69 protein-coding genes and 1 tRNA gene (2 of these 70 only partly in view) are annotated in these 52,654 nt (G+C 51.8%); 53 read left to right on the top strand and 17 right to left on the bottom strand.

Features of this window, described 5'->3' with window-relative positions; all coding sequences use genetic code 11:
- From ACWKXT_RS08295 to ACWKXT_RS08130, 34 genes are all read left to right on the top strand, one after another.
- Window positions 1-355, top strand: partial view of a hypothetical protein gene (locus tag ACWKXT_RS08295; protein WP_454532165.1) — the 3' portion only. It extends 257 nt beyond the left edge of the window; 355 of the gene's 612 nt are visible here — the last part of the coding sequence; its start codon lies beyond the left edge, outside the window; it ends in the stop codon at window positions 353-355.
- A gap of 551 nt (window positions 356-906) precedes the next feature.
- Entirely contained in the window at window positions 907-1,185 is a 279-nt protein-coding gene (locus ACWKXT_RS08290) for a DUF2829 domain-containing protein (protein ID WP_454532164.1), read from the top strand.
- Between the two features lie 245 nt (window positions 1,186-1,430).
- Window positions 1,431-1,748 (top strand): phage holin family protein, encoded by a 318-nt coding sequence (locus ACWKXT_RS08285; RefSeq protein ID WP_063451792.1) that lies wholly within the window; start codon window positions 1,431-1,433, stop codon window positions 1,746-1,748.
- Window positions 1,732-2,190, top strand: coding sequence for a glycoside hydrolase family 24 protein (locus ACWKXT_RS08280; RefSeq protein ID WP_454532163.1), 459 nt, complete (start codon window positions 1,732-1,734; stop codon window positions 2,188-2,190). Before ACWKXT_RS08285 ends, ACWKXT_RS08280 begins: the two co-directional genes overlap by 17 nt.
- A complete protein-coding gene (locus ACWKXT_RS08275; RefSeq protein WP_454532162.1) occupies window positions 2,187-2,600 on the top strand; it encodes a DUF2570 domain-containing protein in 414 nt (137 codons plus the stop codon). Before ACWKXT_RS08280 ends, ACWKXT_RS08275 begins: the two co-directional genes overlap by 4 nt.
- Window positions 2,518-2,733: an Rz1-like lysis system protein LysC gene (gene lysC / locus ACWKXT_RS08270; RefSeq protein WP_454532161.1), complete on the top strand. Its 216-nt coding sequence runs from the start codon at window positions 2,518-2,520 to the stop codon at window positions 2,731-2,733. The genes ACWKXT_RS08275 and lysC overlap by 83 nt, the downstream gene beginning before the upstream one ends.
- Window positions 2,734-2,962: 229 nt before the next feature.
- Complete coding sequence (locus ACWKXT_RS08265; protein ID WP_454532160.1) at window positions 2,963-3,508, top strand: KilA-N domain-containing protein; 546 nt, start codon at window positions 2,963-2,965, stop codon at window positions 3,506-3,508.
- Window positions 3,509-4,075: 567 nt separating this feature from the next.
- On the top strand, window positions 4,076-4,666 hold the full coding sequence (locus tag ACWKXT_RS08260) for a terminase small subunit (protein ID WP_454532159.1): 591 nt from the start codon (window positions 4,076-4,078) through the stop codon (window positions 4,664-4,666).
- Window positions 4,620-6,140 (top strand): phage terminase large subunit, encoded by a 1,521-nt coding sequence (terL, locus tag ACWKXT_RS08255; RefSeq protein WP_454532158.1) that lies wholly within the window; start codon window positions 4,620-4,622, stop codon window positions 6,138-6,140. The genes ACWKXT_RS08260 and terL overlap by 47 nt, the downstream gene beginning before the upstream one ends.
- A gap of 59 nt (window positions 6,141-6,199) precedes the next feature.
- Complete coding sequence (locus ACWKXT_RS08250) at window positions 6,200-7,672, top strand: DUF1073 domain-containing protein (RefSeq protein WP_454532216.1); 1,473 nt, start codon at window positions 6,200-6,202, stop codon at window positions 7,670-7,672.
- Window positions 7,673-7,724: 52 nt separating this feature from the next.
- Window positions 7,725-8,411: a phage head morphogenesis protein gene (locus tag ACWKXT_RS08245; protein WP_454532157.1), complete on the top strand. Its 687-nt coding sequence runs from the start codon at window positions 7,725-7,727 to the stop codon at window positions 8,409-8,411.
- A 182-nt stretch (window positions 8,412-8,593) separates the two neighbouring features.
- The gene (locus tag ACWKXT_RS08240; RefSeq protein WP_454532156.1) at window positions 8,594-8,749 is read left to right on the top strand and encodes a DUF7336 domain-containing protein; all 156 of its coding nucleotides are present in this window, start codon (window positions 8,594-8,596) and stop codon (window positions 8,747-8,749) included.
- Window positions 8,750-8,814: 65 nt separating this feature from the next.
- Window positions 8,815-10,083, top strand: coding sequence for a DUF2213 domain-containing protein (locus ACWKXT_RS08235; protein ID WP_454532155.1), 1,269 nt, complete (start codon window positions 8,815-8,817; stop codon window positions 10,081-10,083).
- A 3-nt stretch (window positions 10,084-10,086) separates the two neighbouring features.
- Entirely contained in the window at window positions 10,087-10,566 is a 480-nt protein-coding gene (locus ACWKXT_RS08230; protein ID WP_159124719.1) for a structural cement protein Gp24, read from the top strand.
- A gap of 3 nt (window positions 10,567-10,569) precedes the next feature.
- On the top strand, window positions 10,570-11,610 hold the full coding sequence (locus ACWKXT_RS08225; RefSeq protein ID WP_454532154.1) for a DUF2184 domain-containing protein: 1,041 nt from the start codon (window positions 10,570-10,572) through the stop codon (window positions 11,608-11,610).
- Between the two features lie 3 nt (window positions 11,611-11,613).
- Entirely contained in the window at window positions 11,614-11,961 is a 348-nt protein-coding gene (locus ACWKXT_RS08220; RefSeq protein ID WP_454532153.1) for a hypothetical protein, read from the top strand.
- Between the two features lie 12 nt (window positions 11,962-11,973).
- Complete coding sequence (locus ACWKXT_RS08215) at window positions 11,974-12,405, top strand: DUF4054 domain-containing protein (RefSeq protein ID WP_331396098.1); 432 nt, start codon at window positions 11,974-11,976, stop codon at window positions 12,403-12,405.
- On the top strand, window positions 12,405-12,938 hold the full coding sequence (locus ACWKXT_RS08210) for a hypothetical protein (protein WP_454532152.1): 534 nt from the start codon (window positions 12,405-12,407) through the stop codon (window positions 12,936-12,938). Before ACWKXT_RS08215 ends, ACWKXT_RS08210 begins: the two co-directional genes overlap by 1 nt.
- Entirely contained in the window at window positions 12,913-13,284 is a 372-nt protein-coding gene (locus tag ACWKXT_RS08205; RefSeq protein ID WP_454532151.1) for a hypothetical protein, read from the top strand. Before ACWKXT_RS08210 ends, ACWKXT_RS08205 begins: the two co-directional genes overlap by 26 nt.
- Window positions 13,281-13,796, top strand: coding sequence for a phage neck terminator protein (locus ACWKXT_RS08200; protein ID WP_454532150.1), 516 nt, complete (start codon window positions 13,281-13,283; stop codon window positions 13,794-13,796). Before ACWKXT_RS08205 ends, ACWKXT_RS08200 begins: the two co-directional genes overlap by 4 nt.
- Window positions 13,793-15,283, top strand: a complete 1,491-nt coding sequence (locus tag ACWKXT_RS08195; protein WP_454532149.1) for a DUF3383 domain-containing protein — start codon at window positions 13,793-13,795, stop codon at window positions 15,281-15,283. The genes ACWKXT_RS08200 and ACWKXT_RS08195 overlap by 4 nt, the downstream gene beginning before the upstream one ends.
- A 10-nt stretch (window positions 15,284-15,293) precedes the next feature.
- Window positions 15,294-15,728 carry a phage tail fiber protein gene (locus ACWKXT_RS08190; protein WP_265189522.1) on the top strand — a complete coding sequence of 145 codons (435 nt, stop codon included), beginning with the start codon at window positions 15,294-15,296 and terminating at the stop codon, window positions 15,726-15,728.
- Entirely contained in the window at window positions 15,728-16,138 is a 411-nt protein-coding gene (locus tag ACWKXT_RS08185; RefSeq protein WP_454532148.1) for a hypothetical protein, read from the top strand. Before ACWKXT_RS08190 ends, ACWKXT_RS08185 begins: the two co-directional genes overlap by 1 nt.
- A gap of 11 nt (window positions 16,139-16,149) precedes the next feature.
- Window positions 16,150-16,353 carry a hypothetical protein gene (locus ACWKXT_RS08180; protein ID WP_454532147.1) on the top strand — a complete coding sequence of 68 codons (204 nt, stop codon included), beginning with the start codon at window positions 16,150-16,152 and terminating at the stop codon, window positions 16,351-16,353.
- On the top strand, window positions 16,350-18,182 hold the full coding sequence (locus tag ACWKXT_RS08175; RefSeq protein ID WP_454532146.1) for a lytic transglycosylase domain-containing protein: 1,833 nt from the start codon (window positions 16,350-16,352) through the stop codon (window positions 18,180-18,182). Before ACWKXT_RS08180 ends, ACWKXT_RS08175 begins: the two co-directional genes overlap by 4 nt.
- Window positions 18,183-18,467: 285 nt before the next feature.
- Window positions 18,468-19,283, top strand: coding sequence for a hypothetical protein (locus ACWKXT_RS08170; protein ID WP_454532145.1), 816 nt, complete (start codon window positions 18,468-18,470; stop codon window positions 19,281-19,283).
- Window positions 19,280-19,585, top strand: coding sequence for a phage baseplate plug family protein (locus tag ACWKXT_RS08165; RefSeq protein WP_454532144.1), 306 nt, complete (start codon window positions 19,280-19,282; stop codon window positions 19,583-19,585). The genes ACWKXT_RS08170 and ACWKXT_RS08165 overlap by 4 nt, the downstream gene beginning before the upstream one ends.
- Window positions 19,569-20,438, top strand: coding sequence for a hypothetical protein (locus ACWKXT_RS08160; protein ID WP_454532143.1), 870 nt, complete (start codon window positions 19,569-19,571; stop codon window positions 20,436-20,438). Before ACWKXT_RS08165 ends, ACWKXT_RS08160 begins: the two co-directional genes overlap by 17 nt.
- Window positions 20,431-21,141, top strand: coding sequence for a phage baseplate protein (locus ACWKXT_RS08155; RefSeq protein WP_454532142.1), 711 nt, complete (start codon window positions 20,431-20,433; stop codon window positions 21,139-21,141). Before ACWKXT_RS08160 ends, ACWKXT_RS08155 begins: the two co-directional genes overlap by 8 nt.
- A complete protein-coding gene (locus ACWKXT_RS08150) occupies window positions 21,138-21,497 on the top strand; it encodes a hypothetical protein (protein ID WP_454532141.1) in 360 nt (119 codons plus the stop codon). The genes ACWKXT_RS08155 and ACWKXT_RS08150 overlap by 4 nt, the downstream gene beginning before the upstream one ends.
- Window positions 21,494-22,723: a baseplate J/gp47 family protein gene (locus ACWKXT_RS08145; protein WP_454532140.1), complete on the top strand. Its 1,230-nt coding sequence runs from the start codon at window positions 21,494-21,496 to the stop codon at window positions 22,721-22,723. The genes ACWKXT_RS08150 and ACWKXT_RS08145 overlap by 4 nt, the downstream gene beginning before the upstream one ends.
- Before the next feature lie 15 nt (window positions 22,724-22,738).
- Window positions 22,739-23,377, top strand: coding sequence for a DUF2612 domain-containing protein (locus ACWKXT_RS08140; RefSeq protein ID WP_454532139.1), 639 nt, complete (start codon window positions 22,739-22,741; stop codon window positions 23,375-23,377).
- A gap of 2 nt (window positions 23,378-23,379) precedes the next feature.
- Window positions 23,380-24,414, top strand: a complete 1,035-nt coding sequence (locus tag ACWKXT_RS08135) for a glycine-rich domain-containing protein (protein WP_454532138.1) — start codon at window positions 23,380-23,382, stop codon at window positions 24,412-24,414.
- Window positions 24,414-24,815, top strand: a complete 402-nt coding sequence (locus tag ACWKXT_RS08130) for a tail fiber assembly protein (RefSeq protein WP_454532137.1) — start codon at window positions 24,414-24,416, stop codon at window positions 24,813-24,815. Before ACWKXT_RS08135 ends, ACWKXT_RS08130 begins: the two co-directional genes overlap by 1 nt.
- Before the next feature lie 38 nt (window positions 24,816-24,853).
- Here the strand turns inward: ACWKXT_RS08130 and ACWKXT_RS08125 are convergent, their stop codons facing one another.
- Together ACWKXT_RS08125 and ACWKXT_RS08120 are read right to left on the bottom strand one after the other, a co-directional pair.
- Window positions 24,854-25,954 (bottom strand): acyltransferase family protein, encoded by a 1,101-nt coding sequence (locus ACWKXT_RS08125; protein WP_454532136.1) that lies wholly within the window; start codon window positions 25,952-25,954, stop codon window positions 24,854-24,856.
- A 254-nt stretch (window positions 25,955-26,208) separates the two neighbouring features.
- Window positions 26,209-26,487: an Arc family DNA-binding protein gene (locus ACWKXT_RS08120; RefSeq protein WP_454532135.1), complete on the bottom strand. Its 279-nt coding sequence runs from the start codon at window positions 26,485-26,487 to the stop codon at window positions 26,209-26,211.
- 117 nt (window positions 26,488-26,604) lie between these two features.
- Between ACWKXT_RS08120 and ACWKXT_RS08115 the strand changes: the two genes are divergently transcribed.
- From ACWKXT_RS08115 to ACWKXT_RS08100, 4 genes are all read left to right on the top strand, one after another.
- A complete protein-coding gene (locus ACWKXT_RS08115) occupies window positions 26,605-26,766 on the top strand; it encodes an Arc family DNA-binding protein (protein WP_093955103.1) in 162 nt (53 codons plus the stop codon).
- A 70-nt stretch (window positions 26,767-26,836) separates the two neighbouring features.
- Window positions 26,837-27,724, top strand: coding sequence for a KilA-N domain-containing protein (locus ACWKXT_RS08110; RefSeq protein WP_454532215.1), 888 nt, complete (start codon window positions 26,837-26,839; stop codon window positions 27,722-27,724).
- A 119-nt stretch (window positions 27,725-27,843) separates the two neighbouring features.
- Window positions 27,844-28,230 carry a HumD family translesion DNA polymerase gene (locus ACWKXT_RS08105; RefSeq protein ID WP_454532134.1) on the top strand — a complete coding sequence of 129 codons (387 nt, stop codon included), beginning with the start codon at window positions 27,844-27,846 and terminating at the stop codon, window positions 28,228-28,230.
- 321 nt (window positions 28,231-28,551) lie between these two features.
- Window positions 28,552-29,724: a tyrosine-type recombinase/integrase gene (locus tag ACWKXT_RS08100; RefSeq protein ID WP_454532133.1), complete on the top strand. Its 1,173-nt coding sequence runs from the start codon at window positions 28,552-28,554 to the stop codon at window positions 29,722-29,724.
- Here ACWKXT_RS08100 and ACWKXT_RS08095 read toward each other — a convergent pair.
- The 15 genes from ACWKXT_RS08095 to ACWKXT_RS08025 all read right to left on the bottom strand — a co-directional run bounded on the left by ACWKXT_RS08095 (window position 29,721) and on the right by ACWKXT_RS08025 (window position 40,442).
- Window positions 29,721-29,909, bottom strand: coding sequence for a helix-turn-helix transcriptional regulator (locus tag ACWKXT_RS08095; RefSeq protein ID WP_000189281.1), 189 nt, complete (start codon window positions 29,907-29,909; stop codon window positions 29,721-29,723). The two genes, ACWKXT_RS08100 and ACWKXT_RS08095, sit on opposite strands and share 4 nt — an antisense overlap.
- On the bottom strand, window positions 29,906-31,306 hold the full coding sequence (locus ACWKXT_RS08090; RefSeq protein WP_454532132.1) for an SNF2-related protein: 1,401 nt from the start codon (window positions 31,304-31,306) through the stop codon (window positions 29,906-29,908). Before ACWKXT_RS08090 ends, ACWKXT_RS08095 begins: the two co-directional genes overlap by 4 nt.
- Complete coding sequence (locus tag ACWKXT_RS08085) at window positions 31,293-31,775, bottom strand: class I SAM-dependent methyltransferase (RefSeq protein WP_454532214.1); 483 nt, start codon at window positions 31,773-31,775, stop codon at window positions 31,293-31,295. Before ACWKXT_RS08085 ends, ACWKXT_RS08090 begins: the two co-directional genes overlap by 14 nt.
- 20 nt (window positions 31,776-31,795) lie before the next feature.
- Window positions 31,796-32,065 carry a PDDEXK family nuclease gene (locus ACWKXT_RS08080; RefSeq protein ID WP_281766951.1) on the bottom strand — a complete coding sequence of 90 codons (270 nt, stop codon included), beginning with the start codon at window positions 32,063-32,065 and terminating at the stop codon, window positions 31,796-31,798.
- 9 nt (window positions 32,066-32,074) lie between these two features.
- A complete protein-coding gene (locus ACWKXT_RS08075) occupies window positions 32,075-32,809 on the bottom strand; it encodes a DNA cytosine methyltransferase (RefSeq protein ID WP_454532131.1) in 735 nt (244 codons plus the stop codon).
- Complete coding sequence (locus ACWKXT_RS08070) at window positions 32,806-33,018, bottom strand: ANR family transcriptional regulator (protein ID WP_454532130.1); 213 nt, start codon at window positions 33,016-33,018, stop codon at window positions 32,806-32,808. The genes ACWKXT_RS08075 and ACWKXT_RS08070 overlap by 4 nt, the downstream gene beginning before the upstream one ends.
- Before the next feature lie 219 nt (window positions 33,019-33,237).
- Window positions 33,238-33,450 carry a hypothetical protein gene (locus ACWKXT_RS08065; protein ID WP_130056321.1) on the bottom strand — a complete coding sequence of 71 codons (213 nt, stop codon included), beginning with the start codon at window positions 33,448-33,450 and terminating at the stop codon, window positions 33,238-33,240.
- Window positions 33,451-33,455: 5 nt separating this feature from the next.
- The gene (locus ACWKXT_RS08060) at window positions 33,456-35,522 is read right to left on the bottom strand and encodes a DNA polymerase (protein WP_454532129.1); all 2,067 of its coding nucleotides are present in this window, start codon (window positions 35,520-35,522) and stop codon (window positions 33,456-33,458) included.
- 77 nt (window positions 35,523-35,599) lie between these two features.
- Window positions 35,600-36,148, bottom strand: coding sequence for a DUF2815 family protein (locus tag ACWKXT_RS08055; protein WP_032621494.1), 549 nt, complete (start codon window positions 36,146-36,148; stop codon window positions 35,600-35,602).
- Window positions 36,149-36,162: 14 nt separating this feature from the next.
- Window positions 36,163-37,464, bottom strand: a complete 1,302-nt coding sequence (locus ACWKXT_RS08050; RefSeq protein ID WP_454532128.1) for a DUF2800 domain-containing protein — start codon at window positions 37,462-37,464, stop codon at window positions 36,163-36,165.
- Window positions 37,457-37,975: an NUMOD4 domain-containing protein gene (locus tag ACWKXT_RS08045; protein WP_454532127.1), complete on the bottom strand. Its 519-nt coding sequence runs from the start codon at window positions 37,973-37,975 to the stop codon at window positions 37,457-37,459. The genes ACWKXT_RS08050 and ACWKXT_RS08045 overlap by 8 nt, the downstream gene beginning before the upstream one ends.
- 2 nt (window positions 37,976-37,977) lie before the next feature.
- Window positions 37,978-38,898 (bottom strand): hypothetical protein, encoded by a 921-nt coding sequence (locus ACWKXT_RS08040; protein WP_454532126.1) that lies wholly within the window; start codon window positions 38,896-38,898, stop codon window positions 37,978-37,980.
- Entirely contained in the window at window positions 38,895-39,044 is a 150-nt protein-coding gene (locus ACWKXT_RS08035; protein ID WP_169811558.1) for a hypothetical protein, read from the bottom strand. Before ACWKXT_RS08035 ends, ACWKXT_RS08040 begins: the two co-directional genes overlap by 4 nt.
- A gap of 326 nt (window positions 39,045-39,370) precedes the next feature.
- A tRNA-OTHER gene (locus tag ACWKXT_RS08030) sits at window positions 39,371-39,472 on the bottom strand.
- A gap of 340 nt (window positions 39,473-39,812) precedes the next feature.
- Complete coding sequence (locus ACWKXT_RS08025; RefSeq protein ID WP_200004253.1) at window positions 39,813-40,442, bottom strand: LexA family protein; 630 nt, start codon at window positions 40,440-40,442, stop codon at window positions 39,813-39,815.
- A gap of 109 nt (window positions 40,443-40,551) precedes the next feature.
- On the opposite strand from ACWKXT_RS08025, the gene ACWKXT_RS08020 reads away from it, so the two are divergent.
- From ACWKXT_RS08020 to ACWKXT_RS07950, 15 genes are all read left to right on the top strand, one after another.
- Entirely contained in the window at window positions 40,552-40,776 is a 225-nt protein-coding gene (locus ACWKXT_RS08020; RefSeq protein ID WP_262129812.1) for a helix-turn-helix transcriptional regulator, read from the top strand.
- Between the two features lie 3 nt (window positions 40,777-40,779).
- Window positions 40,780-42,966, top strand: a complete 2,187-nt coding sequence (locus ACWKXT_RS08015; RefSeq protein WP_454532125.1) for a VapE domain-containing protein — start codon at window positions 40,780-40,782, stop codon at window positions 42,964-42,966.
- A 292-nt stretch (window positions 42,967-43,258) separates the two neighbouring features.
- Window positions 43,259-43,534: a hypothetical protein gene (locus ACWKXT_RS08010; protein ID WP_015571352.1), complete on the top strand. Its 276-nt coding sequence runs from the start codon at window positions 43,259-43,261 to the stop codon at window positions 43,532-43,534.
- Between the two features lie 277 nt (window positions 43,535-43,811).
- Entirely contained in the window at window positions 43,812-44,252 is a 441-nt protein-coding gene (locus ACWKXT_RS08005) for a hypothetical protein (protein WP_454532124.1), read from the top strand.
- Between the two features lie 14 nt (window positions 44,253-44,266).
- Window positions 44,267-44,497: a hypothetical protein gene (locus ACWKXT_RS08000; RefSeq protein WP_454532123.1), complete on the top strand. Its 231-nt coding sequence runs from the start codon at window positions 44,267-44,269 to the stop codon at window positions 44,495-44,497.
- A 3-nt stretch (window positions 44,498-44,500) separates the two neighbouring features.
- Entirely contained in the window at window positions 44,501-46,126 is a 1,626-nt protein-coding gene (locus ACWKXT_RS07995) for a portal protein (RefSeq protein WP_454532122.1), read from the top strand.
- Window positions 46,123-46,356: a Bbp19 family protein gene (locus ACWKXT_RS07990; protein WP_054830269.1), complete on the top strand. Its 234-nt coding sequence runs from the start codon at window positions 46,123-46,125 to the stop codon at window positions 46,354-46,356. The genes ACWKXT_RS07995 and ACWKXT_RS07990 overlap by 4 nt, the downstream gene beginning before the upstream one ends.
- Complete coding sequence (locus tag ACWKXT_RS07985; protein WP_454532121.1) at window positions 46,343-47,179, top strand: hypothetical protein; 837 nt, start codon at window positions 46,343-46,345, stop codon at window positions 47,177-47,179. The genes ACWKXT_RS07990 and ACWKXT_RS07985 overlap by 14 nt, the downstream gene beginning before the upstream one ends.
- A gap of 33 nt (window positions 47,180-47,212) precedes the next feature.
- A complete protein-coding gene (locus tag ACWKXT_RS07980; RefSeq protein WP_454532120.1) occupies window positions 47,213-47,713 on the top strand; it encodes a DUF2829 domain-containing protein in 501 nt (166 codons plus the stop codon).
- A gap of 224 nt (window positions 47,714-47,937) precedes the next feature.
- Complete coding sequence (locus ACWKXT_RS07975) at window positions 47,938-48,843, top strand: phage capsid protein (protein WP_454532119.1); 906 nt, start codon at window positions 47,938-47,940, stop codon at window positions 48,841-48,843.
- Window positions 48,844-48,901: 58 nt separating this feature from the next.
- Entirely contained in the window at window positions 48,902-49,465 is a 564-nt protein-coding gene (locus ACWKXT_RS07970; protein ID WP_454532118.1) for a hypothetical protein, read from the top strand.
- Between the two features lies 1 nt (window position 49,466).
- Complete coding sequence (locus tag ACWKXT_RS07965) at window positions 49,467-51,458, top strand: hypothetical protein (protein WP_454532117.1); 1,992 nt, start codon at window positions 49,467-49,469, stop codon at window positions 51,456-51,458.
- 1 nt (window position 51,459) lies between these two features.
- On the top strand, window positions 51,460-51,909 hold the full coding sequence (locus ACWKXT_RS07960) for an N-acetyltransferase family protein (RefSeq protein WP_454532116.1): 450 nt from the start codon (window positions 51,460-51,462) through the stop codon (window positions 51,907-51,909).
- 2 nt (window positions 51,910-51,911) lie between these two features.
- Window positions 51,912-52,379 (top strand): hypothetical protein, encoded by a 468-nt coding sequence (locus tag ACWKXT_RS07955; protein WP_023305517.1) that lies wholly within the window; start codon window positions 51,912-51,914, stop codon window positions 52,377-52,379.
- A 2-nt stretch (window positions 52,380-52,381) separates the two neighbouring features.
- Window positions 52,382-52,654, top strand: partial view of a transglycosylase SLT domain-containing protein gene (locus tag ACWKXT_RS07950; protein WP_454532115.1) — the start only. Its footprint extends 2,436 nt past the window's final position; 273 of the gene's 2,709 nt are visible here — the first part of the coding sequence; the start codon lies at window positions 52,382-52,384; its stop codon lies beyond the right edge, outside the window.

The following is a 52,654-nucleotide window of genomic DNA, read 5'->3' as shown; positions in this document are numbered from 1 at the left end:
CGAAGAGGATGGACTGCGTGGAGATGCGCTCTATCAGAAAGCTCGCGAACTGGTCATCCCTCAATCATCGTTAAGCAACATCATCGCTCTCGCCAAAGAATCCGATGATGCTGCTTTCGTTGAACGTGTGATGGTCAAGATATTTCACCGTGAAAGCCCCGTCCGCGATGTAGCTATTAAGCGATATTGCAATCGAAATTGCACGCAAGATATCGCCAGGCTGATGAATGCAGTCACCGGAATGGATATCCAGTCATGCAGACGTCGGGTTGTCTGGTGCGAGAATGTGCTCGATTCAGAAATCTTTTATGCAATGAAGCGCGAAATTGAGAAGGAATTTCCAAAGGCTGCATAATAATTAGGTAAATTGTCCTAAATAACTTGCGGAAGCGAAATGGAAGTAGTACATTTTGTGTATGCTCGGAGCAAAAGCGAACAGAGCAGCCAAACAAATAAGCCCTGAGGTTCACGCCTTGGGGCTTTTTGCGTTTTAAGCACAACGGAAAGCCTTCTTTCATGCCCTGCTTAGGCTCGACATTAAGTATTCGGGAGAGTTGGCTTCCCGTTGTGGTGAATGCGCAGGCTGATGCGCAGTGATTGCACTCCCGTTGCCATGTTCTGCCACTGACGGGCGTAGGCAGAAAAGCCGGAGATCAGCGCCGGCCACCACAACCTAACCTGCTACATCAGGCAATCGGTCGAAAGACGCCGGATAAACGTAACCGGCATGTTTTATTGCGGATGTACCGCGCGTACATGCTGCGTACGATTGCGTCATAAGACGCATTCAGCACGACCTTTCTGAAAGCGCATCCCACCAAATACCAGACAGACAATACCCTCACCTTATCCGCTGTGGCTACGGTGCTATGCGCTTTCACCCTATAAATCAACGATGGTACGAATATGAACTTTAGCGATGCGTTAGAGGCGGTGAAGTCTGGAGCAAAGATTTACCGTGAAGGATGGAATGGTAAAGGCCAGAGTGTATTCGTCGTTAAGCCTCCTCACTCTGCCACACCCAATGAACCGAAGTATGAAATCACTCTCGATGACAACTATGAATTGCCTGGTGGAAAATTAAAACCGTTCCTGGTGCTGCGTAATTCGCTGAACGAAATTACCTCATGGGTGCCATCGCAAGGTGATTTATTTGCTGATGACTGGAATACGTATCCAGCGTAGCAGTCATTACAAAGCGTCTATATCTGGGCGCTTGATAATGACCAAAAGAAAACCCAGCGCTTGGCTGGCTTCGTGAAGATGGGTGGCAGGAAACTGTTGACGCAGCCTCCTGCCAGATTTGCTCACGCCGTTAATCGCGAACAAACCACGTTACAGATAACCGTATCCTGGATTTGTTCATGCAACAACCACGTCAATTCCTAATTTGAACAGATCCCCGAAATCTGGGGGTGGAAATGCACAAGATGCCATATAAAAGCGATCCGAACCTCTGGTCGATCCTAATCGCTTTCGGCATGACTCTAGTCGGCGCAATAGCCAGTTACTCCTTCAAAGTCCTCAACGGTGAAGCGTTTAGTTGGAGGACAATGTGCCTACAGCTCATCGTGTCGATATTCGCGGGACTTCTCATGATCATGATCGCAATCCACTACGGCTGGCCTCAAGAGGTCACCGGTGGCGTGTGCGGCATGGCTGGGTGGTCAGGTTCTTCCCTAATCAAAGCCCTTGAAGGTAGATTCCTGAACAAGGCGTCTGGAGTAGTCGATGAAGATAAGCAGTAATCTGCAAGCGTTTCTCGACATGCTTGCCTGGTCTGAAGGGACCAGCCGTATCAAGGGTAGCGATAACGGCTATAACGTTGTCGTTGGTGGCTCACTCTTTACCAGTTATGCAGATCACCCTCGCAAACTGATAAGCCTGCCGAAGCTTGGCATTAAATCCACAGCTGCCGGAAGATACCAGCTTCTGTCGCGATATTATGATGCATACAAAAAGCAGTTAGGGCTGAAAGACTTTTCACCTGCCAGCCAGGACGCTATTGCCATCCAGCAGATAAAAGAGCGCCGCGCTTTACCTGACATTGAATCTGGAGACATCAAAGCAGCCATTACTAAATGCTCAAACATCTGGGCATCTCTGCCAGGTGCAGGGTATGGGCAACACGAGCATAAAATTGATGACCTGGTGAATAAGTACATCTCCTATGGAGGTGCTCTCAAATGAACCTTACATTCATCAAGAACCTCATCCCGTTCTTCTTTGCTGCAATCATCATTGGCTTCATCGTTAAATTGGGCACGGATAACCGTCAGCTTAAAATCAGCAATGCTGCATTGATTACAGAGGCTAAGCAGTTGCACAGCAAAAACGACGATCTGGCTAATACCTTGCAGAACCTCGCTGACCGCGTTGGCGATATGAATAAGCTTGTAGACAAAGAAGCGCGTCGCAGGTCAGCAGCAGAGATGAAATCACAACGCCTACAGGAAGAAGTGAAAGATGCGCTCAAAAACAATAAGTGCTCTATCGAGCTTATTCCTGATTCTGTCGTTGACCAGTTGCGCCGACAAGCAGATTCAGTACGAAACGGTAAAAGCACCAACGATACCAATTCCGGCAAATCTTCTGATTGAATGCCCTGTGCCAGAAGTTCCTGAGCAGATGACGTTCGGTGACAGCATCCAGATGAACATCAACCTTCTTAATTCTCTGGACATTTGCAATGGACAGATACGGACCATAAAAGAGATAGAAGCTCATCCATGAGCTTCTGACACAGTCTCTCCTCTGGACTTTAACCGTAGAAAATTCTCACAGCCTCGCATTCGCGGGGCTTTTTTGTATCTGAATTTCACCGCGCACCGCATGCGCATATAAACCACCGAACCAAACCCTTTGGAATGAGCCGTTGAGGATGTCAGTTAGTGCTGGCGAGCCTCGGTGGGCTGACTTCCTATGCGGCAACGGTTCATTTCAAAGATAAGGTAATGACGCTATGACATACCCTACTGTAATCGTGAATGGTGTCTCCGTCCGTGTGGACGAGAAGGGGCGATATAGCCTGAATGACCTTCATGCCGCCGCTGTCCTGAAAGGCGAGGCTACTGAGTCACAAAAGCCGGGCAAGTTCATTCGTAGTGCATCAGTAAAGCGTTTCGTTCAGGCGCTGGCAGGCAAAGGACAAAAATGTCCTATGGAAAATAACCAGGCACTTAGAGTAATTCGCGGTGGTGACGAGCCCGGCGTATGGGCTGCTGAGCTACTCGCTATTCGATATGCCGCCTGGATTAAGCCGGAGTTTGAAATCCGCGTTTATGAAACCTTCCGCGAGGCTGTGCTCAACGGTCTTAGCAATATGAACCGACTCAACCGACTTGACCTGCTGATCGCCAATGAGACCAAAGAGGTCAGCGCATGTGCCCGGGCAATGAATAAGTGGGGCGTCGGTGGTCGCAAGAAGCTTCTCAATTGCGCTCGAGAGCGAATCGTAAGCCAGATGGACCCTGACATGGTCACGCTGATGGAAGCGAAAGCAGGGTAGTCAACGCAGAATTGCGTCGGCAAATAGCGGCATTACAGGAGCCCTTCACTGAGGGGCTTCGATAATGATCTGTGTAACCCCGCAAGGATGGTGATCACATCTTGCTGACGGGTAAGCCGTAAGTAACCAATCACTACTGAGAAGCAGAGAAACCGTTGCGCTAATGCAAACACTTCCAAAGATTAGGAGCTAACAATGACTCAGAGAGTAATTTCGACAGGCGGCGTGCCAACAACCGTGCCAAGCCCTTCAGATGTACCGGTAGCGGCAACATCAAGCACCGCTGGCATCGTTAAGCAAATGACATTCACTCCGCAACTGACTGCAGCGCCAACACAGGCTGACTTCAATGCGCTGCTGACCAAGTTGATCGCATCCGGTCAGATGGCATCAAGCTGATGGCTACTCTAAACCTAACTGTGGTTGCCCAAAGGCGATGGTGGGTAATGCCAGTAATCTCCGTTATTAAGGGGCTTGTTTATGCTCGCCTTGTGAAGGAAAAGCATTTCAAGAAACTTGCGGATTTCATTGCCCAACACGGCTTCACTTTCAAAACAGAGAAATAACATGGCAAAGCTCACAGACAAACAAGAGCTGTTTGCCCGTGAGTACCTGAAAGATTTAAACGCCACACAGGCAGCTATCAGGGCGGGTTACAGCGAGGATTCTGCCGCCTCACAGGGATGCGAGAACCTTATAAAACCTAATATCGCAAAACGCATCGCTGAGCTTAAAGCTGAGCGAAACGAAGAGGTAGGTATAGACGCTGCCTACGTATTGCGACGGCTGACTGAAATAGACCAGATGGACGTGCTCGACATCCTGCTTGCCAATGGAGAACTGAAGTCGATTAAAGACTGGCCTAAGGTGTGGCGTACAACGCTATCAGGCATGGATGTCGTCGAGATGGCTTCAGCGGACAGCGCTGCTCTCCTGAAGAAAATCAAATGGCCTGATAAGGTGAAAAACCTTGAGCTACTCGGCAAGCACGTAAATGTGCAGGCATTCAGAGAACAAACCGCAACAGAGATTACCGGCGCTAATGGTGGTCCGGTTCGTTATGCGGACATGTCAGAAGAATTACTTGAAGAGAAACTGAAGGAGCTGGGAAATGGCAGACGCTCCAATCAGCTTGAATCGAAACGCTCAGATTTATGAGCTCCACAAAGAGCTGGCGATTCGCTCAGCACGTAAAAACCTTCTCGACTTCACTCTGTACACCAATCCGCAATATGAAACAGGCTGGTTTAACGAGCTGCTCTGCGCTGAGTTAGATCATTTCCTCGATGAAGTAAAAGCCGGAAACATGCCTCGGCTGATGGTGTTTGCTCCACCGCGTTCTGGAAAGAGCGAGTTGTGTTCGCGTCGCTTCCCTGCATACGTGTTAGGCCAGCATCCATCATGGAATATCATCTCGTGTTCATATTCTTCAGACCTGTCAGACAGAATGAGCCGGGACGTTAAGCGCATTATCACCTCCGATAAGTACGCTGATGTTTTCCCTGACGTGAAAATACCTTCAGGACGTAGCCTGGCAGGGGGTATCAACAAAACCGAGCTGTGGGAGCCAGTAGACGCTAAAGGCGAGTTACACGGAGGCTCATATCGCTCTGCTGGCGTTAATGGTGGTATCACCGGCCAGGGTATGAATATCGGGGTAATAGATGACCCCGCGAAAGATTACAAGACCGCATCGTCTCCAACCTATCAGGAAGCGGTGATGGACTGGTATGACACGACGTTCTTCACTCGTGTTGATCCAAAGATAAATGGCATCGTCATCATCCTTACGCGCTGGCATCAAAGTGACCTGGCAGGGCAGTTACTCAAACTGGCTGAAGAGGGCGGTGAAAGATGGCGTGTGGTCAGCTTCCCAATGGAGGCTGAGAAGGAAGAAGTGCACGAGCTCAACGGCAACATGTATCACCTGCGAAACCCTGGTGAAATTCTATTCCCTGAGCGCATGCCGCAAGAGTTCGTCGAGAAATGCAAGCAACGCGGATCCCTAGTCTGGAACGCACTGTACCAACAGCGACCAACCGCTAAAGGCGGAGGTCTGATTAAGTCTGAATGGTTCGGTGAATATTCCGTATTGCCTCAGATGCAATGGCGAGCCGTCTATGGCGATACCGCGCAGAAAACAAAAGAGGTCAATGACTTCTCTGTATTCGAGCACTGGGGGCTAGGCACTGACGGATATATCTACCTGATAGACATGATTCGCGGTAAATGGGAAGCAGAAGAGCTTCAGCGTCGCGCCGTCGCGTTCTGGGATAAATGCAAAATCCTTAAGAACGGACCTCTACGCCACATGGCGATAGAAGATAAGTCATCAGGAACAGGGCTCATCCAGAACATTCGCAAAAAGGCCATATGTCCAATCAAAGCCATCCAGCGCGACAAAGACAAATACACTCGCCTGATGGACGTGCAGGGATACATCGAGTCCGGGTATATCAAGCTTCCAAGCAACGCACCATTCATTAACGACTTCCTCGTCGAGATGGAAGCCATCAACCCTGATTTCAATACGCACGACGACCAGTTAGATCCGATGATGGATGCCATCGACGAGATGAAGAATGGCAATGGTCCGTTACGCATATCTGAAGAACTTTTGAGGCTCGCATAGTGTTTGAACGCTGGAAAAAGAAAAAAGCTGAGCCTCCAAAGGAAGAGGCAAAACAGCCCATGTCGCTGGCTAATGCGCTGGCGATGCTGAATGAACAGGAAAGGATTAAGTCAGAGGGTGAAGTACTTCGTCAGATTGAGCGCTATACGCCACCTCCTGGAGTGATTCCTGAGAGCGTAGGTGAAGCGGCCCTGGCGATGGACTCCACACCTTACAGCTACCTCAACTCAGCAAATATCACCGCATATGGTTATGGGGGATTCCCTGGCTATCCATACCTGTCACAGCTAGCTCAGCTGCCGGAGTATCGCAAGATTACCGGCACGATAGCTGAAGAGATGACACGAAAGTGGATTGAGCTGAAGCACATCGGAAAAGATGAGGGCGATGATAAGGCCGACAAGATTCGCCAACTTGATGACGCATTAAAGCGTTTCAAAGTGCGCGAGAAGTTTCGAGAAGCTGCTGAACATGACGGCTACTTCGGGCGCGGTCAGATTTACATCGATGTGAAAACGCCTAGCGGTAACTCTGCCTGGACGGTTCCTGATGAGCTGGATAAGAAGCTCTACATCAGCCCCAGAAAGATAACCAAAGGCAGCCTGAACGGTTTCCGTGTTATTGAAGCAATGTGGACATACCCTGGCGTGTATAACGCAGACAACCCACTCAGCCCTGACTTCTTCAACCCAGCTGAATGGTACGTCATGGGTCGAACAGTTCATGCCAGCCGCATGCTGACGATGATTTCCCGCCAGGTGCCGGATATCCTCAAGGCAGCTTACAACTTCGGCGGCCTGTCGCTTAGCCAGATGGCTGAGCCATACGTGCAGAACTGGCTGAGGACTCGTGACAGCGTGAGCGACCTGGTTCACTCGTTTGTGGTGTATGGTCTCGAAACAAACATGCAAACAACGCTATCAGGCGCTGCTGACCCAAGCTTATTTATGCGAGCAGAGCTGTTCAATAAAATCCGCGACAATCGAGGAATGTTCCTTACAGATAAGGATACGGAGAAATTCTTCCAGTATGCGACAAGTCTGGCAGGTGTTGACGCTCTCCAGGCTCAAGCACAGGAGCAGATGGCTTCCGTTTCAAGCATCCCGCTGGTTAAGTTGCTTGGCATCACTCCTAACGGCCTCAACGCTTCGTCTGATGGTGAAATTCGCGTCTTCTACGACTCTATCCATGCCATGCAGGAGAATCTATTCAGAAGCCCGCTGAAAACCGTGCTGGATGTCATCCAGTTGAACGAATTCGGCGAGATTGACCCTGACATAGATTTTGAGTTCCTGCCGCTGTACGAGCTCACAGAGGCCGAAAAAGCCGAAGTCATGAAGCATCAGTCCGAGGCTGACAAGAACTACGCTGAAGCTGGTGTGTTCGATATAGACGCCATCAAGTCTATGCGCCAGTCAGATAAGAGCAGTCCATACCACATGATGGAATCTGAAGATGACGAAGATTACGAAAACGAGTCCATCGAAGAAGGATTCGAAGAGCCAGAAAACCCTTCGTCCAATCAGGGCTAACGCCGGAGTTCATGAGTGGTATCGTTCGGAGCTGCTAAAGCAGGTACGGGAGATGAACAAGTCATACCGGTACTGGCTTGAGACAGGCTACAAAGACAGCATGGCATTGGATGCCAGTCCTGCGAATGAGTTGAAGCGCAGGCTGGCTAAAATCGGCAAGCAGTGGGAAAGCAAGTTCAACGAGCTTGCGAAAAAACTGGCAGATCGCTTTGTCGATAAGACACTCCGCAATACCGATGTATCACTTAATTCCGCGCTGAAGAATGGCGGTTTCACCGTTAAGTTCACGATGAATGATGAACTTAAAGACACAATGCAGGCCGTCATAAACGAGAACGTCAACCTTATTAAGTCGATACCTGAACAGTACCACACGCAGGTGGAGACGATGGTGATGCAGTCAGTAAGTCGTGGTCGTGACCTCGGACATTTAACTGATGAACTTGAGGCACGCTACGGAATAACTCGCAGGCGTGCTGAAACGATCGCTCGTGACCAGAACAACAAGGCCACGGCGGTCATCCAGTCTGAGCGGCAAAAGAGCCTGGGTATCACCAAGGGCATCTGGCGTCACTCTCATGCAGGCAAAGAGCCCCGTCAATCACACGTCAAGGCGGACGGCAAAGAGTTTGAACTCGATAAGGGGCTGTATCTCGATGGTGAATGGGTGTTACCTGGCGAAGCCATCAACTGCCGCTGCACATGGTCTCCGATAATCCCTGGACTGGAGAGAAAATGATTGAAGTGTTCAAGGCTCTAGGCCTGACATTGATATTTGGCGGCATGGTTATTGCTGTAGAGGTCATCACTGCGCTGGCTAAAAAGTGATAAAATAACTATCTGGCTAGGGTAGCTCCCGAAAAGCGGCATCGTCACCGCCTGCCAGAAACCATCAATGACGAGCAACGAGACGAGGTTGTGATGAAAGTTTGGGTGGTTATTTCTGGCACTCCCTATGAATCAAATGAAGTAATTGAAGGTGTGTATTCATCAGAGGAAAAAGCCAATATAAAGCTAGACTCCATTGAAGATGGGCCACTTGCCTACAAATACGTAGAAGAACACGAAGTTGAATAATATGAATTAAAGCAAACAGGCTGCCTAAGGGCGGCCTTTTTTATTGCCTGAAGAAAGGTAAATCCATGCCAGTACATCAGAAAGATGGCAAATGGTATTGGGGAAAAGAAGGGCCATTCGATACAAAAGCAAAGGCAGAAGAGGTTGAGCGAGCTGCGTATGCCAATGGATATGCTGGTGACTCAGCTCTGGCATTCGACAGGGCAACAGTGCGCTCCTTTGACAAGGATGGTCGTCTGCACATCGAACTAACGCCAATCAGCAAAGCTAACATCTGCCCCTACTATGGCCGTGAAATCCCTAATTCCAAAGCGTTAGGCCTGCAGCCTGACAAAGTTTACTACCTGCTGCGCGACCCCAAAGAACTCGCAAAAGCGGCTAACACGTTCAACAACATCCCGCTCCTTAATGAACACATTCCGGTTACTGCCGCAGACCCTCAGAAGATGGCTGTGGTTGGCTCTACTGGTACTGATGCCGAATTTGACGGGACTTACCTTAAGAACTCGCTTGTCGTCTGGGATGCAGACTCCATTGCTGGAATCGAAACGGATGAGAAGAAAGAGCTTTCGTCGGCCTACAGATATGTAGCTGACATGACCCCCGGCGTACATGAAGGCCAGCCATACGATGGCGTCATGCGCGATATCGTCGGGAACCACGTTGCACTCGTAATAGAGGGCAGAGCCGGATCCGACGTCGTTGTCGGGGATTCATTATCACTGGAGCTAAAAGAGATGGCAAAAGCCAAACAACTCGCGGCTGCTCTGAAGCCATTCCTGGCACAAGACGCAGATCTCGAAGAAGTCGAAAAAGCGGTCAAGAAAAATCTCGAACTCGAAGAGGAAGAGAAAGAAGAGCGCGACGACAAGAAAGACAAAGCGATGGACGAGGATAAAGACGAGTCCAAAAAAGAAGACAAAAAGGCTGAAGATGAAGAGTCCGATAAAAAGGACAAGAAAGCCGAAGATGAAGACGATGAAGACAAAGAGGACAAGGCTGCTATGGATGCCGCATTAATCCGTAAAGCTGAAGAGAATGTCATGGGTCGCATTCGTCAGGCAAACGAAGCTCGCGAGTGCGTACGCGCTCTCGTTGGCGATGTGAGCCTGGTAGCGATGGACTCAGCTGAAGACATCTACCGTTTCGCTCTCGACTCTGTAGGCGCTAACCACAAAGGCGTTCACCCTTCAGCACTGAAATCAATGGTTGAGTTCACAATCAGCCAGAAATCAGAAGCTCGCAAACCTGCTGCCACTATCGGTATGGACTCTGCGGCAACCACTTCTTTCGCTAAGGCATTCCCTGGCGCAACCAAAATGAAACGGAGCTAAGCAATGGGCGGCTTTCAAAGTGTAATCAATCAGCAGCAGGCACCAGGCGTTGAAGGTGACTTCGCTTCTGCAAACCCTAAAGCAAGCTTGCTCGCGGGTGAGGGTGCTCTGGTAGCTGGCACCAATGGCGTGGTGGTCGGTCGCTTCGGCTGGGTGACTAACGGCGTGGTAGACAATACCGGCACCGGCGTTCCGGCTGGCTTCGTTCATCGCGAAGGTCAGGCGTCAATCACTACCTGGCTGGCTGAAGCGTCAATGACAATCCAGCCCGGCTTCCAGATGACCCTGATGACGGCTGGCGACTTCTGGGTGCGCACTGCAGGTGCAGCAACAGTTGGACAAAAAATCTTCGCAAAACTGTCTGATGGTTCAGTAACCACTGGCGCGGCCGGTGCGACCATTTCCGGCTATGTAGAAACTAAATTTGTTGTCGGTAGCGCAGCTGCTGCTGGCGAACTGGTACAGATGGGCACCTGGAGCTAATCGATGAACAACGCAGAATTTTTACAACACAAGGCAATGGCTGAACGGGATTACGGCGTAGTCCTTCCTGAAGCCAAAGCTTACTTGACTGATGCGGTAGCAAATAGCTACTCATACGCGATGGATGCCCAGCCAACTCTGGTTACCTCCAGCAACGCAGGCATTCCGTGGTACTTCACCAACTATGTAGACCCAGAGCTGATTCGCATTCTGGTTACACCGATGAAAGCGGTGGAAATCATGGGCGAAACCAAAAAAGGCGACTGGACTACCATGACCGCGCAGTTCCCGGTCGTAGAATCCACTGGTCAGGTTTCCAGCTATGGCGACTACAATAATAACGGCCAGGTAAGCGCGAACGTAAACTGGGTAGCGCGTGAATCCTACCTGTACCAGACCATCACTCAGTGGGGTGAGCTGGAACTGGACCGTTACGGTGAAGGTCGTATCGCATGGGCTCAGCAACTGAACACAGCTTCAGCTCTGACCCTTAACAAGTTCCAGAACAAGTCTTACTTCTTCGGTGTGGCTGGCCTGAAGAACTACGGCATCCTGAACGACCCTAACCTTCCGGCATCAATCACCCCGGGGGCAACTGGTACTGGCGGCGGCACTACCTGGGCAACCAAAGATGGTCAGGCTGTCTATGACGACATTCAGGCGCTGTACAAGCAGCTGATCACCCAAACCAAAGGCTATGTCGAGCGCGACAGTAAATTGACGCTGGCGATGTCTCCAGAGTCTGAAGCAAACCTGACCAAAACGAACATGTATAACGTGAACGTGTCAGACCAGCTGAAGAAAAACTTCCCTAACCTGCGCGTTGTTACTGCTGTTGAGTACAACACCGCATCCGGTCAACTGGTTCAGCTTATTGCTGACGATCTGGATGGTCAGGACACCGGCTACTGTGCATTCACTGAGAAGATGCGCGCACACCCTGTAGTGGTAGACCTGTCTGCGTACAAGCAGAAGAAAACTGGCGGTACATGGGGCGCGATTATTCGCCAGCCTCTGGCCTTTGCATCAATGCTGGGAGTTTAATTCATGGCTGAAATGGTAAGCGTAGGCTGCAAACTGCCTAACGGTCTCCAGGTTACTCTGGACGGTAAGACGGTAATTCTGAATGGGGCGGCCACCACCGCCCTGCGTGGTCTCGATGGAGCCATTCCTGAAGGTGCCTTTGGTGTCACCCAGGTAGAGAAAGACTTCATGGATAAGTTCATCGCGACCTATCAGGATGCAGCCTATATCCAGAACAACGCAGTATTCATCCAGAAGGATGAGCGCAGCGTTAAGGCTCAGGGTAAAGAGCTGGAAAGCGCCAAAACTGGTCTTGAAGGCTTGGACCAAGACAATCCAGCCCCAGGCGTTAAGAAAGCCGACCAAAAATAAAAGAGGTGATGCATGGGTGTCGTTACGTTTGACCCCGCAGCCTTCAAACTACGCTACCCTGAATTCTCCTCCTTAGACGACGCCCTGCTTCAGCAGTATTTCACCCAGGCAACCATTTATCTAGATAACACAGACTGCAGTCGTGTGTCGGATTTGGCCGTGCGTGCAATGCTGCTGAACATGCTGGTTGCCCATATCGCATTTCTGTACTCGGGTGCGAATGGGCAGTCGCCATCCGGGCTGGTTGGCAGAATAGACAGCGCATCAGAAGGCTCCGTAAGCGTACACGCTGAAATGCCTGGCGTTAACGCAAACTCAGCATGGTACATGCAGACCAAATATGGAGCGGATTACTGGAACGCAACAGCACCATTCCGCACCTTCCAGTACATCAGCGGGCAGTCGCCATCAAACTATCCTTATGGGTATTACCGGAGGTACTGATGGATAAGGTGATGGAGTTTCTTAATTCTGTTGGCAATCAGCTTTCATCAAAGCAGCTAAAAGTTGGCTTTCTGGAAAATTCAACTTATCCAGACGGCACCTCCGTTCCAATGGTTGCCGCTGCTAATGAATTTGGAAATCCAGTTAGCGGGAGTCCGCCCAGGCCTTTTTTCAGAAATGCTATTGCAGAAAGTTCCAGTAAGTGGGCTGAAAATATTGAAACATTAATGTTTAACAGCAATGGCAATACAGAACAGGTCCTAAATCTAATGGGGCAGGTAATAGCTGATGATGTAAAGCGATCTATTGAAACTCTAGTTTCACCTGCTTTGAGCCCAGTCACAATATTGCTAAGAGATAGATTCCCTATGCGCTCTGGAATGACGTTCGATGATGTTTTGCGTGCACGGGAAGATGTCATAAAAGGAGTGAATGGCAGTGGGTCAACCAAGCCATTAATCTGGACTGGCCACATGCAGAGCTCCGTAGATTATGAGGTGGGCGAAATTGAATCTTCGACAGATAGCCAATAACGCGATCACCAGCATTAACCCCAACATCCCGGCAATCCTCAAGAAATACGCAGGCGAAACCATCGGCCCCGGTCGCAAGCCAACCCCAACTTATCAGCCTGACCAGAACGTCACCATTCAGCTTCAGCCTATCAGTAGAGGCGACATGCAGCACGTAGATGGACTGAACATTCAGGGGCTGGCGAAGGTGATTTATGTGAACGGGAACTATTTCAGTGTCCAGCGTGAGATGGAGCAGGGCGGCGATATCTTCGTTATTAATGGCGAGCAATGGCTTGTTGTTGAGCCTGTCGAACTTTGGCCTGACTGGTGCCGCCTCATTGTGGTATTGCAGGTGAGCCCATGAATGACTTTACCGTAGACAACGTAATCGACGTTCTGGCGGATTACATCGAACCCATAGCCGGTATTTGCCAGCAGGCTCAGGCTAACAGGGTGCCGATGCCGAAAGGCCAGTTCTGCATCCTGACCCCCTTGCGATTCACGCGGCTATCCACGACGAGAGATATCAAGCAGGACACAGGCTCTCCGTCGACAAGCGCTATGGGATATACCGAGGTTCGCCAGGCAGATATCCAGGTTGATATCTATGGTCAGGGTGCAGGGGATCGGGCAATCGCCTTAGAAACCACATTCGCCAGTGGCTATGGCTACGACACAATCAAATCCATCGATGCCAGACTGGCTCCGCTTTACTCATCTCCGGCAATTCAGGCTCCCATGATAGATGCGGAAAGCCAGTGGCAGGAGCGATACACACTAACCCTTTCTCTGCAGGCGCACATCACCGTGTCGTTCCCGCAGGACTACTTCGACAAAGCAGAAATTACAACTGAACAGGTGGATGACCGCCCATGAGCACAATCCCTTTATCCGTAGATTTTAATATCACGCCAAATGTCGTTACACCTGCCGGTTCTGCGGTTGATGCTAACGGCCTGATGCTGACTGACAATGAACTGGTGCCTGTGGGCTCAGTCGTCTCTTACTTCTCTGCGGCAGATGTGTCAGCCCTTATGGGAAGCACATCAAAAGAATTCCTTGCTGCGCAGCAATACTTCAACGGCTACGAAAACTCATCCGTTATCCCGGGTGAATTGCTGATGTACCGCGTAATCACTGCTGATGTGGCTGGTTACCTGCTGTCAGGCAATCTGAAAGGTGTTGCACTGGCGACACTCAAGGCAATCCCTGCAGGTACGATTACCCTCACAGTAGATGGTGTATCAACTACCAGCTCGTCTATCGACCTTTCTACTGCTACAAGCTTCAGCGATATCGCATCCAAGCTGCAGACCGGTATCGGCGCGAGCAAGGTGACGGTCGAGTGGCTTCCTATTGCCAATCGATTCATCATTCGCTCTGTGACTACCGGCGCTGATAGCCAGGTGTCTTATGCATCTCCTGGTGCGCTGGCAACCGGCCTTCTGCTGACGCAAGCAACTGCCGCCACCGTCTCCCCGGGCTCTGATGCAGTCACGCTGACAGACACGATGAATAACATCATCAACACCAATCAGAACTGGATCCTGTTTAACTCCCTGGTTGAGTTAACGGATGACCAGAAAACCGAGCTGTGTGCATGGGCAAATGGCAGCAAAAACCGATTCGGCTATGTTGTGCATGACACTACTGCTGCGGGCACTATCGCCAACAATGCCAACTGCTTCGTGCAGAAGGTTGTCGTGGCTAACGGGTATGAGAACATCTTCCCGGTGTACGGTTCCTATCTGTACAGTGTTACGGCGCTGGCATATGCCGCATCTGTAGACTTCGCACGCACGAACGGGCGCGTGTCGTTCAAATTCCGAGGCTTCTCCGGTCTTGCGCCTAACGTAAGCGATCTGGCAACAGCTCAGGCACTCAAATCTAACGGCTATAACTTCTACGGCTCATACAGCCTGAACAAGACAATGGCTCAGTATGCCTCAGACGGCGCTATCTCCGGAAAATTCGTCTGGCTGGACAGCTTCATTGACCAGGTCTGGATTAATGCGAACCTCGTTGGCGCGTATGCCAATCTGTTCACCAATAACCAGTCCTACCCATTCAATCAGAATGGCTATGGGGCGATTCAGGCCGCCACAATCGATGTGGCTAACCAGGCTCTGACCTTTGGTGCAATTCAGAAAGGCGTGGTGCTCGACCAGGCACAGATTCGCATCGTGAATAACACCGTAGGCAAGGATATCTCCGCGACTCTTTATTCTGAGGGATGGTATCTGTTTATTCCTACTCAGACCGGTGCAGCTCGCCTCGAACGTGACCTGAAAGGTGCAATCTTCTACTACGTAGACGGTCAGCTGATCCAATCAATCAACATGTCTTCAACCGCTATTCTGTAAGGACGACAAAATGCCAATTGATATTACAAGTGCTAATTCCAAGCTGCGCATCGTCGTGCCATCTTACTACCCTGGCGGTTTTGATGTGGATGATTACGCTGCCGACAACATGTTTGAAACTGGTGCGCTTCAGAACAAGGAAGACATGATGTCAGCAGACGGCAAATACCATGCTGGCTTCATCTTCAACCCGACAGAGTTCACCATCAACCTTATGGCCACATCGAATGCCAGCGGGCTTCTGGATGACTGGTATGCGGCTGAACGAACGGCGATTTCCGCATTCGCCTGCAACGCGGTACTGACAGTGCCAGCGCTAGGCGCTAAGTGGAACTTCGTTAACGGCGTCCTTTATACCTGGACACCAACCCCTCCAGGCCGTCGCGTACTTCAGCCACGACCTGCAGTATTCCACTTTGAAACGGTAACCCGGAGCGCAATCTGATGGCTCGAAAAGAAATTCCTTTTATCGTCGAAGAAGAAGGGCGCGACAAAGGCAAAGAGTTTCTCATCACAGAAATGTCGGCATGGGATGCCGACACTCTGGCGCAGGATATTTTTCGCGCGATGGGTGATTCTCGCCTCACGGAGATCCAAGCAGACGTGATAGCCATGGGTTGCGCAGGTCTGGCTACTATAGGACTTAGCGTTATATCAGCATCATCCCCAGATGTTGCTCGCCATTTACGAGACCGCCTAATGTCCACAGTAGATATCATCATCACCAATGAAGGTGGCAGGCAGCAACGCAAGGTTAAAGGTGAGCTGGATTTTGAAGAAGTTTCCACTATACGCACTCTGCTGGATAAAGTATTTCAGGTTAACTTCGATTTTTTAACGACCGCCGGAGAGTAAAGTACCCCTTCATGGATGAGGAGTCTCTTCCGGCCAAACTGGTCGAGCCTGTAAACGTCTCTTCAGCGATTAACGCAATCATCTGCTCCGGCAAAGCCTCTTATCTGGAACTTCAGGAGAAGCTTTCCGTAGCAGATATGTACAATCTGCTGGAAATTATATCCGTTGAAAACTTCAACCAACGCGTCTGGCATAAGCATCAGGAGCAGCGATGATTATCAATGAGTTGGCCTATAAGGTCACAATAAAGGCCGATGAGTTCCTGAACGGCAAGAAGAAGGTTGAAGAGAGCGTTAAGGAGCTTCAGGACACCGTAGACAAAAGCTTCGGCGACATTGATGAAACTTCCAAGGAAACTGGAAAGGTTATCGTAAAGGCTGGCGATGACATCCAGCGCTCAACACGGAAAACAGGTAAAGGCCTAAAAGACGCAACGTTTGATGTTAAGAAATTTGGTTCAGCGGCAGCATCGTCCTTCAAAGGTGCTTATGTAGCCGCAGCAGGGTTTCTTGGGATTGGAGTTGGCCTGTATGGCATTAAGCAACTCTTCACATCCACATCAAACGAAATCGTCCGGGCAAGTAACCAGGCCAAATTCTTCGGCACTGACGTCAATAAGATGTTCGGTCTTCGTCGCGGCTTCCAGCAGGCAGGCCTTAACGGTGACGCTTTCATTGGTGCGGCTGGTAGCGCTCGTATGGCGCTGGCTAACATCGCAGACCCAACGGTATTTGGCGGCTTAACCGGTGCAGCACAGAACCTGATGGTACTTGGCGCTCGCACAGGGCTGAATATCAACAACCTTGGCGACCCAAGCAAAGCTCTGCGTGAGTTCACCCGATACGGGAAGAATCACTCACAAGAGAACCTGATGCAGGTTATGTCAGCCGCAGGTTTCGACCCGACAGATGCAGCCAAAATTAAATCAGGTGAGCTGAAGTCACTTGTCGACTCGGAGACAAAGAAGTCAAACATCACTGCTCAGCAGGTGAAAGAGCAGGAGGCTTTAGTGGCAACGCTAGGTCAGCTCGACTCTGAGTTTGACCGCCTGAGGCAGGACCTTGCGATTGCTTTTGCACCTGAAGTTATCCGCGCCATGAAAGACTTTGGCGACTGGATACGCGAACACCATGGTGACATCATTGGCTTCTTCCGTGACGCGGGGGATTCCATTAAGAAGCTCACTGATTCTGTCGGCGGAGCTACAGCGCTGCTTCTTCTGCTGGCTGCCGGGCTACGGTCTAACCCATTAGTTATGGGGGCTATTGCAGCTGCAGCGGCGAGCCATGGCATAGACCAGACGCGAGATGAAGCAAGCAGGCAAGGGAAGGATGTTGGCTCTTATCTTTATGACAAAGTGCATGAAGATAAAAAGCCATTCATGACATGGGATTCTGTTAAGTCGTTCTTTGGTTTTGGTGAGCCTGAGCAGTACGGACAATCAGCAAGGGCGTCTGGAGTATCCGGAGGAATGGACGATCTGCTTCACGGCATAATGATGACAGAGTCTGGCGGAAACCCGCTAGCTTATAACGTTTCCGGTGCTACCGGCGCGTTTCAGTTCATGCCTGGAACAGCAAGAGACCTCGGTCTGCGTGTTGATTCTCAGGTAGACGAAAGGTTAGACCCCGGCAAATCCCGCGCGGCTGCTTCCGTTTACATGCGGCAGTTGCTTAAGCGGTACGATGGGAATGTAGACAATGCTCTTCGCGCCTATAATTGGGGCATGGGAAACGTTGATAAGTGGATTGCCAATGGCAGTGACATTTCTCAGCTTCCAAAAGAAACCAGAGAATACACTGGCAAGGTGTACGGCAACATGGGCAACGCCAGAAATTACTACGCCACACAGGGCAGGATTGCAGACAGCAGGCCGTATGAGCTGGCATCTGGCGGAGGACAATCGCAGGTTACCAACAGCACCCATATCAATACAGTGAACGTTAACAGCAATCCTCAGACTGTCGACTCGCTCACTCAGAGCATTAATCAGCAGGTAAAAAGGGCAACAACGAACTCATCGTTTGCTTCTGCTGTGAATTGATACGATCGATTTATTTCATGAACAGCGTGATTTTTGCGCAGTAGAATGGGGCATGGAGGTAAGACTATGAGAAGCAATTTGCTTTATCTGTTTATCTACGCGCTGACATTTACGATCGTCGCTCAGCCTGTAGACAAGTTAATGACAATAAGTCCAGGCTATGCGCTGCTGTTGCTAACTCTGTGGGTCGCCGTATCGTCAGGCGTTGTTCACATAATTCAATTCTGGCCCACCAAAGTACGCTAATAACCCGCTTCGGCGGGTTTTTTATTGCCTGGAGAAACGATGAGCATCATCGACCTCAATACCGCAGACATATTTAATGCGATCGGCGGTGGTTCTCCACTGTCTATTATCGACAGCGTCCTACACCCTCAATATGTCATCAGAAATAGCACCACAGGAGCTGTAGCGCTTGAGTTTAGCGGCATGGCATCAATTCAGCCAAGTGGCAGAGCTCAGATAACGAATGCACCGGTTGAAGGTGGCAAATACCAGTCCATCAACAAAGTGAAAGAGCCGTCTGTTGTCAGGTGCGAAATCATCGTTACCGGGCTGACTGGTTTCTCGGGCGGCATTCCAAACATCTTCGACCTGACGTTTACAAGCCAGAGCAGCGTACTTGAAACCATCAAAACAATGCTGTCTACGGCCAACACATACGACATCGAGACGCCGAAAGAAACGCTTGAGAGCTATGACCTGGTTGACCACTCATACGAGGTTAATTCACAGCGAGGCGTGAGCATGCTGACCATCTACCTGTACTTTCAGGAGGTCATGCAGCAGATGGAAGTCGTTCTGTCCGGTGCTCAGGCTGAAGCAAAACCGACAAACGACACAGTTAGCCAGGGCGTTACTGGTATGGGCGCATCAACGAAAGACGCTGGCTCTACTCCATCCACTGTCGACGAGCTGGGAAAATCCTGGTCATCACTGAAAACATCAGTTTCAGGTATAGCCACAACAGCGTCAAACGCCATCTCAACAAGCTTCCAGAGCGCACTTGATACCGTTTCGAAGCCGATACTTGACGTGACTAACAGCGCCACTCAGAAAGCAGCTGAGCTTGCGAGAGAAATTAACGAGAACATCACATGAGAACAATTCCACTTGAGCCGCAGAAGTCACAGTCTGTCTCTGTGGATTTGGCAGGGCAGAGATGCGTAATACGGCTGATTCAGCGTGAAAGCTTCATTTACATGGACCTCACAGTTAACGGCAACCCAATTATGCAGGGCGTGCCTTGCCTGTACGGAAACAAAATGGTTCGGTATTCCTATCTCGGGTTTCAGGGAGAACTGGTTTTCCTAGACAACGTCGGGCAGTTAGACCCGTCTTATGATGAGCTGGGTGGCAGGTTCATTCTTTACTACATAGAGGAGAATGAACTTGTACATTAAGCGATCTCTTCGATTTGAATTTATGAATGAGACCTCATCGTTCGACGACGCGGGGAACAATCAAATCTCTATCAGCGAAGCTAGGGCGACGGTATTTCTCCAGTCATCAGGAAACCTCTTCGGAACGCAGGTAAACGTAAGCATATTCGGGCTTGGCCTTGAGATGCTGGCTGCGCTGTCCTCAAAAGCAATGGGCTTGTTCGGCACTGATACTGAACGTATCAGCATGAAGATTTTCGTTGAGAACACTGCGATATTTGCCGGGTACATGACGTCTTCTATCGCCAACATGAACACCATGCCGAATACCGCACTGATGATTACGGCAACGGCCAACGCTGACCTGCAGAACAAAACCGCATCACCTTTTTCATTCAACGGCTCAACTCAGGTTACAAGCGTTATTAACGCTATATGCAAAGCTGCCGGGTACACGCCTTACATCGTGGGTTTAGACGGCAAGGTAATTTCAAACCCACACTATGAAGGTAGTGTGTTTGACCAGCTGAGAGCCGTCTGCGACGACCTGAACATAGCTATGTCAGTATTTCCACCATCGATATCATTCTGGCCGCAGGAAAGCACAAAGGACGATGTGAAACCCCTCATCTCTCCTGAGTACGGGCTAATTGGATATCCGGTCTTCTCAAATGGCGGCGTGATGTTCCAGACGCAGTTCTCAACGCTTCTGACAACAGGACGAGACATAGAGCTGCAGACAACTCTCCCTCACGCTAGCGGCGTTTATAAGCTCACAAGCGTAACGCATGAGCTGTCTTCGTGGATGGAAGACGGGCCCTGGCATTCGGTATGCATTGCTAACAGAAAATTAGAAGAGGCGACCAGTGGCTGATTATTTATTTACGCCAACTAGTGCACAAACTAGTGATGCGGAAAACCTCTCATACGTCTTCAAAAAGCTCCTTTCAGGGGCTTTTTTTATTGAGCTTGTTGAGGTGACGGCGATTCGCGGTACTGCTCCAAATCTGATTGTGGATGTTATTCCACTGGTAACCAGGACTGACCCGTCAGGCGCTACCATCCAGAACTCGGAAATCTTCAATGTGCCGGTGTTCAGACTTCAGCGCGGCGCTAGTGCAGTCATCATGAATCCTGTGGCCGGTGATATCGGCATGATCGCCATCTGCGACCGTGATAACTCAATAGCACGGGCCAACCGCAAGCAATCTGTTCCTGGAAGCAAAAGGACACACAGCAAATCTGATGCGCTTTATCTCGGCGGATTCCTTAACAACCAGCCATCACAGTTCATTGAGTTTGCAGACGGTGCGATCAACATCACTACGCCAAACCTGGTAAACATAACCTGTTCGTCAGCGAACATCACGGCGCCTGATGGCGTCAATGTCACCACGCCGACAATGCACGTTACCGGAAGCATCACCGCTGGCGGAGACATCACCGACAACAACGGTACGCAAAGCGCATCACTCAAAACCCTGCGTGACAAATATGACCAGCATAAGCACCAAGTGCAGAACGTTCAGAGTGGTAGCTCTACCATCACATCAACCTCCACGGATAAACCAGCATGACCTACAGAACAATGCAATTAGACGTGTCGACATGGGATTTAACGCTGGATGGCAGCGGAAGTATTGCGATCGCTGACGAATCATATTCCGTTGCTCAGGATGTTGCCAGCGCATGCCTTGTGTTCTCTAGTGAGTGCTATTACGACACCACGCTTGGGATTCCGTGGAAAACAGACGTACTTGGTAAGCGTCCGACGCCTAGTTTTATCCAGCAGAAACTGCAATCAGAAGCACTCAAACTGCCGATTGTTGACCAGGCTCTGGCGAATGTTTTCTTCGATAAAAACACCCGCAGTATGCGCGGAACTATCCGTGTGACCGACATCAATGGAAACACAGCGCAGGCCACACTATGACGACACTAAATACTGCAGTACCTGATGTAACCATTACAGAAAACGGCCTGTCAGTGCCTGATGTAGCTGATATTCTTTCTGGCCGCCTGACAGATATGACTGCTGCACTTGGTGGAGGAGCAAGCCAATCTCTTAGCTCCCCTCAGGGTCAAATCGCACAATCAGACACAGAAATCATTGCCCAGGAATATGACAAGCTGCTCTGCCTGTTTAACCAGGTTAACCCTGATTATGCCACCGGTCGATTCCAGGATGGCATCGGGCGAATCTATTTTATGGATCGCATTTCTGCTCAGGGGACAGTAACTACGGGAACTTGTATCGGACGGGCGGGAACAGTAATTGCAGCAGGAAGCACTGCCATCACTACAGATGGCTACATCTATCAGGCCATAGATAATATAACAATTCCTGCAGGTGGTTCAGTTGATGGTGCGTTCGTAAACACTACCACCGGACCTATTCCTTGCGCAGCTGGCTCGCTAAACCAAATCTATCGTGCGGTTCCTGGATGGGATGCGATCACAAACGCAAACCCAGGAGTAGTAGGCGTTGATGTGGAGTCCAGGATTGCTTTTGAAACCCGCAGACAGCAATCAGTTGCAAGGAATAGCCGTAACCAGGATGCATCTGTTTTATCTGCCTTGCTAGCAACAAATGGTGTACTTGACGCTTATGTCTGGTCAAACCGAACCGCAGCAACCGTGAATCAGGGTGCAACAAACTACCCTGTACTTGCTCATTCCATTTTCATATCGGTGTATGGCGGCACAGATGCTGATGTTGCTCAGGCTATATTCAGCACATACAACCCCGGCGCAAACCTGAACGGAACAACGCATTACACCGTTTACGATAATGTTAACTATCTTCCTCCATATCCTTCATACGATATGCAATGGTTGAAGGCCTCACCAACCAGGGTTTACTTCAAAGTTCAGATTGATAGCTCATTAAACCCGCCTAGTGATATCACCACTGAGGTGAAAAACATGATTATTTCTGTATTCAATGGTGGGTACGAAGGAATTGGCAAAGCAAGAATTGGATCAACTATAAATGCCGGTAAATACTATGCTCCGGTGATATCCATAAGCCCGGATACAGTCGGAGTGTTATTGCTACAGGTGTCATTGAATGGAACAACATACTCACCTTCTGTAACAATGGGGATTGACCAAGTTCCGACAATTCAAGCATCAGATATCACAGTCACTCTGGTTTAAAGTGGGAGGCATTATATGTGGAAGGACACAATCCTCACACAATATTCATCCAGCCAAAAACTGTTATCTATCATTGATACGTTTAATCAAGCAATCAGTCTTGACGATTTTACGGATGAGTTTATCAAAAAGGTGTGGGATTTAACTACATGTGAAACCTATGGTTTAGATGTGTGGGGAAAGATTGTAGGTGTTAGCCGATATGTAAACGCACCAATTACTAGCACATCATTTGGATTCGGGGAGGCAAACGATGCCAATCCAGATTACCCAACACCATTTGATGAGGCACCTTTTTTTGGTGGAGTACAAGAGACAACAAATGTCAGACTTGAAGATGATGCTTACAGAACTTTAATACTGTGCAAAGCATTTACTAACATTAGTATTGCAACAATTCCTGAAATAAACAGATTCCTCAAGATGCTTTTTTATCAACGAGGAAGGGCATACTGCGTAAACTATAGAGATATGACTATGGGGATTACGTTTGAATTCGAGTTAGCCCCTTATGAAGAGTCAATTTTGACAAACTATGAAGTAACGCCAGTACCCAGCGGGGTGCTGATAAACATCAGGCAAATTATATCTCCTTATTTCGGTTTTTCTTCAGATGCCTATCCATTTAATGATGGAATTTTCTACAGAGATTAATTATGAACCGTACAGATTCACCATCTAAGCAACCAAAGCCGTTTGGTATTAATGGCCCAAGAGAACCCATTCTGGCGACGACGCCAGCCGGAGATAACACGGCATCTTATGATGTGGGCTTCCCTCCAATCACAATGACGCTAAAGTCTGCAGGAGGCCTTCCGCCCAAAGGACAGGATGTAAATCAGATACTTTTTGAGCTTTCTTCGCTTTGTCGGTGGAATAGTGCTGGAGCGTTAAACACATTTGATTCTGCATTTTCTACTTCGATTGGAGGGTATCCTTCAGGATCATTGGTATTGAGTAACAATGGGAAAGTCATTTATGTAAATAAAGTAGATGCCAATACTACAGATCCTAACTCAGGAGGTGCTGGTTGGGTAGATCTTCTTGGTTTTATGGGTGGGCCTGGTCTGTATTCAAACGTTGTTACTTTTGGCACATCTGGAACATACACCTGGCCTGCAGATGTGAAATTTATTGAAGTGATTGTTACAGGAGCAGGTGGCGGTGGTGGTGGATGTAATGCAACGACGACAAGTGATACTTACTTTGGGGCTGGCGGAGGTGGCGGGGGAACTGCATTTGGTTTGATTCGTGCTACTGATTCCGGTGCCGGTCCAGGTACTTATACGGTAACCGTTGGATTGGGCGGGACTGGTGGGAGTGGAGCTGCTCCAGGAAGCGATGGTGGGGATAGTGTGTTTATGTCCCTTATCGGTGGCGGCGGTAAAGGAGCAAAAAGACCGACAGTGGATAATACATCGGGTGGCACTGGTGGGTCTGCATCAGGCGGCTATCAGAGAGCTTTCGGAGCATTTGGGCAAGATGGACAATCTACAACCCGGTCAATTTCAGGTAATGGCGGCGGTAGCTTTTGGGGAGGGGGTGGCATTTCCTCAAATCTTGCTGCTCCTATCGCGCGTGGAAGCATAGGTGATGGCGGCGGTGGTGCATACGACATGCTTTTCCGTGGCGTCAGCGGGAGCGGGGCAAATGGCGGAAACGGGGTCGTTGTTATTAAGGAGTACCGTTAATGAATAACAATTATGCTGTGATTGTAAACGGCTTTGTCGCCAATATTGTTGTTTGGGATGGTCAAAGTAACTGGAAACCTTCAGAAGGTGAAGTTGTTCCACTTTCAGATAAGGCTGGCATCGGATGGTCATATTCAGATGGAAAATTTACCCCTCCGCCTGAGCCAGAGAAAACACACGACGAACTTGTTGAAGAAGCTATCGCTAAAAAGAACTCGCTTATAATGAGTGCCAATGAGTTCATGAACGGCAAGCAGTGGCCTGGCAAGGCGGCTATCGGAAGGCTGAAGGGGGACGAACTCGCGCAATACAACCTTTGGCTTGACTACCTTAACGAATTAGAGGCCATTGATACATCAACCGCGCCGGACATTGCATGGCCGAATCAACCAGGGAAATAAATACTCACAGGGGGGGGGCACCCCCCCCCCTGTGTTTTTCATTTGAATCTTTTTCCAAAATTGATAGACCATTTCTCAACAGTGAAGTGAACTATCGTAGAAAGAAGCAGCACCACAACAAAAGCAATTGCAAATGACAATGAAAATTGCATCCCTTTATCAAAAAGAATCCTTAATATTGAATACCCTATAATGGAGTGTATGGCATAAAATGGATAGCTTATGCCAGATAAAAATGACAGCACTTTGTTTTGTTTAAATAAATTTCTTGTAAAATAACAAGCGCTGAAAATTACTAATGTGTAAGTGTAATTTACAGGGGTTTTAAGGAATTGATCTTCAAACGGGCTGTAATACCATGATGTCAACATTATGGCGAATATGATCAATATATGACTTACTAGTTTCTTTGTGCCAATGCGACCATCAATATGGAAATGAAAGAGAGTCCCTATAAACATGTAGAGTATGAATAACATCGACATTTTCAAACCATCGATGGACAAATTAACATCATAAATGTGATAAATCTTAGTTGTGTTAGATACTAGCGAAATGAATAAACCAAATGTCAACGCCATTATAATAATGAAGGAGCAACTACCAGAAATGACGTTCTTTCTGAAAATGGCAACCACAACATAGAAAAATACTTCAATTGCTAGCGTCCAGTTTACTCCATCCATTGTTAACTGATTAAAATATGGATGTGTAAGTGTCAGGTTCGATAAGATGTTCCACAAAGAAAACCCTGCGTCGCTCTGCCAGTAATATTTGCTAGTGAAATATAAAAAACAAATCGACATCAGCAGGCATGTGATGTATGTAGGGTAAATTCTTGCAAGCCGAGAAATCAAAAAACCTTTGGTTGATTTGCTGCGAAGCGAAAATGGAATTACAAAACCACTTATTAAAAAGAATATAGCTACGCCTATATTCCCATAATCGAAATACGGAAGTGGTAACAATATCTTATTTAAATATTCCCATGTTGAAATTCCTGTGCTAGGAGCTTTCACGATGAAAGAAATTGTATCAGGGAATACCCAGAACACGCCAACCCAATGAGTAAGCAAGACAGATAAAAACGCCAAAACACGTAACTGATCTGCAAATATAATCTTACCGGATTGATTCACGTTTATTCCTCATTCACTCCGACCCCATGTTATATAAAAACGAAAAACCAAATCCACTGAATGTTAAAAAAACCACTTAAACACTTAACCACATGACCACGCTTGTGATTTATGTAATCACGGGAGTTTAGCACCTGCGAATCCAGTGATCACCACTTGATCAGTTTCAAAAGCTGTAATGCTGTATATACATACAGCTTGAAATGGAAGGCGTGGACTCAATCCCATAAATGAGCCCACTCAGGTGAGCTTTTCTATTCCTTGGGTACGAATTTGTATTTCTTAACCAGTTGAGTCACCACAGCTTCTTTGACGTTATCAACGAGCATTCTCATCTCATCTTTTGTCATGGGCATGTTGATATTGGTAGTATCTACACCTTCCTTCCTCTCGTGGTATGAAACCCACGCCTCAATAGCCATAACGATCTCCGCATTCATGGATCTGCCATTAGCTTTGGCTATCTCTGAAATCTTCTCTTTTAGTTCTGCTGGCATCCTTACGCCATAAGGTGCGATGTCTCTTACTTTCATAATCAAAACCCGTGAAGTCATATCTATACACAATGTAATCATAATGGCGTTGACAATCTATGCTCACGATGTATGATCTGTGTAGTGACTACACGATGAAGAGAAAGTGAGGCGTTAATGGAAAGGGTAAGAGATATCGCTCCAACAGGAATTCGGTTTCCGGATCATCTTAAGGAGTTGTTGAAAGTAGTAGCAAAGGGAGAGGGTCGTTCTCTTAACAATGAGGTCATTAAGCGTATTGAAAGGAGTCTAAAGGAAGATGGATTTATCAAAGCATAAAAACAGAGAAGCCCCAATGGCTGCAACCATCGAGGCTCCTAATTTGTCAGTGTCTACCAAGGAACTAACAATGAATAGTTTAGCTAAATCTACCGTGAATTGCACCAACAGCATCGTCATTTCTGACATCAAAATTCACATGGATGCAGAAGGCCGTTACTCGCTCAATGACCTGCACAAAGCGTCTGGCAAAGAGCATAGGCATTTGCCTAACTACTGGATGGACTTGCAGCAAACCAAAGAATTAATTGAGGAAATTCTAAATACCGGAAATCCGGTATTTAAACCTACCATCTCAAAGAAAGGACGTTACGGTGGCACCTACGTCTGCAAAGAGCTGGTTTACTCATACGCTATGTGGATCAGTGCAGCTTTCGCACTGAAGGTTATCCGCGCGTATGACGCTCTGGTAACCGGCAATGCAAATGAAGCTCTTCGCATTGCTAAAACAACAGTGAGCGAGAGAACGCCATTGCGTGATGCTGTTAACATGCTCGTCGGCAAGAAAGGACTGCGTTATGACGACGCATACAATATGGTCCATCAGCGCTTCGGCATTGACAGCATTGATGAGCTTTCAGTAGACCAGATCCCACAGGCGGTCGAGTATATTCATCGCGTAGCACTTGATGGTGAATATATTCAGCGTGAAGATAAGCATGCAAACGCCCTTTCAGCAAAAGAGCTAAATTCTCTTGTTTGGCTGTGGGATTATGCAAACAGAACGCAAGCAGTGTTTAAGGCACTTTATCCAGCCATGAAAATGCTTGAGTCAGGATTTTCTGGTCGTTGCTTTGATTATGGTCATGACTTCTCTTACACGATAAATGCAGCCCGTGATGTGCTGTTATCCCATGCGCAAAATATTGATGTTACCGCACCAGATGGACCAACGAACCTTTCCGCCTGGCTGCGATTGAAGAATCAAGAGCTACCTCCATCACTCTACCCTCGCTAAAAATAATATTCAGCACAGCAAACACATAGCCCACTTCGGTGGGTTTTTCGCTTCTTGCGTATTGATCGATAGCACCGATCAATAATACTGTATATGCATACAGATAATTGGAGGTGGTTATGGGATTCCCGAGTCCAGCACAAGACTATGTTGAGCAACGCATATCACTAGACCAGCGCATCATAACCAGGCCAGCGGCTACGTACTTCATGCGTGCCGGTGCGACACATTACCGTGAAGGAATCCTCAGTGGTGCCTTGCTGGTCGTTGATGCATCTTTAAGGCCGTGTGACGGTTCATTGCTGGTTTGCAGAATGGAAAGTGAGCTGAGGATAAAGCGATATCGCAATCATCCAAAGCCCCACCTTGAGGATTTGCAGACGGGCAAGCGCGAAGAGATACCTGTGTACGATGATGGAACTAGCCCGGATGCGATATTTGGTGTTATCACATACATCATCAACGATGCGCGTTCTGGTGAGTTTGATGATTGTCCGGTGATGTGAGACAGAAATGGGACACACAAAGCTTTGCATCGGTTTGCAAGGCTTTGCATGTTTTTCGAAGATGGGGCGTGTGAGCGCAGTGTTGGCAGGGTATGTTATTGAGTTAAAAGGTAGTTCTTATAATTCGTAATGCGAAGGTCGTAGGTTCGACTCCTATTATCGGCACCATCATTTCATCCAGTACCATCCCCAATCGTCCATTTTTCCTTGTTTTTCGCGGTGTTGACTGTTTTGTTTGTCCGCCGTTATCCACCTTTTACCGTTGCAATCCAAATTTAAAACGGGTACATAAACGGGTATCTGAGTTTGAGGCGGGTACCTATGAAACTAAACGCACGACAGGTCGAGACGGCAAAGCCTGCCGAAAAAGACTACAAGCTGCCAGACGGTAACGGGCTTATTCTGCTGGTGAAAACCAGTGGGGCAAAATACTGGCGCTATCGCTATACCTTCGCCGGTAAAGAAAAGATGCTGGCGCTCGGTGTGTACCCGGCTGTTTCGCTGGCGGCCGCTCGCGAAAAGCGAGACGAGGCCAGGCGGAACGTTGCAGCAGGTGTTGACCCGGTGAAGGTCAAAAGCCATGTTGCAGCTGCGGCAGCAAAGACGATCACGTTTAAAGAGATTGCCGCAGAATGGCACGAATTCAAGAAGCCGCGCTGGTCGCCTGGCTATGCCTCTGACATTCTCGAAGCGTTCAACAAAGATATTTTCCCTGCTGTGGGTAAGCTGCCGGTTGCTGAAATCGAACCGGTTCAGATGCTGGCGGCACTGCGCAAAATCGAAAACCGTGGCGCAACCGAGAAAGCAGCCAAAACGCGCCGGTGGTGCGGTGAAGTATTCAGCTATGCCGTTGCGACAGGGCGCGCGAAGTATAACCCCGTCAGCGAACTGAATAGCGCCATGACCGGGCATAAAGGTGAGTCCTTCCCGTTCCTGACGGCGGAAGAACTGCCTGATTTTCTCGCGGTGCTTGAGAGTTACAAGGGTAGCCCGCTACCCCGGCTGGGGTTGCAGATAATGATGCTGGCAGGGCTGCGTACTTACGAACTGCGGCATTCAAAATGGGAATGGGTAGATTTCGATAATCGGCTGTGGGAGATACCCGCCGAATTTATGAAGATGGACCGCCCGCACCTGGTACCGCTCTCTGATCAGCTTGTTGTCTTGCTGAAAGAGTTGCACGGTCTGACAGGTCGATACGTGAATATGTTCCCCGGTAGGAATGACCCGTCAAAGGTCATGAGCGAGAACACAATAAACAGGATGATCCACACGCTGGGATATAAGGGGAGGGTTGTAGGGCATGGCTTCCGGCATACATTCAGCACCATCCTGAACGATAAAGGATTCAACTCTGACTGGGTTGAACTCCAGATCGCTCACGTGGATAAGAACAATATACGCGGGGTTTACAACCATGCCCTGTATATGGAAGGGCGTCGGGAAATGATGCAGTGGTATGCGGATTATATTGACCAGCTGCGTTTGATTTAAAGAAACTGTTTTTTCCACTCTTCAACCTCGCCGCGTACCCAGCGGGAGGTTCGGCTCCCGAGCTTCTTGGGCTTCGGGAACTCGTTATTACTGATACGCTCATAAATGCTGGATTTTTTCAAACCAACAGAGCGCTCAACTTCTTTGATGTTTATCAGGTCAGTGTCAGAGATAACCGGTGTCATGCTATACCTCTCTTTTTCATGGCATCGAGCAGGATGTCCTGCACCGTTCGTTTTGAGTTGCGCCGCTCCATCACCATTTCGTCCATAGTGTCGGCGGCGATAATGTGGTGAATGAACACCGGACGGTTGTGTCCGGCCTGAATCTGCCGGGTGGGCCCGATGCGTTCGATAATTTGCTGGTACTGCTCCAGATCCCACCAGTGCGAGAAAAACACCAGTATGTTGCCGCCGTCCTGCATGTTCAGGCCGTGGCCTGCGCTGGCAGGGTGCGCGAACAGGACCGGTATCTTTCCGGCGTTCCAGTCGCGCAGCGTCTGTGGATCCTGGTCGAGGTGGCGACCGCGAGGGAATGCTTTAAGCAAACGCTCGAGGTCGTGTTTCCAGTGGTAGGCTACGAGTACCGGTGCGCCAGCTGCTTCGGTGAGAATACTGTCCAGCGCCTGCAGCTTCGCGTCGTGCAGTTCTGACCAGCTCCCGCCGTCGTCGGTGTACACCGCGCCGCTGGCGATTTGCAGACACTTCACCGTTTTTGCCGCGGCGTTCGGCGCTTCAATGCCTTCGCCGTTCAGCTCGAGGAACATTTCCTTTTCCATTTCGCGATACTGCTGGCGTGCCTTCGGCGGCATGTCCACGCGGATCACGTTATGGATGGGCTCTTTGATATCGAACCAGTCGGCGGCATCAAGGGAGATAGTCACGTCGGCCAGTGCACGCTGTATTTCGTCCTGCGAGTGTGCGAAAGGCTCCAGCTTCGTCCAGCTCTGCCCCGGAAACTGTATTGAGTTGAACCAGCGTGAGGTAAACGCGCCGTAGGTGCGCCCGAGGCGCTGCCCCTGGTCCACAAACCACGCCTGCCCCCACAAATCCACCAGGCCGTTAGGCGCTGGCGTACCGGTGAGATTCATCCAGCGCCGGACGTGCTTATGCGCCACCTTGCCCAGCGCTGCCGCACGCTTACCGCCACCGCGCAGCCGGAAGGATTTCAGCCGGGTGCTTTCGTCGGGAATGACGGTACCGAACGGCCAGCGGCCGCCCAGCTCTTCCAACAGCCAGACCAGATTGTCGTAGTTGATGGTAAACACGCTCGCGTTGCTGTTCGCCAGCGCCGCGGCGCGCGCTTTGGCGTTACCGACAATCGGTTGCACCTCGATATTGCGAAGATGCCCCCATTTCACAGCTTCATCCGGCCATGTGCTGGCGGCTACGCGCAGCGGTGCGAGGACCAGCGCGGGTTGAGTCTCCGCTCCCGCCATAAAGAGATCTTCCAGTGTGGTGAGCGTCGCTACGGTTTTACCCATGCCCATGCCCGCCCAGATGTTGCAGCGCAGGATGTCGATTTCATGGTTGATAATTAGATCTTGATAGGGGCGGGGGGTAAAAATTTTAGATGAGGTCATTTCCGTTCTGGTACCCCTCTGCGGCTTTTAAAAATACTATCCAGTGGGTTTTATCTGCCTTGCCAGTGCGTTGCCAGATAGTAGGTTGCTGGTCGGTTAATTCTATAATTTGTCGGACAGGGATCTGCGTAGCATTCCACTTGAAAATTAACGTGCCGCCGGGTGCCAGCACGCGAAATGCTTCTGCGAATCCTGCGCGAAGATCTTCACGCCAGTTCTCTTTATCCAATTGGCCATACTTTTTTCGCATCCAGCCGTTAGGACCGGCGCGGCGTAGATGAGGGGGGTCGTATATCACCTGTAAAAATTGACCGTCGGCAAATGGCAACTGTCTGAAATCGCCGAGTACGTCCGGGCGGATCTCCAACTTCCTGTTATCGCAAAGCACGTGCGACTCGCTACGGGCATCCAAATACACGGCGCGTGGGTCGCTTTTGTTAAACCAAAACATACGAGAACCGCAGCACATGTCGAGAATGGCCGGAAGATTCACAATATCCCCTCCAGATTTTTGCTATCCAACACGACCACGGTAAAGCCCAGCGCGCGCAGCCGTTCGTGCTCGCGCAGCTGGTCGGCGCGTGGCGGTTTGCCGGGTGCTTTACATTCAACGAAAACGAGACGGCCGCCGGGTAGCAGGACAATGCGATCCGGTACCGAGCGGCGACCGGGTGACACGAACTTAAAGGCGACCCCGCCAGCCTTTTTCACTTCGGCGACGAGGTGCTTTTCAATAAGGCTTTCACGTTCGTAGGTCATGCGGCATCCTCAATATACTTTGAGCATGGAGAATGCTGCCGCTGCCACTCGAGGAACTTGTCCATTGCCAAGGGCTTTAATTCTGTCCACCCGATGGGCCAACCCATGAACCACTCGACCCACTGAGGGTTCAGCTGTCCATCCTGGCGTGGCTCTGATCCATCCGGTAATGGACGCATTTTTATCGCGCTGGGCAGATCCGGAGTTCTGCGTAAGCGTTCGCTCGGACAATCGCCCCGGATCGTTGCCTTCGCTGTAGGCCACAATCCACATCCTGTCTCTTTCATGGGGCGCTCCGCAGTTCGATGCTGAAAGACGGAACCACTCGCTGCCATACCCCATTTCGGCAAGGTCACCGATGACCACTGCAAGACCTTTTCCTCTGAGTCGCGGAGAGTTTTCCACGCAGACGAATGCAGGTCGTACCTCACTGACGATTCTTGCCATTTCGGCCCACAGTCCGGAACGTCGTCCATTGATGCCGGCACCATGACCATTTGCGCTAATGTCTTGGCACGGAAAGCCGCCAGAAACGACATCAACAATTCCTCGCCACGGCTTTCCGTCAAAACTGCACACGTCAGACCAAATCGGGAAAGGTCGGAGAATTCCATCATTTTGTCGTTGCGCGAGAACTTGTGCGGCGTAGGCATCACGTTCAACTGCGCATACTGTTTTCCATCCGAGCAGGTGGCCGCCGAGTATTCCTCCGCCAGAGCCTGCGAAAAGAGCCAGCTCATTCACTCGATCTCCTTACGCTTTTCGCGCATGTTCTGCATCAGGCAAAAATCAGACCGGCGTTCGCTCCAGTCCTGATTGAGCTCGTTACGTGATTCGCGGTTGGCTTTGGACCAGACTTTCGCCGCCCGGTCATACTCGCCGGACTGCTCAAGGCGCAAAGCCTCCCGCGCAGTCCGGTAATAAAGCGGACTGTCCCGATATTTAAATGACATAGGGGTTACCTCATTTGATAACACCGACAACTTCACCGTTAGCGTAAACTACCGCTCCGTTAATTTTGCGGCGATGGCAACGTACAAGAACCGCTCCTTGGTTTCCCCAGTCTTGACCAAGGGACCTCCATGAAGGTTTTTTATTACCGCAACATTCCAGGATAGTGGATTTGTCAATGTCGAATTGCGCACGGCTATCCATGACCAAATACATGTACTTCATAGCGGATCACCGTCTGAAAATGCTTCGGCGTCGGGTTGTAACTGGACCATGTCGTCAATTGGCATTAGTTTCAGAGGGCCGCTATCGTTGAGTGCGCCGAGTGTTAACTTTGCGAACAAACGTTTTTGCGATGTGGTTAGTTCGACCTGTGATGTACGGCCGTTAACTAACACAATGATTGCGAAATTTTCTACGTTACCTTGTGCCATAGCGATTAGTCCTTACGGTAGTGGTACGCCTCAAAGCCGCCAGCGTTCAGCGGAATATCGGGCGCCCATTCGGGGTTAGTGGAGAGCAGCGCGGAGAGCGCTTTGTCGTTGAAATCGTCAGTGTCCGGCGCTTCGGTGATCACCTCGTCGTGTACCGTCAGCACAATGCTGTAACCGGCATCCTCGATCAGCGGCATGTTTCCGGCCAGAACGTCGCGGGCGGCCGCCTGAGTGACGTTTTCCACCAGCTTTCCGCCGTAGGTTTTGAGCCGCTGCCATTTGCGTGAGTAGGAGTTAACGCCCTGATAAGTGATATTCCCCTTCTCGATGGATGGGGATGGGTAGCAAAGCGCGCGCCCGGACGGCAGCTGGATGCGCAGCCATGCGCCATCGCGGCGGATTTTCAGATAACCGCAGTACAGCGTTTTTTGCGGTGTGGCTATTGCGGCGCGGACGGTGCGCTCGAGCTCGTACCAGAAATCGCAGGTCGCGGGATGCGCCCGGCGCCACAGGCGCTTGAGCGAGTCACAGGCGATGAATACGCGTTCTGACAGGCCGTAGGTAACCTTACGTTTAACCGATTCGTCGTACCAGCTTTTCGCCTCGCGGATGACATCGCGGGGGATGTTCGGCAGCGCGGCGTTCGCCAGCTCGTCTAGGTCGAGGCCGTAGACCAGGGCGAAGGTCAGGAACGCCGCAACGCCACCGCCAAAGCCGAGGCCCAGCTCCATCACCTTGCCGATTTGGCGCTGGTATTTATCAACATCGTCCGGCGAGATATTGAAGGCGCGGGCGTAGGCCAGTTTATACAGGTCCGGTCCGGTCCCCTCGTCATACTTCCGGAATGCGTCCAGCTTCCACTGCTCGCCGGCAAGCCAGGCCAGTTTTCGCCCCTCGATATTCGACAGGTCGCTAACCACCAGCTTTTTGCCTGCGGGGGCCATGATGCAGCCGCGCAGCGCCGAGCTGGTCAGCTCCATGATGTTATCGAACAGCAGATCGGCGCATCCGGCTTTCAGCGCCTCGATGCCCTCGTCTATCTGGTCCTGCTCAAGCGAAGGGCGGGGCAGGTTCTGGGGCTGGAACAACCGCCCGGCCCAGCGCCCGGTTCGCGATGCGCCGCAGAATTGCAGCGTGCCGCGCAGACGCCCGTCGCTGCTCACACCCTTCATTAGTGATTTGTACTTACTGGTGCTGGTGGTGCTGGCCTGCAGGCGGATAGCCAGCAGCTCTTTCACCGCCGACGGCAAATCAGGATCCGCCATACGGCGCTCCAGCGTGCTGCGCTGCATGTCCGGCAGCTCCACACCGTACGATTCAACAATGTGCTTAATCAGCGCATCGCGCTGCGTGGCCGCCTGCACTTCGCCGTCGGTCATCACCTGCGTGCGTTTCGCCAGGCGTTTTTGCTCTAGGTCTACCGCCTCGATCGCCGCCTGCGCCAGCTGCACATCCATGCAGACGCCACGGTCATTAATCCGCTGGTCGCGATGCCAGAGCGCCAGCTCTGTACCCTTATAATTCCACTTCGGCAGACGCTTATGTACTTCGCGCATGGCCTCAATATCCAGTCCGGCATACGCTAAAAAACGTCGCCATTCTTCCGGGTGGGTTTTGCTGGTGGCGCGGCGCAGTTTGCTGTTCTTCGGGCGTGGCTTACAAAACAGTTTGATCAGCGCCTTACCTTCTTTGTCCTTCGCCTTATCCTGCGGGACGCCCAGCACTTCGCAGAGCGCACCCAACGCGCCGGGGAGGCCGTGCGCCAGCGCCTGAACCATTGTGTCGCGCCAGCGTGTTACATCAGGGGCCAGCCGCGGTATTGCATGGCGCAGCGCCGTGCGGTCGAAGTGCGAATTGTGGAAATAAAGCAGGATGTCAGGGTCACGAAGTGCGACACGCAACGGCTCCGGTATTGGCTCACCAGCGGTTAAATCCCATACACGTACAGGTCCTTCATTGATAGCCCAGGCGAACAGCATAACCTCGACGCCTTCCGCATATGCGTGTGTGCCGTTCGTGATGGGGGTCTCGCAGTAGGTTTCCAGGTCGCCCCAGAGAATGGTTTCAGACATAGATATTCCTCGCGGGTGCTTTGCGAAAAGGAACGCTCTTTGCAAAGCACCCGGCGCGTGGCCGGGTGGGGGAAGGGTTAAACCAGATCGGAAGCGTCTGCGCCTTCGCTGATATCGTCGAAGTCGTCGGTAGTTGCCACACCGCCGCCGCTAAATGCATCGCCATCTTTGAAGAACTGGACGCCACCGAGAGAGAAGCCAATGCCTTTCCCTTTGTTGTCATATGCGTACACGGTCACCGTTGCGTTGACGAAGCAACCGGAATAAGGTCGGCCGTCAGCAGCAACTAGGGGAGAACGGTCGCGGTCAATGACCAAAGGTCTGGCTTTGTTTGATGCCGCTAAGAACATGTGGCCCTCAAAGCCTTCATACTCGGATTTAGTGTCACCGTCGCGGTAGCCGGCGCGGTTCGGGATATGCTTGATAGACTCCAGGATTTTCTCGTACTTATCGCCCCAGGCATCTTTTGCAACTTTACGAACAGCCGCCCAGATTTGTTTATCAAGTTCACTGTTTTTAGGGATCAGGAAGGTGTCACGGAATTTGAAGTTTCCGTCTCCTTCGAAGTCAGTGGCTTCAAACAGATTACAAAACGCATGACGTACGCCATTCAGTTTAATTTTCATGGGTATTTCCTTAATCAGATGAGGTCAGCGGCGAGCGCGTCGTCAGACACGTCGTCGAAATCGTTAACGGGGTTGATATTGAGCGCCGGGCGCGGGTCGGATTCGGGGGCGACGGTAGGCTTACCTTCAGCGCGGGTGATCAGCGCTTCGACTTTCGTCCAGCGGCGAGGGCTGGCCTTTTTGATGAGCTTCTCGGCTTTGGTCGGGCTAATCAGCTTAAGGTCGAAAACCTCCTCAGTTTTATAACGGAACTGGTCTTTCAGCAGCGCGCGGGCGGCTTCTTCATCGCTCCAGGCACGATTACCCTGTTTGCCGGTAACCAGCTTAAAGCCCGGTACCGGATGCCCGGCGTTCAGCTCACTGTTCACCCGGTCGCGCACAGCCTTTAGCCACGATTCAATAAAATCGGCCTGGCTGTATATCTCTGCCAGTTCCTCGATGGTCAGAAGCGGTACACGCGAGCTGGCATCAGCGATAATTTCACCGACCGGTTTCGTCAGGTCTTCGAAATCGCTGACAGCAGTTTGCATGTGCTGCATTTTCTGAGCAGTGCAGACGGCTTTTGCTTTGCAGAACCGGCACTGTTTTTCGCCGGGGGTGAAGTTTTCCAGCGGCAGGGTTTCGACCCCTTCGCAATCGGCGATGTTGAACATCACGATCACACTGGCTGCCGCTTCCTGCGCCCGTTCGCCGAACGCCTGGAGCTCTTCCACCGTCAGGGCCCACTCAGAAACGTGGTTAAGCCGCGGCTGGTGGATGAACAGGCGCACAGTCTCGAAGTCGTACAGCATGCTGACCTGCTCAAGCGCGCCCAGGGCATACAGCTGCAGCTGCTCGTTCTGCTCAGCATCGACGCGCACACCCTTACCGTATTTCAGGTCGTGGATCTGCAACTCGTTGCCCGCGATGATTACGCCGTCGGCGGTACCGAATGACTCTTCAACGCCCACGATATGAGAGAAGTCGACACGCTGCTCGACCAGCAGCTCATTGCCCTGCGACAGCGCCCAGACTGTGTCGACGTAACGGCCAACGGCTTCGACCATTTCCTCATCTACCTGCGGGCCGGAAGTATCATCTGGGTGCTCAGCAAGAGGATAAGAACCGAGAAACATTTCCACGTTGCAGCCCGCATAGCTCTCACAATATTTCTGGCGGTTGCGCAGAACCTTTTCGGCAAGCGCATGCGCTGCGGTCCCTTCTTCTGCGAATGAGGAACTTTTATCCGGTTGAGTGGCCTCCAGCGCCAGACTACCCGCACACCTTAGCCAGCGGTGTGCAGATGATGGTGATAATCGTGCATGAACATCAGGCATTCATGACCTCCTGAATGTGTTTTCGCCGCGTAGCCGCTGCGAGTTGTTTGGTAGGGAAATGACCGAGAGATTTGAATTTGCCGTTTACTCGTCCGTAGGCCTGCCACGGGTTTTTCTTACCTTCGCTGAACCGAACGCCAACCACTCCAGATTTATTCTTTCTGGTGTGAGAGTTAGCCCTGTTTTGTGAAAGAGAGGCCCAGCGAAGATTTACCACCCAGTTGTCATCGCGACGACCGTTAATGTGGTCAACTTCAGGGGCAGATCCGGGAATAAATGCTGCGGCAACGAGACGGTGTATTTTGACGGTTACCTTTTTACCCGCTTTCCATAAGTCGGTGATTAGATATCCGTCTGCGTCATAGCGTGGTTTTAGTGGCTTACCTTTAATGGGATAGGTGCAGCCAGAACCTTTGTTTAATACAGTTCTGTCGAGGCTTCTCAGGTTGCCAGCGTCTGAAATCTGGTAAATGCCTTCAAAGCCTGAAATATCCTTCCAGGCTTCTGGCATAATTAACCCTCCAGCGCTTTTTCAGCCTGAGCGATCACGTCTGCGAGGTTCTCGTCAGCAACTTCGCCGAGTTTTTTGGCACCCTGTTTTTCCAGAATCGCCACCGCTTCGGCACGGTAACCGCCTTTCGCCAGCTGAAGGATCATTCCTTCAGCCTGTTTACGCAGCGCCGCAAAATCGGTCTGCGCGCCTGCATTATCCCCTGCATCATCACCCGTTTCGGTACCGCCTTTTGCCGCGTTTTTACGCGCAAAATCTTCCTGCAGCTGGAGATATTCAACTTTGGTGATTTCGATATGGCCCTTTTTAAGCAGTTCGTTCAGCTTGCGTAAGGTGTGAAGCTCGCTGGCGGCGGAGCCATCGACATTCTTGCAGTAGAAGGGCCCGGTGCGTTCTTCATCCTTACCGCTGGTTTTCGGCTTCACTTCATGACGGCCGTCGGCTGGTGCGTCCAGTAAGCGCTCGGCAAAGTCACGGCGTGCCGCGATGGTTGGTAAATCGTCCCAGAAGCGCAGGATGTTACGTGACAGGTCAAGTAATGCTGGCTTGTTAAGATGGCCAGCGCGTTTAACACCCTGCAGGGCGCTGTCCAGCGCATCGATCTGCACAACGCGCTTATCGCCTTCTGCGTCGCGATAATCAACAACACGCTGGACCATTGTTTCGCTGAGTTCCTGCGCCTCCGGGTAGAATGCAGCCAGGGCGATAATGTCGCTGAACTCCAGATCGTCCAGCGTAACTTTGCGGATAACGGTATTTTCCGCTTTGGTTTCCGGTACCGTTTCGCGGTATTCCTGAACCTGCGCCACAGTGTCCGGGCGAAGAGCGACGCCAGAGGCCAGGGCAGTGATAAGGCGTTCAAGTAGGGCGTTATGCTGCGTCAGCAGTTGGTTGTTAAGTTCGAGACTGGTTTCTAAGCTCATACTGCGGTCCTCGCTACAAGGAGAATGAAGGTAATAGCCAGGCCGAACGCAGTAGCGAGGGCCAGACCGGTGATAATGTCGAAATGTTTGCGGCGATAATGGAGCACGTCGCGCCCCGTCAGCCGGTGGAGGTGTTCAGGTTTCATCGGTAGTGCTCCTTTCATGTCGGGGAGCGCACTGCACTGAATGCGCTTTCAGGCATAAAAAAGCCCGTCATGGGAGGCGGGCAAAGGCTACACACAGCAATGGATGATTCAGGGGATGGGGGTTAACGTGGTACTGCGAGGTTGAAGCGGGCTCGCCAATGCGTTGCAATGACATGCAGGAACGCGTTGCATTTATGGCAGCGCTCGTAGCATTCATTAATTTTGTAACGTTCTGGTTTTGTTGCCTGAAGCGGTGTTTCGCAAACAGGACATTCACCTTTAAGCGGTTTATACGTTTTCACGTCATTTCCTCATTCAGTTCACTTTGGTGGTGCGGTCGGGAGTTGAACCCGAGACTTCATGCCCTGTTAATGCGCGCGCCATGACGTTTTCCCGCGGCAGCTAACCGCTTACCAAACTTCCACACCCCAAAGGGAACTGCACGCCCCATCATCGGGGCGTTTCAACTTGCGTGACTTATCAGCTCGTCGCGGTGTGGTCCTCTACGCTTACCGTACGCATACGGACTCGGCGCTTACCTCGATCCCATCGGGTGCCATTTCGTTTTGCCAGGAGCACAGCGACTTACCTGTCACGCGGTTCTGTTTGTTAAAGAGCAGTTACTTCTTGGGATTAAAAATACAAGCAAACCTGTAATTGCGTCAACAGGTATTCTGGTAATAAAATACATGTTAAACCTAATTACTTGTTTTTACGGGCAATAAAAAAGAGGGCCGAAGCCCTCTATATTTGGTAGTTAGGATGTGATTATCTCTTTCTGCGGAATATGCGGTGTTCTACCATGGTCCCTATGATCTTGACCGGTTTTTCCCAAGAGCGACAAATGGGGTAATCGCTGTTCAAGGGCACAAGTTCGAAGTCTTCCTCGCCTTTAGCGCCAATCCCTACCGGGCGGTACTTTTTGAATGTTGCTTCATGGCTACCGTTGCATGCTGCAACAAATTCACCTGGAGTAGGGTATACATCAGCGTCAATTATAACGATGTCTCCCTCTTTAAATTCCGGCTCCATCGAATCTCCGCGTATACGGAGAGCAAATGAACTTTCTGATAACTCAGCTGTAGTGAGGATGTATTCGAAATCACCTTCTTCATGAAGCTGTTCAGCGCTTGTGAAAGCTCCTGCTTGTACATAGCTTAGAATAGGCACTCTTCGGGCTCCGTAGTTGAAATCAGTGACAACATCGCCCCCAAGAAGTAACCACTTAGGATCGCATTCTAGAGCTGACGCTAAAGCAAGAAGGTTACGTGGTTTAAGTGTTTTTCCATTCTCTATAGCTTCAATCGACTGCTGGCTTATGCCTGCTCGTTTAGCAACTTCGACCTGAGTTAAGTTTAGTTCTGTTCTGCGCTTTTTGGCTCGGTTGGCAAGATTCATGATGACTCCTTTTCTGTCGTTGATGATTACAGATACATCTGTATTTGACAAACAAGGGTGCCTGTGAGGTAATTACAAGTAAACCTGTAAACACCTGAGGGCTTACATAATGACCAGTTCTACTCTTGCTTCACGCATAAAGGAGCGCCGCAAAGCCTTAGGCATAACCCAAACCTCATTGGCTGAAAGCGTTGGCATGCGCCAGCAGTCTATTCAGTACCTTGAATCCGGGCGTGCCACACGTACCAGCTTCATTCTTGAATTGGCAAAAGTTCTGAAATGCGACCCTGACTGGCTATTAAACGGCGAAAATTTAGAACAGCAAAAGGCGTAACCCATGCCAGAGAAAAAGATCTGGGGGGCGACGCCTGACGAATGGTTCCACTTCGATTTGGTGCTGGGGCGTACTGACCAGCTGCTGCCGGTCGTGTGCAACCCGGGCGCGACCATATCCCCGAATAGCAAACTCAAAATGCTTGGCAAAACGCCAAGCCTGTATAACCGCGACCGACTGGCTACCGGGATCAAGGACTGGACCGAGCAAGTCGTAACCGAGCATGATTTTGCCCGCTGGTCGAACGAACCGGATTACGGCATCTGCGTGCGCACAGGCCACGGCTGGCTGGCGCTGGACTGCGACAGCGAAGACGAAGACATCCAGGCCGATATTCGCAAAACGCTGGTGCAGCTGTTTGGCGAGCTGCCGCCGCGACGCTGGCGCGCCAACAGCAACAAATGCCTGTACCTGCTGGCCGTAGAGGGGGATTTCCGTAAGCGTATCCACCGTCTGGCGGGCGATATGGGGATTATCGAGCTGCTGGCTAACGGCCAACAATTCGTTGCCTGTGGTACGCACAGCAGCGGCGCGCGTATTGAATGGGACGGCGGTCTGCCGGATGAGCCTCCGGCTATTACTGCTGAGCTGCTCGAAACGCTGTGGCAGCGCCTGGCGGATCAGCTGCCTGTGTCGGTTACCACCGAAGCGGGCAGCACGAAGATGCGCGACCGCTCAACCTTCACGCCCGGCGCCACGGACGATACAGCCGAATACCTCGATGCCAATGGCTGGACGCTGCTGGATGGCGCGAACGGCGAGCGATACATTCGCTGCCCGTTCGAAGGCGGTCACAGCACCGGCGGCGACCCGACCAGTACGGTTTACTTCCCGGGTGGTACCGCAGGATTTGAGCAGGGCCATTTCAAGTGCCTGCACGCCAGCTGTGCACACCGCGATGACGGTGATTTCCTTAACGCCATCGGGGTCCGAAACGACGATTTCGAAGACCTGACCAGCACCGATGTTGCAGAGCCATTACCATTGCCGGCGTTTGAGCGCGATAAGTGGGGCCGCATCGAGGCCACCATCAGCAACGCGGCCAAAGCCGTTGTGCGTCCTGACTTCGTGGACATCGATATCCGCTTTGACCAGTTCCGCGATGAAATCATGTTCGCCCAGGCGGGCTCCGGCCAGTGGCAGGCGTTCACCGATGCGGATTATGCGCGCCTGCGCATCACGATGGAAAAGCGCGGCTTTAAACCTGTGGGGCGCGAGCTCATTCGCGACGTGGTGCTGCTGGCCGCTGACGAACAGCCTTTCGACTCGGCGACCACCTGGCTGAACGGGCTGGAGTGGGACGGCGTGCCGCGTATCGAAACTTTCTACCATACACACTTCGGTACCGCCGACACGCCATACACCCGCGCGGTGTCCATGTACATGTGGACGGCGCTGGCGGGCAGGGTGCTGGAACCCGGCGTTAAAGCCGATATGGTGCCGATCCTCGTCGGTCCTCAGGGCTGCGGTAAGTCCTCCGGCGTGGAAGCGCTTAGCCCCGACCCGGCGTTCTTCACCGAGATCTCTTTCGCTGAGAAAGACGATGACCTCGCACGCAAGATGCGCGGGCGTCTGGTGGCAGAGATTGGCGAGCTGCGCGGCCTCAATACCAAAGAGCTGGAATCCATCAAGGCATTCGTGACGCGCACGCATGAGAACTGGATCCCTAAATACCGCGAGTTCGCTACCCAGTTCCCGCGTCGCCTGGTGTTCGTAGGTACCACCAACGAAGACGAATTCCTCGCTGACAAGACCGGTAACCGCCGGTGGTTGCCCGTTGAGGTGTCGAAAGTCGACGTGAAAGCGATAAAAAAAGACCTCCTTTTGCTGTGGGCTGAGGCCCGCGAGACGTTTAAGCGCCTCGGCGGCATCCAGTTCCGCGATGCTGAGCGGCTCGGTGCGAGTGTCCACGAGCAGTACACCATTAAGGACGCGTGGCTCGAAACGGTCGAGAAATGGCTCGACACGCCTGACCTGATGACTAACGACATTCCGCGAAATTGCGAATTTTTACGCGCTAGCGACGTTCTGCGCGATGCGATTGGCTTAAATCCAAGCCACATCGGAAAACGTGAAGAAATGCGAATTAGCAATGTTTTGCAAAATTGCGGTTATAAGCGCGCCCAAAGGCGAATTGACGGTAAGAAAAGCAAAGTTTGGGAGCCTTTGGAACCACCTGGAACCACCTGATAGCGGAGGTGGTTCCACTTTCCAAACCTTGCGGTTAGCGGCTCGGAACCACTGGAACCACTGGAACCACCTAGTTACTAAGAACCCCATATATATATATAAGTCGATTTGGGGAAAGGTTAGAAAAAGGTGGTTCCAGGTGGGGGCAGGTGGTTCCTCCCTGAACATGTAATTTATTGCGAGTAGCGATATGCAAACACGATTTGATTCCACCACGGCGATTAACGAGCGTCAGAAGCTCAATAAAATCGCTCTCTATGCTCGCGCGTGCGCGCGTTTTGGGAGGTGACCCATGCCAGTTGTCGCAACGTTCAAAACGGACTGGTTCCGGGTGATTAACGACATCACGCGCAGCGGCATCCCCCTCCAGGAGATTGCCAGAGAGCTCGATGTGTCGAAGTCTGCTATCATCGGCTGGAAGCAGGGCGCAGCGCCGAACCATCACACGGGTGAAGCGCTGATAGATTTCTGGTGCTACGTCACACAGCGCCCACGCTCCGAACTGCCAGCACAGGTCACATCACGGCGATTCGTTTACGCCTGGCGTTCTAAGCGCCTGGCACCATGAAAACTTGCAAAAACAGGGCGTTCATCGGTTAAAACCGCTATGCAAAAACCGCCCTGTTTTATGCACGATTTATGCAGTCCATTTTCACCACTTCCAGCCAGTAAACCGCAACAAATAACCGCTTCACGCTGAATCGTTAACGAGTGCCATTTCGCTGGTGCGCGTAACGGTCATTATGTTAAATCGGGCTGTTTTTTAACAAATCTTCCATTTGGTCGGGATCCTGACCGCGGACCCATTTCACACTTACGGCTCAATCATCACAGGAGCCACCACAATGGGTCGACCAAAGAAACCTATCGAAGTACCGGGGCAGGAACCCGAAACGGGCGCAGAGAAGCCAACAGGCGCGGAGAACAGCCTTACCGCAACTGAGATCCTGATACTTAACGCAGACGGCCAGCGCGCAGAACAGGAAGTTATTCAGCAGCGCGTTGTCAGTCTGCTGGACGATGCCGCACTTGCTGAGCGCAATACTCTGCTGGGTACCATCAACGAGCAGGGCGCGGCCATCATCGCCCGCTTTGAAACGCTGGGCTACACCGACCTGGCTGACCAGCAGCTGACCGACAATCTCGAATTCCTCCAGCTCGTCAAAAGAGCCACCACGGCGGAGCCCGCCGCGCCCTTAGGCTACGTGACGAACGACGAGGGCAAACGCCAGCCGGTTGCGGGTAAGCCCGTTCTGACTGAGCACGGCTGGCACGTTCCGGGCTAAGAGGGGGAATCGTTATGTGTGGAGGTGGAGCGCCAAAGGTCACGCAGACCGACCCGCAGGCCGAAGCGGATGCAGCTGCCGATGCAGCAGCAAGAGCGGCAAACGCGGATGCAGCAGCGCGTAAGAAGCGCAAGAAAGGCTCGTCCCTTCTCGCCAGTGGTGCAGAGGGCGCAGCTGATTCGGGCAGCTCTCTGCTGTCCTCTGGTGCGCAGGCAGCGCAGCAAAAAAACACTCTGGGGGCGTAACTGATGGATGAACTCGCCGTTAAGCTGATTAAGCGTTCCGACACGCTGAAAGCCAACCGCCAGCAGCATGAAAGTGTCTGGCGCGAGTGCTATGACTACACCTATCCGCTGCGCGGCGCGGGATTCTCTGACGAAGTGCTCGACGCTCAGAGCGCAAAACACAAGGTGGCGAAGCTACTGGACGGCACCGCCACCGACAGCGCCCGCATGCTGGCCTCTGCGCTCATGTCCGGCATGACCCCGGCGAACGCGCAATGGCTGAACCTCGACAGCGAATCTCTGCCGGACGATGCCAAAGCCTGGCTGTCTGAGTGCGCCACGCTGGTCTGGGAAAATATCCACGCCGCCAACTTCGACGCCGAGGGCTACGAGGCGAATCTCGACGTGGTGTGCGCTGGCTGGTTCGTCCTGTACATCGACGAGGACCGCGAAGAGGGCGGCTACACCTTCCAGCAATGGCCGCTGGCGCAGTGCTATGTCACGTCCACCCGCAAGGATGGCATCGTGGACACGATCTACCGCAGCTACCAGCTGACCGCAGAGCAGGCCATCAAGGAATTCGGCACGGACAAGGTCAGCGAGAAGATCCGCGACGCGGCGAAGAAAAAGCCTGACGATAAATTTGATTTCCTGCACTGCATTTTCCCGCGCGAAACCTACATGGTCGATGCCCGCCTGGCGAAAAACATGCGCTTTGCATCGTACAACGTCGACGTGAGCAATAAGCAGATTGTGCGCGAATCTGGTTATCACGAATTCCCGTGCTGCGTGCCGCGCTGGATGAAAATCCCCGGCGGCTCCTATGGCATCGGCCCGGTGTACGACGCGCTGCCGGACTGCAAAGAGCTGAACGAAACCAAACGCATGGAGAAAGCCGCGCAGGATCTGGCTATCTCCGGCATGTGGATTGCCGAGGACGACGGCGTGCTCAATCCGCGCACGGTCAGAGTTGGCCCGCGCCGTATCATCGTGGCGAACAGCACCGACAGCATGAAACCGCTGCTGACAGGCGCAGATTTCCAGGTAGCGTTTACCGCAGAAGACCGCCTGCAGGCGTCAATCCGCAAAATCATGATGGCCGACCAGCTGCAGCCGCAGGACGGTCCAGCCATGACCGCCACCGAAGTACACGTGCGTGTCGCGCTGATTCGCCAGCTGCTTGGCCCGGTGTATGGTCGTTTCCAGGCGGAATATCTCCAGTTGCTGGTGGTGCGCTGCTTCGGTATTGCTTTCCGCGCTGGCATCTTCTCCCCGCCGCCTGAGAGCCTGCAGAACGCCAATTTCAATGTGCGTTACATCTCGCCTCTGGCACGCGCCCAGAAGCTGGAAGACGTAACGGCAATTGAACGCCTCGGCGCGAACGTGGCAAACCTCGCGGGCATCAACCAGGACGTTGTTGACCTCATCGATACCGACGAAGCCACGCGCGTTGTGGCTGAGGCTCTCGGCGTTCCGGCTAAAGTGATTCGCTCATCCGATGCTGTGGCGGATCGCCGCGACCAGCGCCAGAAAGCACAGCAGCAGGCCGCACAGCAGCAGCTCATGATGCAGGCGGGCACAGAGGCTGCGGGGGCGGCAGGGCAGACCGCTGGCGCGGCAATAGGGCAACGACTGGCAGGTAACCAATGAGAACCAAAGAGGCTACACCCGCAGATTACAAGCGGATTTTTGAAGAAATGCCAGGCGGTGCGCCTGTACTGGAAGAACTTACCAGGCGCTTCGGTCGCGAAGCGTACGTGAAAGGCGGTACCGAAGGTGACCGCGAAACATGTTACCGGGCCGGGCAGCGTTCTGTGCTCGATTTCATTCTCAGTCAGATCAACAGAGCCGATGGAGTAGAAGACGATGTGGAAGCTTAAACACTTATTCATGAACGCTGAGCAGGGCGCAGAACTGCCAGGCGGCGGTAACGGAGGTGGTGAAGATGGCGGCAATAATCCTGGTGCTGGCGAACCTTCTGGTAATTCTCTCCTCAGCACAGGCGCAGGCGAACCGGGTGCTAATGACTGGCTACCTGAGAAATTCCGCGTTATGGGCGAAGACGGAAAGCTCAGTATTGAAAGCTCTGCCCGCAAACTGGCGGAAAATTACACTCACCTTGAAAAACGCATGGGTAGCGGCGACGCGCCGCCGAAAACGGCAGATGAGTATGCGCCTAAGGTAGAGGTCGAGGGATTCAACTGGGAAGAATTCAAAGCCGATCCGCGCATGCAGGGCTTCATGAAAACTGCTCACGCCAAAGGCATCACCAACGATCAGATGAGTTTTATCCTGGGCGAATACGCACAGCGCGCTCCTGAGCTGGTGGGTGGGGCCGCTGCTCTGGATGCTGAAGCCGCCACCACGCAGCTGCGCGAGGTGTGGAAGACTGACGCAGAGTTTAAGCAGAACATCGGTCTGGCTTTCCGCGCGTTCAACTCTCTGGCGGACGACGCCGACAAAGGCCGAATTGACGAGATCGGCAATAACCCGATGGTTATCCGCATGCTGGCTAAAGTCGGTGCTGAAATGCAGGAAGATGCGCCAGCGGGCGGCGATGTGAACCTCGAAGAGCAGCAGACCATTCGCGACCTGATGAAATCTCCGGCCTACATGGACCCGAAACACGCCGACCACGAACGCGTATCTGCGAAGGTCAAAGCGTATTACCAGAAGCGCTACGGCGATCAAACCGTGGCGTGACATGTCACGACAACTTAAAGCGAGGAATTACCCGTGACTCAACATATCGGTGTGAAATTAATTAATGCGTTCCCTATGACCCGTCTGGCATATAACGATTTTCGTGGATGGCAGCTCCCCGCTGATGAGAACGGCGCGGACGAAGGTTATCTGGTGGAATATTTGGACGGCGGAAAACCTAATACGGATCGCTTTGATGGCTATGTCAGCTGGAGCCCGAAAGAAGTATTCGAAAAGGCATACCGTCCGGTTTCTGGCTTGAACTTCGGTCTTGCTACTGAAGCCCTTAAGCAGGGTAAGAAAGTCGCCCGAACTGGCTGGAACGGAAAAGGTATGCATTTGCAGATGGTTAAGCCGCCTCAGTCGGCTACACCTCCAGACATGCGCTACGACGTAACTGTCGGTGACGAATATACCTTTGTTCCTGGTGTTAAATTACTTCCGTGGATCGGTATGAAAACGGCTGATGGGGGTTTTGTGCCTTGGCTGGCTAGTCAAACCGATATTCTGGCCGAAGATTGGCAGATCGTTTAATAGCCCACCAACAATTGTTATACCCCAAAAGCCAGCCTGACCAGCTGGCTTTTTCATTTGGTCGGGATTCCGACCGCACACCTCGCTAACAATCTCCCCACAACCAGCCCGGCGGGGACGCCGGATAACTGAATTTTCCCGCAGTGCGTAAGCGCCACGCGCATTGTGTTAATCGGGCCGGGCAACCGACAACCCAGCAGGCGATATTTTCTGGAGTGATTGTTATGTCATTTGATACCAATAAGAACATGATCACCGCTGCGTTTATCACGCAGTTTCATGATTCTTTCGAAATCGCCGCGCAGCAGAAGGATTCCCGCCTGCAGGCTGCGGTAAACGACCGTGGGATGATCACCGGCGAAGCATTCACCATCAACGATATGGGTACCATCGAAATGACGCAGATCACAACGCGTTTCGGTGACACCGTATGGGACCTGCCAGACGCTGGCACCCGTAATGCGTTGATGGCGGACTACGCTGTATTTGTGCCAGTTGAAAAACGTGACCTGCGTAAACTGCTGGCCGACCCTCAGGGGCCATATCTGCAGCTCACCCTGGCGGCCTCCAACCGCAAAAAAGACGATGTTGTGTATCGTGCTCTGCTCGACTCTGTGATGCGTAAGACGTCCAGCGGCGGCGCGTACGCTCCGGTGGCGCTGCCTGCGTCGCAGAAAATCGTTGCAGGCGGCACCGGCATGACCAAAGCCAAGCTGATCGCCGCGAAAGCGATGTTCCGCCGTAATGAGTGTGACGAGCAGAACGGTGAAGAGCTGTACATCACCTACAACGCCGACATGCTGACGCAGATCCTCAGCGATACCACGCTGACTTCTGCCGACTTCATGGCGGTGAAAATGCTGCAGGAAGGTGCTGTGTCCGGCAACTGGCTCGGCTTTAAGTGGCTGGCATACGAGAAGCTCGACTCGGTAACCGATACTGGTGTTACCACCAAAACCGCCGTTGCGTGGTGTAAATCCGCCGTGCATTTCGGTACCGGCGCTGAGTACAGCGTTGATATCGGCCCGCGCCGCGATAAAAACAACACCATTCAGATCTCTGTTGATGCGTCTTATGGTGCTGGCCGTGCTAACGAGAAAAAAGTCGTCGCCATCGATTTTGTTGCTTAATGCCGCTGGTGTGTTTGCCGGGGACTACCCCCGGCCTTTTTTCATCTGAGGTTCTGCCATGACTTCGAGTGTATCGATCTGCTCAAACGCACTTCTGGCGCTGGGTGCTCACCCGATAAATGATTTCGACGAAGACACGGATCATGCCCGTCTTTGCGCCAACCTTTACCCTACTGTCCGCAATAAATTACTCCGCGCTCACCCGTGGAACTGCGCGATAAAACGCGTTGTGCTCTCACCTGTCAGCGCTGCGCCTGTCTTCGGGTATGGTTATCAGTTTTCTTTGCCTGGCGACCTGGTTCGCGTTCTCTCTGTTGGCGAACCACGTGACGATATTGATTATCGGATTGAGGGTAGCCGGCTGCTGGCTAACGCCGATGTGATTCGTCTGCGTTATATCTACCGTAACGAGGACGAGTCCACATGGGATGCCGCGCTGGTGGATGTTGCTGAAATGATGATGCAGTCCAAGCTGGCGTATGCAGTGACCGGGTCCACCAGCCTGCGCGATAGCCTGGCGCAGGAGGCCTCATTCCTGCTGAAACAGGCAAAAGCCGTCGATGGTCAGGAAGAACCGCCGGAAGAGCTGGGCGGCTATCCAACTTATGAGTCGAGGTTCTGACATGCGCGCGAACCTTATAAAAACCAATTTTACAGCTGGCGAAGTTTCCCCTCGTCTGATGGGCCGTGTTGATATTGCCCGCTACGCCAACGGCGCGAAGATTATCGAAAACGCGGTAGTGGTCGTGCAGGGTGGTGTTGTCCGCAGACCTGGTACCCGCTTTGCGGCGGCCACGAAATTCGGCAATAAAAAATCACGTCTTATTCCCTACGTGTTCAACCGGTCTCAGGCTTACATGCTGGAGTTCGGCGACGGCTACATGCGTATTTATCAGAACGGTAAGCAGCTGGTTAACGGCGACAATACACCTTATGAAATCGCCAGCCCATACACCGCCGATATGCTGCCCGCTGTGAATTATGTCCAGGGCGCTGACACCATGTTTCTGGTTCATCAGTCTGTGAAGCCTCACCGCCTCCAGAGACGCGGCCAAACCGACTGGGTGCTTGAACCCGCACCGTTCATCGTTGAGCCATTCGACGAGGTGCGCGATACACCGCAGAAATGGTGTAAGCCCTCCGTCAAAGAGTTCGTGGGCTCTGAAATTACGCTGACCCTGAGCGATGCGGAACCGGGAGACACCCCAAATCCACCATTCACTGGCGCGGGCTGGGTTGCTCAGGATGTGGGTTCCTACGTTCGCCTTAACGGCGGTCTGGTGCTGATTAAAAGCATCACCAGTGCTCAGATTGCCGTCGGTACCATTCGCAGCGACCTGACGGCAACGCAGGCGGCATCGCCAGGATCATGGACGCGCGAGGACACAGTCTGGACCGATGAATTTGGGTACCCCGGCGCGGTGACGCTATACCAGCAGCGCCTTGTCCTGGCGGGTTCGCCAAAATATCCGCAAACAATCTGGTGGAGCGAAACGGGCGTTTATCTGTCCTTTGAGATTGGTACCGAGGATGATGATGCGATCAGCTTCACGCTGTCTTCAGACCAGCTCAACCCAATTGTGCATCTGGCGCAAATGAATACCCTGATTGCGCTGACCTACGGCGGCGAGTTTACGATCACCTCCGGCAACGATGCGGCCATAACACCGACCAATATTTCGGTGAAAAATCCAAGTCCGTACGGCTGCAACGGGATCCGCCCGGTGCGCGTTGGTACCGAAATCATGTTTGTGCAGCGCGCTGGCCGCAAACTCTACGCGGTAGCGTACGACCCGGACAGCTTTGTTTCCTATTCAGCCAACGACATGACGGTGCTGGCCGAGCACATCACCGCTGGCGGCGTGCTGGATATGGCATACCAGCAACAGCCGGATGCGTTTATCTGGATGGTCCGGGCTGATGGCGCTGCGGTCACGATGGCTATTGACCGAGGTCAGGATGTAATTGCATGGTCACGACAGGTCACAGATGGCGCGTTTGAGTCGCTGGCGACCATCCCATCGGAAGCTGACGATGTAGTTTATGCGATCGTCCGTCGCGAGATAGACGGCCAGACCGTACGTTATGTCGAGGTGTTCGACAGCAAACTCTATACGGATTCAGCCATTACAGGGTTCAGCGGCGGCGATGGTGCTACGACATGGTCGGGGCTTTCGCATCTTGAGGGGCAGACGGTTGATGTGGTGGCCGATGGTGCAGTTATGCCGCAGTACACCGTTTCCTCTGGTCAAATCACCCTGTCACGTAAGGCTAAAAGCGTTGAGATCGGCCTGCACTTCGAAAGCACGATCGAAACGCTATCGCCGGAGGTTTCCACTACCGAAGGTACCACCCAGAACGCGAGAAAACGCACCAGCGAAGTGACTATGCGTTTCCTCGAAACGACTGGCGCGGAGTGCAACGGCCAGGTTATTCCGTTCCGCCGTTTCGGACCAAAAATCCTCAACCAGCCCGCCCCATTATTCACCGGCGATCACTACTGGGGAAAACTCGGCTGGGAGCGCGGGGAAGACACTCTGCTTATCCAGCAGCGCCAGCCGCTGCCATTCCATCTTCTTGCAATTATTTTCACATTCACCAGTAACGGGGGCTGACATGGTACGTAACGCAACAGCCGGGGATGTCCCGGCGCTGATCGAGCTGGGCGCGCGGATGTATATCGAATCCCGGTACTCGCAAAACTCACCATTCGATGAAGAAAAGTGTGCAGAGCTTGCCCGAAGCGTTATCGCGTCGCCCGCAGGGTGTGTGCTGGTGGCCGAAAAAGAGGGGGTAGTCATCGGCTGGATGGCTGGTGGCATTGCTGAGCAGTGGTTCAGTCACCAGCTGATGGCCTTTGAGTATGGGCTCTTTGTCGCTCCGGAGCATCGCGGCGGCACTGCGGGCCCGCGTCTCGCTAAAGCTTTTATCACCTGGGCGAAAGAACACGGCGCCGCGCTCATAAACATGGGTATAACCACTGGCGTACATGAAGAACGCACCGGCGAAATGTATTCCCGTCTTGGTCTGAAACGTTCCGGCCTGCTGTATTCAATGGAGGTTTAAAAATGTGTACTGGCGTGGAAATTGCGGCTATTGGCGCATCCGTGCTTGCCGCCGGTGGCGCGGTTTATAGCGGGCAGCAGCAAAAGAAAATGTCCAACTATCAGGCTGCACAGGCGGAAGCTGATGCCGAGGCTGCACAAGCAGCTGCACGGGTGGAAGCCGATCGCATCCGTAAAGCTGGACGGGCACAGGCAGCTGCAGCGCGAGCTTCTCTTGCCGGGTCTGGTGTGGACACGGGGGAAGGCACAGCGCTGCGTATTCAGTCCGATATCGTTGGCGATGCTGAGCAGGATGCTTACCAGACCATTCTGAACGGTACGAACCAGAGCGCCAGACTGAATTCTCAGGCGTCCGCTGACCGTATCTCTGGCCGTAACGCTTCAACATCTGGCTACATCAGCGCGGGTAGTTCTGTGCTTAGCGCGGGCGGTACCGCATATAACGGCTGGAAAAAAGCAGGGAGTAAATAACCGTGAGAATTCCAACGGGTAATTTTGGTAACGTTACGCCGCAGGCGAATCCTACCCGCGTCAGTGTCAGCAATGTCGGGCAAATAGGTAACGCAGTCGCAGGTCTGGGGGCGGCTTTAGGTCAGACTGCTGATGAGGTACAGCGCACGCAGGATAAAGCGGATGTGGCGGCAACCCAGGCTATCCTTACCGATCTTGATGCGAAATCCAGTGACCGCTGGGAAAACCCGGAGACCGGCGCGCTGGTAACCCGGCAGGGGTTCAAGTCTTCCGGC

This window comes from Enterobacter sp. UPMP701 (genome assembly GCF_053709515.1).
Note: the sequence above shows the minus strand (reverse complement) of the source record. Positions and strands in the feature narration are given on the sequence as shown.

Excerpts from the sequence above, each read along its gene's own strand:
- ACWKXT_RS08070 (WP_454532130.1), bottom strand. The coding sequence starts at position 33,018 with ATGTCATTTAAATATCGGGACAGTCCGCTTTATTACCGGACTGCGCGG.
- ACWKXT_RS08050 (WP_454532128.1), bottom strand. The coding sequence starts at position 37,464 with ATGCCTGATGTTCATGCACGATTATCACCATCATCTGCACACCGCTGG.
- ACWKXT_RS08085 (WP_454532214.1), bottom strand. The coding sequence starts at position 31,775 with ATGTGCTGCGGTTCTCGTATGTTTTGGTTTAACAAAAGCGACCCACGC.
- ACWKXT_RS08095 (WP_000189281.1), bottom strand. The coding sequence starts at position 29,909 with ATGACACCGGTTATCTCTGACACTGACCTGATAAACATCAAAGAAGTT.
- ACWKXT_RS08225 (WP_454532154.1), top strand. The coding sequence starts at position 10,570 with ATGAACAACGCAGAATTTTTACAACACAAGGCAATGGCTGAACGGGAT.
- ACWKXT_RS08000 (WP_454532123.1), top strand. The coding sequence starts at position 44,267 with ATGTGTGGAGGTGGAGCGCCAAAGGTCACGCAGACCGACCCGCAGGCC.
- ACWKXT_RS08195 (WP_454532149.1), top strand. The coding sequence starts at position 13,793 with ATGAGCACAATCCCTTTATCCGTAGATTTTAATATCACGCCAAATGTC.
- ACWKXT_RS08230 (WP_159124719.1), top strand. The coding sequence starts at position 10,087 with ATGGGCGGCTTTCAAAGTGTAATCAATCAGCAGCAGGCACCAGGCGTT.
- ACWKXT_RS08130 (WP_454532137.1), top strand. The coding sequence starts at position 24,414 with ATGAATAACAATTATGCTGTGATTGTAAACGGCTTTGTCGCCAATATT.
- ACWKXT_RS07985 (WP_454532121.1), top strand. The coding sequence starts at position 46,343 with ATGTGGAAGCTTAAACACTTATTCATGAACGCTGAGCAGGGCGCAGAA.
- ACWKXT_RS08175 (WP_454532146.1), top strand. The coding sequence starts at position 16,350 with ATGATTATCAATGAGTTGGCCTATAAGGTCACAATAAAGGCCGATGAG.
- ACWKXT_RS08260 (WP_454532159.1), top strand. The coding sequence starts at position 4,076 with ATGGCAAAGCTCACAGACAAACAAGAGCTGTTTGCCCGTGAGTACCTG.
- ACWKXT_RS08200 (WP_454532150.1), top strand. The coding sequence starts at position 13,281 with ATGAATGACTTTACCGTAGACAACGTAATCGACGTTCTGGCGGATTAC.
- ACWKXT_RS08240 (WP_454532156.1), top strand. The coding sequence starts at position 8,594 with ATGAAAGTTTGGGTGGTTATTTCTGGCACTCCCTATGAATCAAATGAA.
- ACWKXT_RS08055 (WP_032621494.1), bottom strand. The coding sequence starts at position 36,148 with ATGAAAATTAAACTGAATGGCGTACGTCATGCGTTTTGTAATCTGTTT.
- ACWKXT_RS08250 (WP_454532216.1), top strand. The coding sequence starts at position 6,200 with ATGTCGCTGGCTAATGCGCTGGCGATGCTGAATGAACAGGAAAGGATT.
- ACWKXT_RS08015 (WP_454532125.1), top strand. The coding sequence starts at position 40,780 with ATGCCAGAGAAAAAGATCTGGGGGGCGACGCCTGACGAATGGTTCCAC.
- ACWKXT_RS08160 (WP_454532143.1), top strand. The coding sequence starts at position 19,569 with ATGAACTTGTACATTAAGCGATCTCTTCGATTTGAATTTATGAATGAG.
- ACWKXT_RS08165 (WP_454532144.1), top strand. The coding sequence starts at position 19,280 with ATGAGAACAATTCCACTTGAGCCGCAGAAGTCACAGTCTGTCTCTGTG.
- ACWKXT_RS08215 (WP_331396098.1), top strand. The coding sequence starts at position 11,974 with ATGGGTGTCGTTACGTTTGACCCCGCAGCCTTCAAACTACGCTACCCT.
- ACWKXT_RS08220 (WP_454532153.1), top strand. The coding sequence starts at position 11,614 with ATGGCTGAAATGGTAAGCGTAGGCTGCAAACTGCCTAACGGTCTCCAG.
- ACWKXT_RS08045 (WP_454532127.1), bottom strand. The coding sequence starts at position 37,975 with ATGCCAGAAGCCTGGAAGGATATTTCAGGCTTTGAAGGCATTTACCAG.
- ACWKXT_RS08145 (WP_454532140.1), top strand. The coding sequence starts at position 21,494 with ATGACGACACTAAATACTGCAGTACCTGATGTAACCATTACAGAAAAC.
- ACWKXT_RS08210 (WP_454532152.1), top strand. The coding sequence starts at position 12,405 with ATGGATAAGGTGATGGAGTTTCTTAATTCTGTTGGCAATCAGCTTTCA.
- ACWKXT_RS08265 (WP_454532160.1), top strand. The coding sequence starts at position 2,963 with ATGACATACCCTACTGTAATCGTGAATGGTGTCTCCGTCCGTGTGGAC.
- ACWKXT_RS08280 (WP_454532163.1), top strand. The coding sequence starts at position 1,732 with ATGAAGATAAGCAGTAATCTGCAAGCGTTTCTCGACATGCTTGCCTGG.
- ACWKXT_RS08060 (WP_454532129.1), bottom strand. The coding sequence starts at position 35,522 with ATGTCTGAAACCATTCTCTGGGGCGACCTGGAAACCTACTGCGAGACC.
- ACWKXT_RS08065 (WP_130056321.1), bottom strand. The coding sequence starts at position 33,450 with ATGGCACAAGGTAACGTAGAAAATTTCGCAATCATTGTGTTAGTTAAC.
- ACWKXT_RS08090 (WP_454532132.1), bottom strand. The coding sequence starts at position 31,306 with ATGACCTCATCTAAAATTTTTACCCCCCGCCCCTATCAAGATCTAATT.
- ACWKXT_RS07965 (WP_454532117.1), top strand. The coding sequence starts at position 49,467 with ATGCGCGCGAACCTTATAAAAACCAATTTTACAGCTGGCGAAGTTTCC.
- ACWKXT_RS08135 (WP_454532138.1), top strand. The coding sequence starts at position 23,380 with ATGAACCGTACAGATTCACCATCTAAGCAACCAAAGCCGTTTGGTATT.
- ACWKXT_RS08020 (WP_262129812.1), top strand. The coding sequence starts at position 40,552 with ATGACCAGTTCTACTCTTGCTTCACGCATAAAGGAGCGCCGCAAAGCC.
- ACWKXT_RS08080 (WP_281766951.1), bottom strand. The coding sequence starts at position 32,065 with ATGACCTACGAACGTGAAAGCCTTATTGAAAAGCACCTCGTCGCCGAA.
- ACWKXT_RS07995 (WP_454532122.1), top strand. The coding sequence starts at position 44,501 with ATGGATGAACTCGCCGTTAAGCTGATTAAGCGTTCCGACACGCTGAAA.
- ACWKXT_RS08040 (WP_454532126.1), bottom strand. The coding sequence starts at position 38,898 with ATGAGCTTAGAAACCAGTCTCGAACTTAACAACCAACTGCTGACGCAG.
- ACWKXT_RS07960 (WP_454532116.1), top strand. The coding sequence starts at position 51,460 with ATGGTACGTAACGCAACAGCCGGGGATGTCCCGGCGCTGATCGAGCTG.
- ACWKXT_RS08005 (WP_454532124.1), top strand. The coding sequence starts at position 43,812 with ATGGGTCGACCAAAGAAACCTATCGAAGTACCGGGGCAGGAACCCGAA.
- terL (WP_454532158.1), top strand. The coding sequence starts at position 4,620 with ATGGCAGACGCTCCAATCAGCTTGAATCGAAACGCTCAGATTTATGAG.
- ACWKXT_RS08245 (WP_454532157.1), top strand. The coding sequence starts at position 7,725 with ATGAACAAGTCATACCGGTACTGGCTTGAGACAGGCTACAAAGACAGC.
- ACWKXT_RS07975 (WP_454532119.1), top strand. The coding sequence starts at position 47,938 with ATGTCATTTGATACCAATAAGAACATGATCACCGCTGCGTTTATCACG.
- ACWKXT_RS08275 (WP_454532162.1), top strand. The coding sequence starts at position 2,187 with ATGAACCTTACATTCATCAAGAACCTCATCCCGTTCTTCTTTGCTGCA.
- ACWKXT_RS08120 (WP_454532135.1), bottom strand. The coding sequence starts at position 26,487 with ATGAAAGTAAGAGACATCGCACCTTATGGCGTAAGGATGCCAGCAGAA.
- ACWKXT_RS08140 (WP_454532139.1), top strand. The coding sequence starts at position 22,739 with ATGTGGAAGGACACAATCCTCACACAATATTCATCCAGCCAAAAACTG.
- ACWKXT_RS08170 (WP_454532145.1), top strand. The coding sequence starts at position 18,468 with ATGAGCATCATCGACCTCAATACCGCAGACATATTTAATGCGATCGGC.
- ACWKXT_RS08235 (WP_454532155.1), top strand. The coding sequence starts at position 8,815 with ATGCCAGTACATCAGAAAGATGGCAAATGGTATTGGGGAAAAGAAGGG.
- ACWKXT_RS08185 (WP_454532148.1), top strand. The coding sequence starts at position 15,728 with ATGGCTCGAAAAGAAATTCCTTTTATCGTCGAAGAAGAAGGGCGCGAC.
- ACWKXT_RS08115 (WP_093955103.1), top strand. The coding sequence starts at position 26,605 with ATGGAAAGGGTAAGAGATATCGCTCCAACAGGAATTCGGTTTCCGGAT.
- ACWKXT_RS08035 (WP_169811558.1), bottom strand. The coding sequence starts at position 39,044 with ATGAAACCTGAACACCTCCACCGGCTGACGGGGCGCGACGTGCTCCAT.
- ACWKXT_RS08180 (WP_454532147.1), top strand. The coding sequence starts at position 16,150 with ATGGATGAGGAGTCTCTTCCGGCCAAACTGGTCGAGCCTGTAAACGTC.
- ACWKXT_RS08100 (WP_454532133.1), top strand. The coding sequence starts at position 28,552 with ATGAAACTAAACGCACGACAGGTCGAGACGGCAAAGCCTGCCGAAAAA.
- ACWKXT_RS08010 (WP_015571352.1), top strand. The coding sequence starts at position 43,259 with ATGCCAGTTGTCGCAACGTTCAAAACGGACTGGTTCCGGGTGATTAAC.
- ACWKXT_RS07990 (WP_054830269.1), top strand. The coding sequence starts at position 46,123 with ATGAGAACCAAAGAGGCTACACCCGCAGATTACAAGCGGATTTTTGAA.
- ACWKXT_RS08110 (WP_454532215.1), top strand. The coding sequence starts at position 26,837 with ATGAATAGTTTAGCTAAATCTACCGTGAATTGCACCAACAGCATCGTC.
- ACWKXT_RS07955 (WP_023305517.1), top strand. The coding sequence starts at position 51,912 with ATGTGTACTGGCGTGGAAATTGCGGCTATTGGCGCATCCGTGCTTGCC.
- ACWKXT_RS08025 (WP_200004253.1), bottom strand. The coding sequence starts at position 40,442 with ATGAATCTTGCCAACCGAGCCAAAAAGCGCAGAACAGAACTAAACTTA.
- ACWKXT_RS08285 (WP_063451792.1), top strand. The coding sequence starts at position 1,431 with ATGCCATATAAAAGCGATCCGAACCTCTGGTCGATCCTAATCGCTTTC.
- ACWKXT_RS07970 (WP_454532118.1), top strand. The coding sequence starts at position 48,902 with ATGACTTCGAGTGTATCGATCTGCTCAAACGCACTTCTGGCGCTGGGT.
- ACWKXT_RS08290 (WP_454532164.1), top strand. The coding sequence starts at position 907 with ATGAACTTTAGCGATGCGTTAGAGGCGGTGAAGTCTGGAGCAAAGATT.
- ACWKXT_RS08105 (WP_454532134.1), top strand. The coding sequence starts at position 27,844 with ATGGGATTCCCGAGTCCAGCACAAGACTATGTTGAGCAACGCATATCA.
- ACWKXT_RS08190 (WP_265189522.1), top strand. The coding sequence starts at position 15,294 with ATGCCAATTGATATTACAAGTGCTAATTCCAAGCTGCGCATCGTCGTG.
- ACWKXT_RS08150 (WP_454532141.1), top strand. The coding sequence starts at position 21,138 with ATGACCTACAGAACAATGCAATTAGACGTGTCGACATGGGATTTAACG.